Source organism: Cohnella baijiui (genome assembly GCF_020731285.1).
In the GTDB taxonomy this organism is placed as follows: Bacteria; Bacillota; Bacilli; order Paenibacillales; family Paenibacillaceae; genus Cohnella.
The window spans coordinates 1-55895 of record NZ_JAJFOW010000010.1; the positions used below are offsets into that span (position 1 = coordinate 1).

53 protein-coding genes and 1 riboswitch (1 of these 54 running past the window's edge) are annotated in these 55895 nt (G+C 61.8%); of the genes, 13 read left to right on the forward strand and 40 right to left on the reverse strand.

Annotated features, from left to right (window positions below):
- Window positions 1-471 precede the first annotated feature (471 nt).
- The 4 genes from nagZ to LKX83_RS12535 form a co-directional block, all read right to left on the reverse strand.
- The gene (gene nagZ / locus LKX83_RS12520; RefSeq protein ID WP_227882607.1) at window positions 472-2061 is read right to left on the reverse strand and encodes a beta-N-acetylhexosaminidase; all 1590 of its coding nucleotides are present in this window, start codon (window positions 2059-2061) and stop codon (window positions 472-474) included.
- A complete protein-coding gene (locus tag LKX83_RS12525; protein ID WP_227882608.1) occupies window positions 2058-3698 on the reverse strand; it encodes a response regulator in 1641 nt (546 codons plus the stop codon). Before LKX83_RS12525 ends, nagZ begins: the two co-directional genes overlap by 4 nt.
- Entirely contained in the window at window positions 3670-5532 is a 1863-nt protein-coding gene (locus LKX83_RS12530; RefSeq protein WP_227882609.1) for a cache domain-containing sensor histidine kinase, read from the reverse strand. Before LKX83_RS12530 ends, LKX83_RS12525 begins: the two co-directional genes overlap by 29 nt.
- Window positions 5533-5776: 244 nt before the next feature.
- Window positions 5777-7249 (reverse strand): MDR family MFS transporter, encoded by a 1473-nt coding sequence (locus LKX83_RS12535; protein WP_227882610.1) that lies wholly within the window; start codon window positions 7247-7249, stop codon window positions 5777-5779.
- Between the two features lie 166 nt (window positions 7250-7415).
- Here LKX83_RS12535 and LKX83_RS12540 point away from each other — a divergent pair, with 166 nt between their 5' ends.
- Window positions 7416-8105 carry a TetR/AcrR family transcriptional regulator gene (locus LKX83_RS12540; RefSeq protein ID WP_227882724.1) on the forward strand — a complete coding sequence of 230 codons (690 nt, stop codon included), beginning with the start codon at window positions 7416-7418 and terminating at the stop codon, window positions 8103-8105.
- Window positions 8106-8912: 807 nt separating this feature from the next.
- Here the strand turns inward: LKX83_RS12540 and hemG are convergent.
- Genes hemG through hemE form a run of 3 tightly spaced genes read right to left on the reverse strand, consistent with a single transcriptional unit; the run spans window position 8913 to window position 12405 of the window.
- Window positions 8913-10394, reverse strand: coding sequence for a protoporphyrinogen oxidase (gene hemG / locus LKX83_RS12545; RefSeq protein ID WP_227882611.1), 1482 nt, complete (start codon window positions 10392-10394; stop codon window positions 8913-8915).
- The gene (hemH, locus tag LKX83_RS12550) at window positions 10391-11356 is read right to left on the reverse strand and encodes a ferrochelatase (protein ID WP_227882612.1); all 966 of its coding nucleotides are present in this window, start codon (window positions 11354-11356) and stop codon (window positions 10391-10393) included. Before hemH ends, hemG begins: the two co-directional genes overlap by 4 nt.
- Complete coding sequence (hemE, locus tag LKX83_RS12555) at window positions 11353-12405, reverse strand: uroporphyrinogen decarboxylase (RefSeq protein ID WP_227882613.1); 1053 nt, start codon at window positions 12403-12405, stop codon at window positions 11353-11355. Before hemE ends, hemH begins: the two co-directional genes overlap by 4 nt.
- A 223-nt stretch (window positions 12406-12628) precedes the next feature.
- Between hemE and LKX83_RS12560 the strand changes: the two genes are divergently transcribed.
- Complete coding sequence (locus LKX83_RS12560; RefSeq protein ID WP_227882614.1) at window positions 12629-13846, forward strand: MFS transporter; 1218 nt, start codon at window positions 12629-12631, stop codon at window positions 13844-13846.
- A 55-nt stretch (window positions 13847-13901) separates the two neighbouring features.
- Here the strand turns inward: LKX83_RS12560 and LKX83_RS12565 are convergent, their stop codons facing one another.
- Window positions 13902-14534: an O-methyltransferase gene (locus LKX83_RS12565; RefSeq protein WP_227882615.1), complete on the reverse strand. Its 633-nt coding sequence runs from the start codon at window positions 14532-14534 to the stop codon at window positions 13902-13904.
- Between the two features lie 281 nt (window positions 14535-14815).
- On the opposite strand from LKX83_RS12565, the gene LKX83_RS12570 reads away from it, so the two are divergent.
- A complete protein-coding gene (locus tag LKX83_RS12570) occupies window positions 14816-16801 on the forward strand; it encodes an LTA synthase family protein (RefSeq protein WP_227882616.1) in 1986 nt (661 codons plus the stop codon).
- 65 nt (window positions 16802-16866) lie between these two features.
- Here the strand turns inward: LKX83_RS12570 and LKX83_RS12575 are convergent, their stop codons facing one another.
- The 10 genes from LKX83_RS12575 to LKX83_RS12615 all read right to left on the reverse strand — a co-directional run bounded on the left by LKX83_RS12575 (window position 16867) and on the right by LKX83_RS12615 (window position 22846).
- On the reverse strand, window positions 16867-17136 hold the full coding sequence (locus tag LKX83_RS12575) for a YuzB family protein (RefSeq protein ID WP_227882617.1): 270 nt from the start codon (window positions 17134-17136) through the stop codon (window positions 16867-16869).
- The gene (locus LKX83_RS12580) at window positions 17123-17425 is read right to left on the reverse strand and encodes an iron-sulfur cluster assembly accessory protein (protein WP_227882618.1); all 303 of its coding nucleotides are present in this window, start codon (window positions 17423-17425) and stop codon (window positions 17123-17125) included. Before LKX83_RS12580 ends, LKX83_RS12575 begins: the two co-directional genes overlap by 14 nt.
- Window positions 17426-17642: 217 nt before the next feature.
- Window positions 17643-18851 carry a M14 family zinc carboxypeptidase gene (locus LKX83_RS12585; protein ID WP_227882619.1) on the reverse strand — a complete coding sequence of 403 codons (1209 nt, stop codon included), beginning with the start codon at window positions 18849-18851 and terminating at the stop codon, window positions 17643-17645.
- A 191-nt stretch (window positions 18852-19042) separates the two neighbouring features.
- Window positions 19043-19855 carry a glutamate racemase gene (gene racE / locus LKX83_RS12590; RefSeq protein ID WP_227882620.1) on the reverse strand — a complete coding sequence of 271 codons (813 nt, stop codon included), beginning with the start codon at window positions 19853-19855 and terminating at the stop codon, window positions 19043-19045.
- Window positions 19856-20072: 217 nt separating this feature from the next.
- Window positions 20073-20381, reverse strand: a complete 309-nt coding sequence (locus LKX83_RS12595) for a YtxH domain-containing protein (RefSeq protein ID WP_227882621.1) — start codon at window positions 20379-20381, stop codon at window positions 20073-20075.
- Between the two features lie 69 nt (window positions 20382-20450).
- Entirely contained in the window at window positions 20451-20957 is a 507-nt protein-coding gene (locus LKX83_RS12600; protein WP_227882622.1) for a hypothetical protein, read from the reverse strand.
- Between the two features lie 236 nt (window positions 20958-21193).
- The gene (locus LKX83_RS12605) at window positions 21194-21853 is read right to left on the reverse strand and encodes a helix-turn-helix transcriptional regulator (RefSeq protein WP_227882623.1); all 660 of its coding nucleotides are present in this window, start codon (window positions 21851-21853) and stop codon (window positions 21194-21196) included.
- Between the two features lie 116 nt (window positions 21854-21969).
- Complete coding sequence (locus LKX83_RS12610) at window positions 21970-22410, reverse strand: DUF86 domain-containing protein (RefSeq protein WP_227882624.1); 441 nt, start codon at window positions 22408-22410, stop codon at window positions 21970-21972.
- 4 nt (window positions 22411-22414) lie between these two features.
- On the reverse strand, window positions 22415-22546 hold the full coding sequence (locus LKX83_RS33910; protein ID WP_255654518.1) for a hypothetical protein: 132 nt from the start codon (window positions 22544-22546) through the stop codon (window positions 22415-22417).
- Window positions 22547-22558: 12 nt separating this feature from the next.
- Window positions 22559-22846, reverse strand: a complete 288-nt coding sequence (locus LKX83_RS12615; RefSeq protein ID WP_227882625.1) for a Dabb family protein — start codon at window positions 22844-22846, stop codon at window positions 22559-22561.
- A gap of 123 nt (window positions 22847-22969) precedes the next feature.
- On the opposite strand from LKX83_RS12615, the gene LKX83_RS12620 reads away from it, so the two are divergent.
- On the forward strand, window positions 22970-23221 hold the full coding sequence (locus LKX83_RS12620) for a hypothetical protein (protein ID WP_227882626.1): 252 nt from the start codon (window positions 22970-22972) through the stop codon (window positions 23219-23221).
- 95 nt (window positions 23222-23316) lie between these two features.
- Here LKX83_RS12620 and LKX83_RS12625 read toward each other — a convergent pair whose 3' ends face one another.
- Both LKX83_RS12625 and LKX83_RS12630 read right to left on the reverse strand, forming a co-directional pair.
- A complete protein-coding gene (locus tag LKX83_RS12625) occupies window positions 23317-23712 on the reverse strand; it encodes a cupredoxin domain-containing protein (protein WP_227882627.1) in 396 nt (131 codons plus the stop codon).
- Between the two features lie 176 nt (window positions 23713-23888).
- Entirely contained in the window at window positions 23889-24305 is a 417-nt protein-coding gene (locus LKX83_RS12630) for a phage holin family protein (protein WP_227882628.1), read from the reverse strand.
- Between the two features lie 247 nt (window positions 24306-24552).
- On the opposite strand from LKX83_RS12630, the gene LKX83_RS12635 reads away from it, so the two are divergent.
- The 3 genes from LKX83_RS12635 to LKX83_RS12645 are packed head-to-tail and all read left to right on the forward strand — an operon-like array spanning window position 24553 to window position 26376.
- Entirely contained in the window at window positions 24553-24828 is a 276-nt protein-coding gene (locus LKX83_RS12635) for a hypothetical protein (protein WP_227882629.1), read from the forward strand.
- On the forward strand, window positions 24828-25814 hold the full coding sequence (locus LKX83_RS12640) for an FAD:protein FMN transferase (protein WP_227882630.1): 987 nt from the start codon (window positions 24828-24830) through the stop codon (window positions 25812-25814). The genes LKX83_RS12635 and LKX83_RS12640 overlap by 1 nt, the downstream gene beginning before the upstream one ends.
- Window positions 25798-26376 carry a ferric reductase-like transmembrane domain-containing protein gene (locus LKX83_RS12645; RefSeq protein WP_227882631.1) on the forward strand — a complete coding sequence of 193 codons (579 nt, stop codon included), beginning with the start codon at window positions 25798-25800 and terminating at the stop codon, window positions 26374-26376. The genes LKX83_RS12640 and LKX83_RS12645 overlap by 17 nt, the downstream gene beginning before the upstream one ends.
- 88 nt (window positions 26377-26464) lie before the next feature.
- Here LKX83_RS12645 and phoU read toward each other — a convergent pair whose 3' ends face one another.
- From phoU to LKX83_RS12675, 6 genes are all read right to left on the reverse strand, one after another.
- Complete coding sequence (phoU, locus tag LKX83_RS12650; protein WP_227882632.1) at window positions 26465-27124, reverse strand: phosphate signaling complex protein PhoU; 660 nt, start codon at window positions 27122-27124, stop codon at window positions 26465-26467.
- A gap of 40 nt (window positions 27125-27164) precedes the next feature.
- Window positions 27165-27920: a phosphate ABC transporter ATP-binding protein PstB gene (pstB, locus tag LKX83_RS12655; protein ID WP_227882633.1), complete on the reverse strand. Its 756-nt coding sequence runs from the start codon at window positions 27918-27920 to the stop codon at window positions 27165-27167.
- Between the two features lie 45 nt (window positions 27921-27965).
- Complete coding sequence (pstA, locus tag LKX83_RS12660; protein WP_227882634.1) at window positions 27966-28865, reverse strand: phosphate ABC transporter permease PstA; 900 nt, start codon at window positions 28863-28865, stop codon at window positions 27966-27968.
- Window positions 28862-29824 (reverse strand): phosphate ABC transporter permease subunit PstC, encoded by a 963-nt coding sequence (gene pstC, locus LKX83_RS12665; protein ID WP_227882635.1) that lies wholly within the window; start codon window positions 29822-29824, stop codon window positions 28862-28864. Before pstC ends, pstA begins: the two co-directional genes overlap by 4 nt.
- A 99-nt stretch (window positions 29825-29923) precedes the next feature.
- The gene (locus tag LKX83_RS12670; protein WP_227882636.1) at window positions 29924-30781 is read right to left on the reverse strand and encodes a phosphate ABC transporter substrate-binding protein; all 858 of its coding nucleotides are present in this window, start codon (window positions 30779-30781) and stop codon (window positions 29924-29926) included.
- Window positions 30782-30877: 96 nt separating this feature from the next.
- Window positions 30878-32266, reverse strand: a complete 1389-nt coding sequence (locus tag LKX83_RS12675) for a stalk domain-containing protein (protein WP_227882637.1) — start codon at window positions 32264-32266, stop codon at window positions 30878-30880.
- A 534-nt stretch (window positions 32267-32800) separates the two neighbouring features.
- On the opposite strand from LKX83_RS12675, the gene LKX83_RS34340 reads away from it, so the two are divergent.
- Together LKX83_RS34340 and LKX83_RS34345 are read left to right on the forward strand one after the other, a co-directional pair.
- Complete coding sequence (locus LKX83_RS34340) at window positions 32801-33229, forward strand: hypothetical protein (RefSeq protein WP_370639074.1); 429 nt, start codon at window positions 32801-32803, stop codon at window positions 33227-33229.
- Window positions 33230-33313: 84 nt separating this feature from the next.
- Window positions 33314-33577, forward strand: coding sequence for a S26 family signal peptidase (locus tag LKX83_RS34345; RefSeq protein ID WP_370639075.1), 264 nt, complete (start codon window positions 33314-33316; stop codon window positions 33575-33577).
- A gap of 753 nt (window positions 33578-34330) precedes the next feature.
- On the opposite strand, the gene LKX83_RS12685 is transcribed toward LKX83_RS34345, so the two are convergent.
- Together LKX83_RS12685 and LKX83_RS12690 are read right to left on the reverse strand one after the other, a co-directional pair.
- Window positions 34331-35131, reverse strand: coding sequence for an alpha/beta hydrolase (locus LKX83_RS12685; protein ID WP_227882638.1), 801 nt, complete (start codon window positions 35129-35131; stop codon window positions 34331-34333).
- Between the two features lie 24 nt (window positions 35132-35155).
- Window positions 35156-36019: an AraC family transcriptional regulator gene (locus LKX83_RS12690; RefSeq protein ID WP_227882639.1), complete on the reverse strand. Its 864-nt coding sequence runs from the start codon at window positions 36017-36019 to the stop codon at window positions 35156-35158.
- A gap of 249 nt (window positions 36020-36268) precedes the next feature.
- On the opposite strand from LKX83_RS12690, the gene LKX83_RS12695 reads away from it, so the two are divergent.
- Both LKX83_RS12695 and LKX83_RS12700 read left to right on the forward strand, forming a co-directional pair.
- Window positions 36269-37768, forward strand: a complete 1500-nt coding sequence (locus LKX83_RS12695) for an IMP dehydrogenase (RefSeq protein ID WP_227882640.1) — start codon at window positions 36269-36271, stop codon at window positions 37766-37768.
- A gap of 28 nt (window positions 37769-37796) precedes the next feature.
- Window positions 37797-38294, forward strand: a complete 498-nt coding sequence (locus tag LKX83_RS12700) for a DUF4871 domain-containing protein (RefSeq protein ID WP_227882641.1) — start codon at window positions 37797-37799, stop codon at window positions 38292-38294.
- A gap of 96 nt (window positions 38295-38390) precedes the next feature.
- Here the strand turns inward: LKX83_RS12700 and LKX83_RS12705 are convergent, their stop codons facing one another.
- From LKX83_RS12705 to LKX83_RS12740, 8 genes are all read right to left on the reverse strand, one after another.
- The gene (locus LKX83_RS12705) at window positions 38391-39224 is read right to left on the reverse strand and encodes a glycoside hydrolase family 2 protein (protein ID WP_227882642.1); all 834 of its coding nucleotides are present in this window, start codon (window positions 39222-39224) and stop codon (window positions 38391-38393) included.
- Between the two features lie 297 nt (window positions 39225-39521).
- Window positions 39522-40331: a phytanoyl-CoA dioxygenase family protein gene (locus tag LKX83_RS12710; RefSeq protein ID WP_227882643.1), complete on the reverse strand. Its 810-nt coding sequence runs from the start codon at window positions 40329-40331 to the stop codon at window positions 39522-39524.
- A 343-nt stretch (window positions 40332-40674) separates the two neighbouring features.
- Window positions 40675-41778: a Gfo/Idh/MocA family protein gene (locus LKX83_RS12715; protein WP_227882644.1), complete on the reverse strand. Its 1104-nt coding sequence runs from the start codon at window positions 41776-41778 to the stop codon at window positions 40675-40677.
- Between the two features lie 27 nt (window positions 41779-41805).
- The gene (locus LKX83_RS12720; RefSeq protein ID WP_227882645.1) at window positions 41806-42531 is read right to left on the reverse strand and encodes a ThuA domain-containing protein; all 726 of its coding nucleotides are present in this window, start codon (window positions 42529-42531) and stop codon (window positions 41806-41808) included.
- Window positions 42528-43583, reverse strand: coding sequence for a LacI family DNA-binding transcriptional regulator (locus LKX83_RS12725; protein ID WP_227882646.1), 1056 nt, complete (start codon window positions 43581-43583; stop codon window positions 42528-42530). Before LKX83_RS12725 ends, LKX83_RS12720 begins: the two co-directional genes overlap by 4 nt.
- A gap of 309 nt (window positions 43584-43892) precedes the next feature.
- On the reverse strand, window positions 43893-44411 hold the full coding sequence (locus LKX83_RS12730; RefSeq protein ID WP_227882647.1) for a ferritin-like domain-containing protein: 519 nt from the start codon (window positions 44409-44411) through the stop codon (window positions 43893-43895).
- Window positions 44412-44532: 121 nt separating this feature from the next.
- Window positions 44533-46101: a UxaA family hydrolase gene (locus tag LKX83_RS12735; RefSeq protein ID WP_227882648.1), complete on the reverse strand. Its 1569-nt coding sequence runs from the start codon at window positions 46099-46101 to the stop codon at window positions 44533-44535.
- A 4-nt stretch (window positions 46102-46105) separates the two neighbouring features.
- Window positions 46106-47593, reverse strand: coding sequence for a tagaturonate reductase (locus LKX83_RS12740; RefSeq protein ID WP_227882649.1), 1488 nt, complete (start codon window positions 47591-47593; stop codon window positions 46106-46108).
- Between the two features lie 173 nt (window positions 47594-47766).
- Here LKX83_RS12740 and LKX83_RS12745 point away from each other — a divergent pair, with 173 nt between their 5' ends.
- Entirely contained in the window at window positions 47767-48663 is an 897-nt protein-coding gene (locus tag LKX83_RS12745) for an AraC family transcriptional regulator (protein ID WP_227882650.1), read from the forward strand.
- A gap of 255 nt (window positions 48664-48918) precedes the next feature.
- On the opposite strand, the gene nrdF is transcribed toward LKX83_RS12745, so the two are convergent.
- The 4 genes from nrdF to LKX83_RS12765 form a co-directional block, all read right to left on the reverse strand.
- Complete coding sequence (nrdF, locus tag LKX83_RS12750; RefSeq protein ID WP_227882651.1) at window positions 48919-49878, reverse strand: class 1b ribonucleoside-diphosphate reductase subunit beta; 960 nt, start codon at window positions 49876-49878, stop codon at window positions 48919-48921.
- 33 nt (window positions 49879-49911) lie between these two features.
- Entirely contained in the window at window positions 49912-51996 is a 2085-nt protein-coding gene (gene nrdE, locus LKX83_RS12755) for a class 1b ribonucleoside-diphosphate reductase subunit alpha (protein WP_227882652.1), read from the reverse strand.
- Entirely contained in the window at window positions 51983-52342 is a 360-nt protein-coding gene (gene nrdI, locus LKX83_RS12760; RefSeq protein ID WP_227882653.1) for a class Ib ribonucleoside-diphosphate reductase assembly flavoprotein NrdI, read from the reverse strand. The genes nrdE and nrdI overlap by 14 nt, the downstream gene beginning before the upstream one ends.
- A 158-nt stretch (window positions 52343-52500) precedes the next feature.
- A riboswitch (cobalamin riboswitch) is annotated at window positions 52501-52704 on the reverse strand.
- Window positions 52705-52969: 265 nt separating this feature from the next.
- Window positions 52970-55675: an alpha-L-rhamnosidase gene (locus LKX83_RS12765; protein WP_227882654.1), complete on the reverse strand. Its 2706-nt coding sequence runs from the start codon at window positions 55673-55675 to the stop codon at window positions 52970-52972.
- Between the two features lie 123 nt (window positions 55676-55798).
- Between LKX83_RS12765 and LKX83_RS12770 the strand changes: the two genes are divergently transcribed.
- On the forward strand, window positions 55799-55895 hold the start of the coding sequence (locus LKX83_RS12770; RefSeq protein WP_227882655.1) for an AraC family transcriptional regulator. Its footprint extends 773 nt past the window's final position; the window shows 97 of its 870 coding nt (coding positions 1-97); its start codon is at window positions 55799-55801; its stop codon lies beyond the right edge, outside the window.

Genomic DNA, 55895 nt, shown 5'->3' on the forward strand with positions numbered 1-55895 from the left:
CGGTACTTTTTACAGTACATCTGTCTTCCGAGCCCCCCACACACGGTATGTACGGAACTTTTTACAGTACATCTGTCTTCCGAGCCCCACGCACACGGTATGTACGGTACTTTTTACAGTACATCTGTCTTCCGAGCCCCCCACACACGGTATGTACGGTACTTTTTACAGTACATCCGTCATCCGAGCCCCACACACACGGTATGTACGGAACTCTTTACAGTACATTCGCCTAACTCGCTCTTTCCTAGCTGCATGTGCGGTACCGATTACCGCACACTCGTCAACTTAGCCCTCCCTTAGCGCCATGTACGGTACGCTTTGTCCCAATCTCCCCGCCGCCCCCGACCGACACCTTCCCTGCCCTAGTCCCCCAGTGCAAGCAAAAAGCCTCCGGCCCCGACAAAGTCGGGAACCGAAGGCCCTCGCTTCGATGTTCGTTGCCGCGCCGAAATGCGAGCACCTATGCGCTCAACGCGCGCGCGGGTAGTCGCCGATCGTGACGGGCTGGCGCCCCTTTGCCGGCAGCCGCCCGGACAGGACGCCGGCGGCGGCCGACATCATCGTCGGCTTGTTCTCGTACGTGCACAGGTACGCGGGGACCGCCGTCGCCTCCAGCAGATCGTAAGGCGTGCGGGTGGCAACCAGCACAACCGTCTTGCCCTCGAGTTCGCCGAGCGCACGGATGAGCGCGACCTGCTGCGGATAAAAAGCGGCATCGTAGGAGGCGAAGACGATCGTGTCCGCGCCGGCCGCCGCGGCCAGCGTTTCCTCCGTCTCCTCGGGCGCCGGATCGAGGCCGACGCGCCGCTCGACCACGTCGTAGCCTTCGGCGGCGAGCGCGGCGCCGAGCGTCCATACCTGATGGATGACCTCGATGACCTCGGTTCCCCGGCGCGCTTCCGCCCAGACGACGAGCGTGCGCCCATCCTTGCGCAGCGGCAGCCGGTCTCCGCCCTTGACGACGGTCACGGCCCGCTCGCTCAGCAGCCGGGACACTTCTTCGGCGCGCGGGCGATCGGGCGCGACCGGGCGCGCGTCTGCGAACAGCCCTCTCTTCTCCTTCAGCGTCCATACCCGACGCACGGCGTCGTCGATCCGGGACTCCGGAATTTCGCCGGCCAGCACCGCCTCGCAAACCGCTTCGAGCGCCGCGATCTGACGCTCCAGCCGGTGGCTGACGAGAATCAGGTCCGCTCCGCCTTTGACCGCCTCCACCGCGCCGCGCGCCACGCCCAGCGTCTCGGAGATCGCGTTCATCTCGAGACAGTCCGTGACGATGACGCCTTCGTAGCCGAGCTGCTCCCGCAGCAGACCCGTCAGGATTCGGCGCGAAAGCGTGGCCGGCACATGGTCCGGCTCGTAAGCCGGAAACACGACGTGCGCCGTCATGATTGCGTCGACGCCCGCCGCGATAGCCGCGCGGAACGGCACGAGCTCGACGGCGTCCAGCCGATCCCGGCTATGCGGGACGACCGGCAGCTCGAGGTGCGAGTCCGAGGCGGTGTCGCCATGACCCGGAAAATGCTTGGCCACGGCGACGACGCCGCTTTCCTGATAGCCGCGGATTTGCGCTTCGCCCAGCACCGCCACGGACTGCGGCTCCTCGCCGTACGACCGGACGCCGATGACCGGGTTGCGGGGATTGTTGTTCACGTCGAGACAGGGCGCGAAGTTGACGTTCACGCCGATTTCGCGCAGCTCGGCCCCCGCCCGCTTGGCCGCCTCGTAGGCGAGCTCCGGATTCGAGGCCGCGCCGACCGCCATGTTGCCCGGCATGACCGTCACGCCTTCCTCCAACCGGACGACCATGCCGCCTTCCTGGTCGATCGTCGTAAAGAGCGGCACTTCCGCATGGGATTGCAGGGCGGCCGAGAGTGCCGCTACTTGTCCCGCGTCCTTCAGGTTGCGGCGAAAATAGACGATTCCGCCCAAGCCGTAATCCTCGATCAGCTTCACGATGCCTTCGGTCGGCTCAAGACCGTCGAACCCGCACAGGAACAGCTGACCGATCTTTTGCTTCAAATCCAGTTGCCGCCAATCGGTACCTTTGTTCGTCATCCCCGCAGCTCCTTTTCGATCCATTCGGTAAGAATCGGTTGATCCGTATGATTTTGAGCTTGTTCGCGGTATTCGGACGGAAGCAAGCCGGTGTACTTGCTGAATACCCGCGTAAAATACCGCCGTTCCGCGTAGCCGACCATCTGTCCGATGGCCGTGACGCTTTTGTCGCTGATGGCGAGCAGCGATTTGGCCATTTCCATCCGCTGCTTCGTCACGTACTCTACGAACGTCTCGTTGAAATGCTGCTTGAAGAGCAGACTGAAATAGCTGCCGCTGATGCCGAGATAGTCGGCCAACGTATCGATGCAGAGGTCCGACGACAGATTCCGCTCGATGTAGTCCTTGGCGGACAGCATGAGCACGTCGCTCGTCTTTTTCTTCATGACGCTGTCGATGGAGCGGTCGACGAGCCGGTTGATGACCGCCAGCGTTTCCCGGATGCCCGGATTGCGGTCGATTTGACTCCAAAAAGCGGATTCGTCGTCCGGACCGATGACATCCATCGCCCGCATCTCCCGGAGCAGATGGAGGCAAAGATAATGCAGGATCGGCTGCACCCGCTCGTAGGACGCGTCCGGCAGCTGCCGGAAGCTTTCATTCAGCTCGCGCAGGGCGGCTTCCGTCTTGCGCCGGTCGCAGCGCTTCAGCCCCGTCACCATCTCCTCGATGCGGTCCCACAGCCGCTGCGAAGCGTCCGGCTGTCCTTTGACCTTCTCGGGGACGATGATCGTCTCTTCCAGTCCGGCGTTCAGGCTGAGCGAGCGCTGCAAGTTTTTGTAAGTGCGGGCGAGCCGATCGAGCGAGACGGGAGCCGGATGAAGCGCGACGCGAATGCTAAGCTTCAGAAATCGGGAGACCGCGTCCCGTAGCCGGTTGCCCCATCCTTCGCACTCCTCGCGGTCGAACGTCTCCGGCGGGATCCGCTCGACCAGCACGCACCATTCGCCGCTGCGCACCTGGAGCACCGAATACGGAATGCCGAGCTGGCCGAGATTTTCCTGCAGGATGTTGTGGACCGCGAAGTTCCACAGCTTGCGTTCCTTCTCGTCCCAATTGCGCTCCTTTTTGGAGTAGTCCGCGACGTCAACCAGCATCATCGCGAAGGTCAAATCCTCGCCGGACAGCTCGTGCAGCTTGAGGAACGGCCGCGCCGAGCTTCCGCCTACGTCGATTAACAGGTCGTAAAGCACTTTCTCGTATGCCAAATGAAACACTTGCCGCCATTCGCGCTGAATCGTCTGCTGCTCGGTCTTCCGCTCCCGGATGCCGTCGGCAAGCCGGCTGATCGTCTGCCCCAGCTCGTCGTAGTCGATTGGCTTCAGGATGTAGTCCCGCACCTCGTAGCGGATCACGGAACGCACATAGCTGAAGTCCTGGTAGCCCGTCATCATGATGACCTCGGCGTCGGAGTTCAGCTCCCGCAACGCGCTTAAAAAGGCGATGCCGTCCATGACCGGCATGCGGATGTCGCACAGGATCAGCTCCGGCTGGTGCGTGCGCGCCGCCTCGAGCGCTTGCTCGCCGTTGCGCGCCGTCTCGACCACCTCCACGCCGAGCTCGTCCCAGGGGACGACCGCCTGCAAGTTTTTGAGAATGTGGATCTCGTCATCCACCAATAGCGCCTTTAGCTTCATCCGTTTCACTCCCCGCTTGCATCGGTATGACGCATTTGATCACGGTGCCTTGGCCGGGCGAGCTGCACAGGAACAGGCCGTACCCCGCTCCGTAGTGGATCCGCAGCCGGTCGGCCACGTTGCCGACCCCAAGCCCGCGCCGCTCGCCCGTCTCCGGCGATTCCTCGTACATCTGCTCCAGCGTCGTCACCCCGCTCGAGGCGAACTTCGCCAGCTGCTCGTGCGGAATGCCGATGCCGTTGTCCTCCACATAGAAGGCGATGTTGCCGTTCTCCTCTCTCGCGCGCACGGTGATGCGGCCGAAGTAGTCGATGCCCTCGAAGCCGTGCTGGATGCTGTTCTCAACGAGCGGCTGCAGCGTGAGCTTCAGGATCGGATGCGGCAGCAGGTCGGCGGGCACGTCGATCTCGTAGTCGAACAGCTCCTCGAAGCGAAACTTCTGGATTTCCAGATAGCTTCGCAAATGCTCCAGCTCCTGCTCGATGCGGATCTCTTCTTTCTGCTGGATGCTGATGCGGAAAATGTTGCCGAGCCGCTGCACCATCTTGCTTACCTTGCGCCCTTCGTTTTGCACCGCCAGGATGTTGATGGATTCCAGCGCGTTAAACAAAAAGTGCGGCTTGATCTGCGCCTGCAGCAGCATCATCTCGGCTTTGCGCTTGCGCCGCTGTTCCTTCGTCACGTCGTCTAGCAGTTCGGACACCCGCCCAACCAGGCTGTTGAAACCTTTGGCGAGAATGACCGTCTCGTCGTTGCCCTCGACCGGCACGCGGGTCGTCAGGTCGCCCCGCTCCACCCGGCGCATGGCGTTGGCCACGCGGACGAAGAAATGGACGGTCCGGCGGATGAACATCAGGTTGAAAATGAGGGCGCAGGCAATGCACGCCGCCGTGATCAGGACGACCCAGCGGAGCATTACCGCCATGTCGCCGGACAGGTATTTCCAGTTCGTCACAGTGACGAGTGTCCAGTCGCCGGTGCCGAGCCGCTGGATGTCCCCGAGATTGTGAACGGAAACGAGGCTCTTCTGGCCGTCGAACGTCATCGTTTTCGTTTCGAAGTTGCGCTTCAGATCGAGCTTGCCATCCCGGTCCATCTCCTTCTGGAACGGATGGCCCTCCATCGTTTTATGGCTGTCATAGACGACCGTGCCTCCGCGTCCGACGATGAGATAGCGGCGGTCCTCCCGGCCTTCAGTGTTGTAAAATTCGAAGGTGCGGTTCAATTCGTTCATTTGGAACCGGATGACGAGAATGCCCTGAGACTGCAGCGTATTGATATCGAGCACGACGCGGATCTGCGTGAACAGATTGTTGATCCCCGTCAGTTCGCGGTCCTCGTTCGGGCCGATCCAGACGGGGGCGCCGTTTTTCCGGAGCACCTCCTGGTAGATCGGGTTCGTCTGCAGATCGCGGATCGGGATCGGCTGGTCCTGGATAAAGTCCACGCTGACGACCCGCCCGTTGTTGCGATACATGGTAACCGATTTGATGCCCGGGTACGTAAGCAGCACGCGCCGGGTCAGCTTCTGCTTTTCGACCAGATCGTCGTAGGTGTTGTCTCCTCCGGCCGACTTGCCCCGCTCCGGGACGATCGATTGCTTGACGCTCTCGACGCTGTCTTCGGTCGTCACCCAAAAGTCGGAGAAATAGTTGGCTTCCTTGATCATGTTGTTCAGGTTGCGGCCGATGGCGTTCATGGATAGCTCCATCTGTTCGGTATACTTCTTTTCGGTGATATGCTGAAAAGCCAGATAGGAAACCGTCCCGAGCACGAACAGCGGCAGAATGATAAAGACGAAAAAAGCGGTGAACATGCGTTTGCCCAAGCTCATCGGCGCTGCTTCCTTCCTCTCTTCGCGACTGACTGACACCCCCGATTATAACAGGAAGACGGCCCCGCCATAGCTCTATTATAAAAAACCCTCCGCGGACGGATAAGAACTCATTCGCACAGTCAAGGGATAAAAACGTCTAGTCCTCGTCTTGTCTTCTCCTCCTCTTCCTTCGTCCGACAACGCAAAGAGCCCCGGCGAATGCCGGGGCTCTGGATGGTAAATAGAAAAGGGGACCGGTCCGTCAAGCCGTCTGCTCTTGCCCGACGTCGGGGGCCAGCGTCTCGTGGCGGTCGTTTCGCTTCTTGCGCACCAGCAAGCCGAATGGTACGGCCAGCACGCCGATGATCGTCGCCGCCATGAAGACGTCATTGACTCCCATCGTATACGCGAGCAATTGGATCGGCTGCGCCTGCGGACCGGCTGCGGTCAGCTTCGCCGCGTGGTCGGACGCATGCGAGATGAGCAGCGAGGTGAACAGCGCGATCGCGAACGATCCGCCGACGTTGCGCACCCAGTTCGTGACGGAGGACGCATGTCCGGAGAGCGAGGGCGGAATGTCCTCCATTCCGGCCGTGCTTGTCGCGGAGGCGGCGAACGAAACGCCGATATTGCGGACCGTCATCCACAAGATAATATAGGCGTGCGAGGCACCTACGCTTAGGTGCGTCATCTCGTAGCTGCCGACGAGGATGAGGACGAGACCGCCGACCGTCAGCCAGAGCGGCCCCAGGCGCGTGTACATCTTGCCGGCGAGCGGCATCGTGAGCGCCATGACGAGCGAAGCCGGAAGCATGATGATGCCGGTGTCGAGCGGCGTGATGTGCTGCACGTTCTGGAGGAACAGCGGCACGAGCAGCGTCCCGGAATACAGGCTGATCGTGATGATCGTGCCGGACAGCAGCGTGAAGGCGTAGCGGCCGTTCCGCATGACCCGCAAATCGAGCAGAGGTTCCTTGGCGTACAGCTCGCGGACGACGAACAGGACGAGCGCAACGAGCCCGAGCGCCAGCAAGCCGAGCGTGCGCCAGGACGTCCACCCCCACAGCCGGCCCTCGCTCAGCGCGACGAGCAGCGACGCGCTGCTGACGACGACGGCGGCGAGTCCCGATTTGTCCAGCTTCTTGCCGGTGCTGAGCCGATAGTTCGGGATCATCCCGACGATAAAGACGATGGCCACGAGCCCGATCGGCAAGTTCATGTAGAACAGCCACCGCCAGCTGAAGCTCTCGATGAGCCAGCCGCTGATCGTCGGCCCGAACGCAGGCGCCAGCATGGCGGACAGCATCCAGATGCTGACGGCGAATGCCTGCTTTTCCCGGGGAATAATCTGGAAGATGATCGTCATCGTCGCGGGCAGCACGAGTCCGCTGAACGCGCCCTGCAAAATGCGGAAGGCGATTAGCGAAACGTCGTTCCAGGCCAGCGCGCAGAGCAGCGAGGTCAACGTGAAGCCCGCCATCGCGAGCAAATACACCTTTTTGTAGCCGAACCGGTCCCCGAGCCAACCCGTGAGCGGCGCGACGACGCCAAGCGACAGCATAAAGCCCGTCAGTACCCATTGAATCGTGTTCAGGCCGGCATGAAAGTCCTCCATGAGCAGCGGCAGCGCGATGTTGATCGTGCTGATGCCGAGAATGCTGAGGAACGAGCCGAAGAAAATGGCGGCCATGATCGGCCAAAACCGCACTTGGCCGACGTCCTGCTTTTGAGTCATCGTTTTCTCCCCTATCCTTGCAGATCTCTGTATGGTGAACTGATCATACTACACAACCTGAACAATGTAAACTATTTTAACCAATATCAGTATAGTTCGTACATGTCGTTTACCTTCCTGGCGGATTTGTTTATACTGAAGGAAAGTAGAAGGAGTGTGCGACGTGATGAAAAGCGAAGAACAAGCGAGCGCGGGCTGGCGCTACTCCGATCCCGACTGCAAACGCAAGCTCGCCGCCAAGCTGCTCCATCCGATCAAGTCGGTCGGATTCCAGCAGCTGCGGATGGACGACTTCGCCAAGCATATGGACATCTCCAAGGCGACTTTATATAAATACTTCAGCTCCAAGGACGAAATCATCGAAATGCTCGTGCAAATGTTCATCGATGTCGTCATCGAGAAGGACCTAAGCGAGCTTCCGGACGACAGCGTGTCGTATGCCGTCCGGTTCCAGCAGTCGTTCGCCCGGAGCCTGCATATCGCCAACTACGGCAGCGATCCGTTCATGAACGACCTGCGCGACGGCTACCCGGCCTTCTTCGCGGTGCTGAACGCGGCGATCGGCAGCCGCAACGAGCGGCTGCGGGCGTTCTATGAGAAAGGGATGGACGTCGGCGTGTTTCATCGCTTGAACGCGACGCTGGTCATCCTTCAGGACGAGGCGATGTTCCGCGAGCTGATCGATCCGTCCTCGCTAATGAAGCATCATCTGACGCTGTCCGCGGCGCTCTGGGACTACTATCAGATCAAGAAGCTTCAGTTGTTCACGCCCGAGGCGTACGCGCAGGTAGACGACGGATTCATGTCCGAGAAGCTCGCATACTTGGTGCAAAAGATCACGTACGGCGTGGCTTAGGGGGCGAAGGTGACCGGGCCGGGAATGTAGCCCGAGTTTTTCGGGTTTACAGCGAGCGAGGGGCGCCCTGCGTGCAGCTGTAGCCATACAGCCCACGCCAAACCACGCCAAAAAAGAAGAGGGAGTCTCAAATGTAAGTCTGTTCACGGGACAGACAGCTAAACGTATAAAAACGAAGGAATGGCGGTGTTGGGGAGATGATCCCTGCACCGCCATTCCTCGCTTTCGATCCGCTGCCTTCAACAAATGATGGGCAAGCAAAAGCCATCCGACCTCCAAGCTTACCTTCGGCATGACGCGACGCATAAAACATCGGCATCCGTTTTCCGTGTTGCCTATCCGCATCCAACGATTTAGGTGCAAATGTACATCTAATTTTGCTATATTTCCTTCTTCACGGTCATTTAGTTGCAATCGTACAACTAGATCGTCCGTTTTCTACGTATAGGACGGATTTACGATAAATTAGATGCACTTTTACAAGTAAACCGTTCCACCCTCCCGAAGTGACCCTAAATAGATGTACGAATGCAACTATTTTACTGAGCGACACGAACCGAGCGCAAACAAGGCCGAATGGCATACACCAGTGGCGAACCATCGGCCTGAATCCGACGAATATTCACGAAGACCCAACCGATTCGTTCGAAACCAGCCTCGCAGATTGCCACGCGTCAGAGGCAGCCGTCCTGAATGGAAGATCGTCAATTATTTCCAATTAAGCAGCGTTGAAAACAGCGCTGCTGACTCTCGAGCCCAATTACAACCTGATGAGACAGCCCTTCTTTTTTGTTGAATCCTTTGGCGTCACACACGCAGCGCGAGCAGCTCCTCGGCCGCCGCGCGGCCCTGCTCGACGCAGTCGGGCAAGCCGACGCCGCCGAACGCGTGGCCGGTGGCCAGGACGCCGGGCAACCGCTCGGCGAGCCCCGCCCGGAACGCCGCGATCCGCTCGACATGGCCGACCGGATACTGCGGCATCGAGTGGCGCAGCCGCGTGATCTCGACGAAGGCGGGCTCCGCCGTCAATCCCATAAGCTCGTAGAGATCACGCTGCACGGCTGCGGTCATCTCGTCGTCCGGCAGCTCCACGGCCGATTCGTCGCCGGCCCAGCCGACATAGCAGCGGACGAGCCGCTTGCCCGCCGGCGCCGTATGCCGCCATTTGGACGACGTCCAGGTACTGGCCGTGATCGTCCGCCCTTCCGAATGGGGCACGAGGAAGCCGGAGCCGTCCAGCTTGTGGTTGAACCGGCGATCGTCGTCGTAGGCGAACACGACGTTGGCGACCGAGACGTAGCGGATCGCGTCGAGGGCGCTCGCGTCGGCATGAGGCGCGAGCAGCGGCGACGTCGCGAACGCCGGCAGCGCGAACAGCACCGCATCGGCGTCCAGCACGGCGCCGTCCGCGAGACGCAAACGGTAGGCCGGTGCCGCGTCCGCCGTCTCCGGCGCTGCTTTTTCCAGCCCTTTCACGCGGGCGCCCAGCCGTATGTCGGCACTCTCCGCGCGAAGCCGCGCCGCAAGCGTCTCAATGAGGACGGACAACCCGCTGCGGAACGTCAGAAACGCCGTCGGCGGCACGCTGGCGCCGCCAACCGCGGCCGAACGGGCGGCAGCCGCCTTCGCGCCCGCCGTCGGCGCCGACTGACGCGCCTCCATCATGCCGCGGATGACGCTGCCGTAACGGCGCTCCATATCGGCGAACTGCGGGAAGGTCGCCTCCAGGCCAAGCGCATAGAGGTCGCCCGCATGGATGCCCGCCAGCAGCGGCTCCGCGATGCGTTCGACCATCTCCTTGCCGAGCCGGCGCTCGAGGAAGGCGCCGACCGACTCGTCGCCGCCGCCTTCGCGCGGCGGGATGCGGAGCTCGTCCAGCGCCCGCAGCTTGCCGTGGGGCGACACGACGCTGTTGCGCGCGAAGGCGCCCAGCTCGTTCGGGATGCCGAGGTTCATGCCCTTCGGCATCGGAACCAGCCGGCCTCCGTTCGCCAGATACGTTTTCACGGCGGCCGGATTCGTGCCGACCAACTCGTCCAGCAGTCCGAGCTCGCGCGCCAAATGCAGCATCGGCAGCTTGCGCCCGAGGAACGAATCCGGGCCGCGCTCGATGACGAAGCCGTCCTTGCGCAGCGTGTTCACCTTGCCCCCGAGCCGGTCCGACGCCTCGAGCACCGTCACGTCCACGGTGCGTCCCGCCTCCCTGCCGAGCCGCTTCAAGTAAAAAGCGGCGCTGAGGCCGGTGAGCCCGCCGCCGACTATCGCGACACGCAGCTCTTTCCCGCTCATACGCCACCCTCCTTTGCCGCGTCCGAACGCAGCCCTTCGTCGGCCGCGATCACCGTCTCGGCCAATGCTTGCATGTATTGTCCGTCGTCGTTCAGCATGTCGATCCGCTCGAGCCGGACGCCCAGCTCTTCCGCCTGCCGCTTCGCTTCGAGGTCGATGTCGTACAGCACCTCGAGATGATCCGACACGAAGCCGACCGGCGTCACCAGCACCGCGCGCACGCCTTCTTTGGCCAGCGTCTCGAGCGTGTCCAGAATGTCCGGCCCGAGCCAAGGCTGGCCGGTCTGGCCGGCGCTCTGCCACGTGAACTGCCAGCGCTGCACGCCGGCCGCCTCGGCGACCGCGCGGGACGTTTCCAGCAGCTGATCCTGATAGGGATCGTTCGTTTCCAGGATTTTGGCCGGCAGGCTGTGCGCGCTGAACAGCACAAGCGCCTCGGACGCCTCGTTGCCCAGCTTGTCCAGCCCGCCCCGCACGCGCTGCTCAAGCGCCGAGATGAGCGCCGGATGCAGATGGTAGCTCTCGATCGCGGCGAAGCGAATCCCCCGCTTGTCGGCCTCTTCTTTCGCCCGCTTCATGTAGCCGCCCACGCTCATCGCCGAGTACTGCGGCGTCAACACGACGCCGATCGCTTCGGCGATGCCATCCGCGGCCATCGCCGCGATGCCGTCCTCGATAAGCGGAGACGCATGTTTCAGACCTTGGTAGCAGACGTACTTGCCGGCGCCCGCCGTTTCGTCCAGCGTCCGCTGCAGGGCGTCGACCTGACGGTTCGTGTTTTCGCGCAGCGGAAACACCCCGCCCACGATGGCCCGGTACCGCGAGGTCAAATCTTCAAGCTGCTCTGCCGTCGGGGGATGGCCTCTGCGAATGTGCGTATAATACGCCTCCACGCCTTCCAGACTCTCCGGCGTTCCGTAGGACATGACCAGCACGCCGATCGCGCGTCGGGTTTCGCTCATGACGACACCTCCGAGGATGATAGCTTTTGGGCCGAATATGCGTGCACATACTCCGTCAACTCCCGGAGCTTGTCGAGCGACGCTTCGGGATACAATCCGTGGCCCAGGTTAAAAATGAAACCGGGCTCCCGCGTACCCTCGTCGACGAGTCGGCGGGCGTGCGCCTGGATGACGTCCATCGGCGCGGTAAGGACATACGGGTCCAAATTGCCCTGAACCGCGAACCGTCCGCCGGTGCGGCGGCGGCCTTCGGATAGCGGCACGCGCCAGTCGAGGCCGACGACGTCCGCGCGCAGGTCGGTCAGCAGCGGCAGCAGCTCGCCCGAGCTCACGCCCGGGAAATAGATCTTCGGCAGCGACAAGTCCGCGAGTTGAGCGAAGATGCTCTCAACGTGCGGCTGCACGAACGCGGCGAAATCGTGCGGCGCGAGCGATCCGACCCAGCTGTCGAACAGCTGCACCGCCTTCGCGCCCGCGGCGGCATGCGCCCGCAAATAAGCGGCGGCCATGTCGGCGAGTTTGCCCATCAGCTTGTGCCAGGTCTCGGGATCTCCGTACATGAGCGCCTTCGTCCGCATGTATGACTTCGAAGGCTTGCCCTCCACGAGATAGCTGGCAAGCGTGAACGGAGCGCCGGCGAACGAGATGAGAGGCACACCCAGCTCCCGGTCCAGAATGCGGATCGTCTCCAGCACGTGGCCCAGATCGCCTTCCGGGTCAACCGGCTTCAGCCGATCGACGTCCGCGGCCGACCGCACCGGATTGTGGATGACGGGCCCGATGTCTTTGACGATGTCGAAATCGATGCCGATCGACGCGACGGGGTTCATGATGTCGGAATACAGGATGGCCGCGTCGACACCCAGCTTGCGCACGGGCATCATCGTCACCTCGGCCGCGAGCTCCGGCTGCCGGCAGATTTCCAGCAGCGTATATTTTTCCTTGATCTTGCGGTAGTCGGGGTCGTACCGCCCGGCCTGGCGCATGTACCAGACGGGCACCCGATCGACGGGCTCGCGGCGGCAAGCGCGCAAGAAGCGGTCATTCATCGTGGAGCGTCCCCTTTGACGTAATAAAGTAAACGAGTTCCGATACGTTCGTTCTGTACCATTATGCCCTTTTTGGTTGGCACCCACAACCTTCCATGCCCCGGCGAGTATGACAATCCTATGACAAACGGCTCTGACCGGACGGTTGCCGTTTCCGCCCGGGTATTGCGCGTGTGGTATACTGGTACCGTTTGGGCAAATCTGGCATCCGGAGGTCGCGGGAATGCAGCGTTGGAAAATCAACCTCGCCGTGCTGTGGTTCGGCAATTTTCTGGTCATGGCAGGCATGACGATGATTACCCCGTTTCTCTCCCTGTATCTCCAGCAGGACCTCGGCGTTCGGGGCGAACATGAGATCGGCGTCTGGGCGGGCTTCATCTTCGCGGCGAACTTCGTCACCTCGTTCTTCTTTCAGCCCTTGTGGGGAAAGCTCTCGGACCGCTACGGGCGCAAGGTCATGCTGCTTCGTTCGGGCTTCGGCATGTCCGTCGTCATGGTGCTGATGGGCTTCGCCGCCACGCCGCTGCATCTGCTGCTGCTTCGGCTGATGAACGGCGTCATTTCGGGCTTTTCCCCCGCCGCCGTCTCGCTCGTCTCCGCGACGACGCCGAAGGACAAGATGGGCTTCGCGATGGGCACGCTCCAGTCCGGCGGAACCGCCGGCGCCATCCTCGGGCCGCTGATCGGCGGGCTGATGGCGGACACGTTCGGCTACAGGCCGATCTTCTATATTACCGGGACGCTGCTCTTTCTCGCCTCTACGGTCTCTTGGATTCTCGTAAAGGAAAACTTCGACCGCGCCGCCGCCCGTACCGCGCCGAGCGTCAGCCTCGCGCAAGGCTTTCGCCAGCTCGCGGGAATCCCGCAGCTGCCCGCCCTGTTCACCGTAACGTTCCTCATCCAGTTCGCCATGCTGAGTCCGATGACGCTCATTCCGATCTACGTGCACCACCTGCACGGCACGACGGAAAACCTGGCGTTCTGGTCCGGGTTCGTCGGCTCCGTCACGGGCTTCTCCAACATGGTGTGCGCGCCGATCCTCGGCCGCTTCAGCGACCGGTTCGGCGCGCCCAAAATCTTGCTCTTCTCGCTGCTCGGAGCGGGAATCATGTTCATCCCGCAAGCGTTTGTCGCCAACGTCGGACAACTGCTCGTCAGCCGGTTTTTCCTCGGCTGCTTCGTCGGCGGACTCATCCCGACGGTGAACGCCCTGATCCGGCGGCACACGCCGGACAACCAAGTGAGCATGGCGTTCGGCTTCAACAGCAGCTCGCTCGCGCTCGGCAACATGGTCGGCCCCGTCGTCGGCGGCGCGCTGTCGGGCCTGATCGGCATCCAAGGCTTGTTCCTCGTCTCCGCGGCCGCGCTGCTCGCGACCGCCGTGTGGACGTCCCGTACCGTGGCGAAGCGGCCGGCCGGTCTGTCGTCCGGCGGTCGGTGACCCCATCCGGCTTGCCGCCTCACGACCCGCGATCGCCTCGGCCGAGCGCCATTCGCTAACGCACCATGGCGAGCGCCAGACCGTCGTAAGCCGGCAAATGCGCGCTCAGCAGCCGCGGATCGGTCGCGATGACGCGGTTGAATTCGCGTACCGCGAGCACCGCCGGACCCTGCTTGTCGGAATTCAACGTCCGGCCCCGAAGCAGCGTGTTGTCGGCGGCGATGACGGCACCGGGATGGGCCAAGCGAATGGCGCGTTCCAGATAGTTCAAATAGTTTTCCTTGTCGGCGTCGATGAAGATCAAATCGAATCGCCTTCCTTCTTCCTCCAGCCGGGACAAGCTTCCGAGCGCGTCGCCCACGATCGACTCGGCGCGGTCGCCGTAGCCGGCGGCCGCCAGATTCGCGAGCGCCAGCTCCGCATAGTCCGGGCGCAGCTCCAACGACGTGAGCCGCCCGTCCTCGGGAAGCCCTCGAGCGATGCAGATGCCGCTGTAGCCGGCCAGCGCACCGATCTCGAGCGCCCGCTTCGCGCCGCTTGACGCCGTTAGCAGCGTGAGCAGCCGCCCGTAGCCGGGCGCGACGGAAATGTCCGGCATCCCCCGCTTTTGAATTTCTTCCTTCACCTTCGCCAGCATCGGATCCGGCGGAAACAGCCCGTCGAAATAGTCGTCCGGCGTCTTTTCCATACTCGTTCGCCTCTCCTTCCTTTCCCTCCCGCCTCGGAAGGGCGCATGCTCTTATTGTAGCGAATCTCCGGCCTTCGCCCAAGTCCGCCCCCTGCGGCGCCTCCCGGACGATCGGACGAAACGCGCTGCCAAGAAACGCGCTGCCAAGCTGAAGCTTGAAACATGGTTTGAAAAAAACCGCCGATCCGCGATATACTGAAAATTGATTTGTTTTTAACACCGCGTTAACCGTTCTCGAACATTTCTATGATTCCTCCGGGAGCGGTGGAAAGGGGCACGCCATGATTACGCAAATCCAGAGCGCGGCGCGCCGCGGCCTGCGCCTCTCCTTCGCCGGTCTCGGGCTGTGGCCGTATTGGGGGGCTATGCTGCTCATCGCCTCGATGCTCTACAAGCTGGATTGGCTTGACGGGCAGCTGAACGTCGGCGGCATGAATCACTGGAAATGGACGGTCAACGTTGGCGCGTTGGTGCTGATCACCTTCTGGACCGTCTGGCTGGGACGCCGGACGCGAGCCGTCGTTCTTGTCCTGCTCGATCTCGTACTGTCGGTCGCCGTTCTGGCGGATCTCGTCTACTTCCGCTATTTTAAAGACTTCCTCTCCGTTCCCGTCTTGCTGCAGGCCGGCCAGGTCAGCGCGCTGGAAGACAGCATCTGGAACCTCATTCACCAGGGAGACTTGATTCTGTTCGCCGATCTGCCTGTGGCGATCGCGTTCGCCGGGGTCGTCCTGTGGCGAAACCGCGCGTCCCGCACCCGCAACCTGTATACGGGCGTCCCACCTGCAAGTCGTCGGAAGTTCCGTTTCGGTCTGGTGCTGCGGATCGCCCTCGGCGCCGCGCTTCTCGCGAGCGGCATCATGATGATCGCCGTTCCCGTCAACACCCAGAAAAACGGCTGGGCGCGCGGGTTGTTCGACGGCAATTGGTGGAACATTCCGATCTATAACGTGACCGGCCTGTTCGGCTTCCACGGCTACGATACGTACCGCTACGCCAAGGAGCACTGGTTCGGCGGCGGGGTGACCGAGGAGCAGATGCAGGAGGCGCGCGCCTGGTTCGACGGTCGCCTGCAGCTGCAACAGCAGGCCGAGAAGGAGCCGCTGTTCGGCGCCGCCACAGGCAAAAACGTCCTGATGATCCAAGCCGAAGCGTTCCAGACGTTCGTTATCGGACAATCCGTCAACGGCCAGCCGATTACGCCGAATTTGAACGAGCTGATCGGCAAAAGCGCGTATTTCCCGAATTTTTATCACCAGACGAGCCAAGGCCGAACCTCGGACGCCGACTTCCTGTCGAGCTGCTCGCTGCATCCGATGCCGTCGGGCTCGGTGTTCATCCGGTTCGCGGATCACGCGTTCGACTGCCTCCCCTCCATCCTGAACGAGCAGGGCTACGATACGACCGTGCATCATGCATACGACGGCAGCTTTTGGAACCGCAACAATATGTACCACAACATGAATTATGCCAAATTTTACAATATCAAAGATTTCGAGATCGACGAACCGATCGGCTGGTCGCTCGGGGACAAGTCGTTTCTTCAACAGACCGTCGATCAACTGCAGGACCGCGGCCAATCGCCGTTCTACGCCTTCGCGATCACGATTTCCAGCCATCATCCGTTTAATCTGCCTTCTTCGTCCACGCAATTCGATGCGGGCGAGTTCGCGGGGACGACGTTCGGCAACTATTTGCAGGCGGCGCATTACGTGGACGAAGCGATCGGAGAGCTGATCGGCCGGTTGAAGGAAGAAGGCCTGTGGGAAAACACGGTGCTGCTGTTCTACGGCGATCACGACAACTCCATTTACGACATGAAGCTGTACGAGCAGCTGTACGGACGCAGCCTGAGCGAGGTCGAAAAGGACCGGATCGTTCGCCAGGTGCCGTTCTTCATCCACTTCCCGAACGACGAGCATGCCGGGGTGAACGAAAAAGCCGTCGGACAGATGGACACGGCGCCGACGATTCTGCAGCTCCTCGGCATCCCGATCGGCGACCGCAAAATGATGGGCGTCAGCATGCTGTCGTCCGCCGCCAAACCGGTCGTCTTCCGCAACGGCGGGTATACGGACGGCGTCCACTACTACGTTCCGGGGAGCGACGGCGTGCCGGAGCACGGCGCTTGCTACGCGCTTCCGGACGGCGCGTCCGCGTCGTTGTCCGCCTGCCAGGCGGGCATCGACGCGGCGGCACTCGAGCTCGCGGTATCCGACCGCGTCGTCGAGCACGACTTGCTTCCGAATATGCGGGAGCGGCAATAAGGCACGGGAAACTTGCAAAAAAAGATCGCTCATCGAGGCTGTACGCCTTCGACGAGCGATCTTTTTTATTTGCGGGCCTTGATGTAGGGACGAACCTTCTCGACGGCCTCGTCTTCGGTCGGCGCGGTGATGTAACGTCCGTTCACGAAGACGAAGGCGCGTTTCCCGCACGGCCCGCAGTACGATTTGCAGCCGACCCGGATGCTGGCCTCCGGATCGAGCTTCTGCAGCTTGGGCAGCAGCGTCTTCACGCGGACGTGCGAGCACTTGTCGCAGATGCGGATATCGTTCAGCCCGGTAACGGGGGCCAATGGCTGCGATTCAGTGGTCGCCATGATTGCCTTTGCTCGGATTCGTGATGACGAAGCCCTCTTGCGGGAAGTACAGGTAATCGATCTTGACGCCATCCAGCAGCTCTTCGCCTTTGGCCAGCAGCACGTCGATATCTTTATCCGTCGAGACGATCTCGTCGTTCTCCGTCGGCTCCGACAGATCCAGGCCGTAATGGGCATGATCGCCGTGGCTGTGCGTAATGAGGACGCGCAGTTTCAATTCGGCGTTCTCCGGCTTGTCCAGCTCGAGCCGAAGCACCTTCGCGGCGTTGCGGGTAATTTTGCATTGCATGTCGTCTCACTCCAGTCTCGAAATCCGGGCGGCCGAGCGGCCGGCCGAAAGCATTATATCTATTGTATAGCCCGGCGGCCGGCCGCGCAAGACCGCGCCGTCGCCGGCGAGCGGCGTGAGGGCGTCGCGGTTGATTCGGCGCGAGCCGCGTCGTGTCGAGCCGCCTCGCTCGCATGAGAAAACTGACTGAAGTGTGCCCGAATGCCGGCCGCTCGACTCAGGAGGGCAAATCCAGCGCCTCCGTCATGAGCCGCAGCCAATCGTCGTATGTCTCGGCGAACGTCTCGGGCGGCAGCGGGTTGTGCCCCCAGCCCGCTTCGACCGTAAAGCCGGGACGACGATACGTTTGGATGAACCAGTCCTTGAACCCGGCGTCGCTGCCGGTCAGCTCGACGGGACGATAACCGGACGCATGCCCCAGGCGATCGGCCCAATATCGGGACTCGGGCGGCTCGCATCCCCGGTAGTTCCAGTAGATCTCCTCGCCTTGCGTATGCAGCGCCATCACCGCGTGAAAATCCATCCGCTCCGTAAAGGAAGCGACGGCCTGCGCTTCGGGCTCCGACAGCGGCGCTTCGCCGCCGTAATCGCGCGCACCCGGTTCCTGGATCCGGCGCCGCGCCTTCTCCTCTTCCCAAAACGCGGGAAACTGGTCGTTCAGGTCGACGCCGCGCACGTTGGCCTTCCAGCGGCGGAACGATGGCGATCCGCGATTCCAAGCCAGGAGCTCCCGGTAATGGGGGTGGGCGAGCGTGACGCCTTCCTGTACGAGCTCTACGCCGTCCGGATTTAGCATGGGCACCGCCCAAAGCGTGCATTTGCGGAATAGCGAGGCGGCCTCTTTCCCCCCGATCGTCCCTCTGCGCCGGCATGCCCTCCCGTAATCCTCCAGAAAGCGCATGAGCAGCGCGGTTGTGATCCACTCGTTCGCATGGCACGAGGCGTTGACCTGCCACCGGAAGGCGCCTTCGCCAATCCTCGCGGCGTAGATCGGCTTGCCCATGACGCTGCGGCCGATCGTCGTCACCGTGACGAACGGAAAGGCCGTCTTCAGCCGCTGCAGATCCGCCGCTAGCCGTGCGGGACCGTACTCCGCCTCGACCTGGACGATGTGTTCAGAGCGCGGGTCGGGGAGCTCCAGCACCTGATCTTCCTCGGGCTCCCCTTCTAAAAAGGCGTTCAGTTCGCGCACCCGCGAGGCGCTGCAGCCCAGCTTGGCCGACAGGGACTCCAGCGTATCTTCGCGCTGTACGACATAACGGCGCGGCAGCCGAACCGGAATATGGACAAGCTCTCCCTGCACGAGCGGGTCGTGCTCGCCCCGCTGCGGGTTGACCGCGACGATCGCGGCGTACGATACGCCGTGCTGCAAGGCGATCCGCCGCAGCGTATCCCCGCCCCGCGCCATATAAGATACCGTGTTCACCCTTGTCTCCTCCGTTCTCGCGTTGCGTTGCCTTGCCGGGTCCTACTGATGTATGCCCGGCGACCGGCGGATATGCGAACAACGCGCGACGGCCCGTACCGGAGGTACGGGCTCTGAGCGGAGTCGGGACGGGCTTTGCTGTATGCGGACGTGCCAAAGCCGCCCCGACCTCAGGGAGGACGGGGCGCGGGTCAAGCGCCGATATGGGGGGCTTGCCAGATGACGGGCGTAAGCCGGATCTGCTCTCCGAGCCACGTCTGGGCGATCTCCTGGAACTTCCGAGGATCTCCGCTGCAAAAAAACTGATGGACCGGGATCTCGTCGTTGCCGCCCAACTGCCCGTTCCCCTGCAGGATGGTGCTGATCTCGCGAGCGGTTTCGTCGGCGGAGCTGATGAGCTTGACGCCGGGACCCATCGCCTCCGAAATCGTCTCGGCCAAAAACGGATAGTGCGTACAGCCGAGAATGAGGCTGTCGATCGGGCTTCCCCGGAACGATTGGAGGGAATCGAAGACGACTTCTTTGGTCAGGCTGGACCGAAAATTGCCGTCTTCCACCAGCGGCACGAAACGGGGACAAGCCTTGGTGATGACTTGGATATGCGGCGACAGCCGCCGCAGGGCTTGCACGTACGCGCCGCTGCGGATCGTACCTTCGGTGCCGATGACTCCGACGACATTTGTCTTTGTCTTGCCGAGGGCGGCACGGGCGCCGGGGTTGATCACCCCGACGACGGGGATGTCCACCCGGCCGATAATGTCGTCCAGCGCCACAGCTGTAGCCGTATTGCAGGCGATCACGATCATTTTGGGATCGTACTGAGCGAGATAATCGACGATTTCTCGTGTGAATTGGATGACTTGTTCCGCAGACCGCGAGCCGTATGGCGTACGCGCAGTGTCGCCGAAATACAAGATCTTCTCGCGGGGCAACTGACGCATCACTTCTTTGACGACGGTCAGTCCGCCCACGCCGGAGTCGAGGACTGCGATCGCTTGCTGCACGAGAACACCGCTTTCTTGGATAGGAAATGACAGAACACGATACATTATGAGCTTCCGGCTCAAAAGGTACCTACATATTAGCTCATATTCGGACTAGGTTCAAGGCAAGTTAAAACGCCGCCCGGCGGGAGCGGGCGGCGCTTGGGTCTTTCGTATGGCGATCTTCCGGCATCCCCGCCGTACCGGGAAAGAGGTCCGCAGGGGCGGCTTCGACGCTTTAGCGGGCCGCCGTTTCCGATTCGGCGGCTTCTTCGATCGTCGCAGCTTCGTCGATCGGGCGCTTGTTCAGCTTGGCGCGCACGTCCGACGCCCAATTCGTCGTTTTCCGGGCGATCGACTGGGCGGCAGTTCCGGCGGAACGTCCCAGGTCGGCCGTTTTCTCGCCGACGCGCTGTGCCGTATCCGAAATGTCTTTGCGAAGCTCCTTGCCCGATTTCGGCGCGAACAGCAGCGCCGTCACGGCCCCGGCGACGGCGCCCGTCAGCGCGCCGTACACGAACGATTTGACCACTTTTCTGTCAGCCATGATTGATATCTCCTTTCGTCTTCCCCGTTTGATGGGCCGAGGCGTCGGTGGCGAGTTGCGTCCGACGACTCAGCGGCGGTCTTCGCCCGGAACGCTCGTTTCGGACGCGGACGGCTCCTGAGAAGCGGCATCGGAGGCGGCCGAGACGCCGCGTTGCCGCCACGCCTGCCACAGTCCCCAACCGATCGACTGCCAGTCGGGCCCGCGGGCGCCGCCGTCGGCATGCAGCCCCGCATCGGCCTCCCAGCGTCCGACCATGCGTTCGCGCCAGGCATCGGCGACTTCCGCCGCCGTGACCGCGGCTCTGCGGGCGGCTTCTCCGAGCGCCCGCCCCCCTTCCGCGAGCGCTTCGCCGCCGCTCAAGATGCGGCGGCAGGCGCCGATGGCCTCCCGGCCGTCGTCCGCGAGCTGTCGCCATTCCGCCAGCGTCTCCGCCGCTTCCCGATCAAGCCGCTCCGCGGACCGCAGCATCTGCGCCGCCGTCCGCCGGACGGCACCGGCGGCGATCCAGACCGCGGCAGCCACCGCCAGACAGAGCACTGCCACCGCATATGCGGCGATATCCCAAGCCGTCATCCGTTGCCCCTCCCCTCTCGCAGCATCCGCACCCGGTACAATCGCCCAGGCGGTTAATGACAGTATAGGAGCGATGGGCTTGACTTGACACAGCGGACGAGCGGAAAAAAATCGCAGCTTTTCCGGCCGCGTTTTTCGAGCGATCCCCGCGGTCCGGCCGGCATACAAAAAGCTCTCGAACCGGCGAATAAGCCGGCTCGAGAGCCATTCTGGGTCTTGCTCCGTCGTTGAACGCATCAAGGCGCTGGGCGTTCGGCGCCGCTCGCCGAACGCCGGATCGCGTACGTGCAGCGCTTGCCGCCGTCGGCGATGCATTCGGTGCGCTCCACGTCCGCATCGAGCAACTCTTCGAACAAGCGCTGCTCGCAATGGCAGGCCTGTCGGTAACGTCCTGCCACCTGGGCGATGGGGCAGTTATATTCATGGAGCAGGAACGTATCTTCCGATTCCCGCTCCCAATCGGACATATATCCGCCGGCATGCTGGATTGCGGCCAGCTCCGCGATGCGTTCCTCCAGCTCGCCTCGGGCGAGACGCTCCCGATAACGGGCCGCCAGCTTGTCGCGCCGGCCTTCGAACAGCCGGTCGATCACCTGCGCGTCGCCGTGCTGCTCCTCCAGTTCCTCGAGCAAGTCGAGCGCCAGCTGCGGATAGTTTTTGGGGAATAGGTCGTCGGCCCGCTCGGTCAGCGAATACCAGTAGGACGGGCGTCCCATCGCCTGGCGGACCAAGACCGACCGGACGAGGCCATCCCGCTCCAGCGCCTGGACGTGCCGGCGCACCGCCATCTCGGTGATGGCGAGTTCTTTGGACAATTCGCCGATGCTGCTGTTGCCGCGCGTCTTCAGCAGCTGCAGCAGCTGTTCCCGCGTCGAGCCCTCTTCGTGCGGCAGCATAAGCATTCCTCCCGGCTCGGGCGAAGATCGAACGATCGTTCGCTCGCTTATGCTCTTATTGTAGCCGAAGATCAACGCAACGTAAATTTATTTTTGATACCAAAAAGTATACAAAGTCAGCGCTGCGACTCCCAAGGCTCGAGTTCCCGCTTCAAAAACGCGTTCACGTCTTCCTCGAAAGCCCGGAGGAGCGCCGGCAGCTCGGTTGCAAGCCGGTTCGGCTCGCGCCGCGGCCACTGGTCGTAATCCTGGACGAGCGGCTTGCGGAGGGCCACCAGCTCTCGCAGCGTCTCGGCGCGCGCGGGGGGAACGACGCCCTCTCCCGCGATGACGTCGATAATATCCTCGTAGCTGCTGGCGTCCCGCATCATAAAGCCGTCGATCAGGAAATTGCCGACATCGGTCACAATTTCCAGTGCCAGATGCAGGCACCGTTCCTGGGCGAGCCCTTCGAGCAGGGAGCCCGTCCATCCTTCGGCGATCGCGCCCGACGCTTCGGAGAGCTCGGGGATGCACCGAAGACGCCGCGCGATGCCTTCCCGGTTTACGTAATACATGGGATCACCCTTTGCCGTTCTTGCGTTTGTTTTTTCGTTTGAGCCAAGCGATCATAATAAAAGCGCTGATGATGATCACCAGCAGGTAAGTCAGCATTTCGTACAGATCGCCTGCGCCCGAATCCGTCGTATTCACCGCGTTTTCTCCTTAGCTCTCGTAGTCGACGACGGCTTGCGCTTCGCGCGCCGTGGACATATGTTCGATGACTTTCTTATGGACCGGATGGACTTGATAAGCCTGCATCGCCTCAAACGACGCGAACTTGGTGACGAGGGCGATGTCGTACGAGCGTTCCGAATGGACGACGTCGGTGCCGACCTCGATGGACAGCAGCTCTTCGATTTTCCCTTCCATGTCCCGCAGCACCTGCGCGGTTTCGGCCACGCTCTCCGGGCTGCGGTCTTTGAGCTTGAACAGGACGATATGCGTGAGCATGCAAGATTCCCCTTTTCCCTGGACGTATTTCGGCGAGCCCGCCGTTCGAATCGCATGAGCCCCGCTTCCGCCGCGCATACTACCGTTAATCCGGAACGAGCAGCGGGGAGGGAGAACGTCATCATGCGGTATACTTATACTTGGGCGCTAGCGTTGATCGGCCTTGCGCTCGTTTTGTTTAACGCGACCGGCTACGATCCGCACAATCTGTTTTTGTTCATGTTCAGCGTGCCGATCTGGTTCGTCGAGCTGTTCGGCGACATTCACCAGGTCAGCGTGGCCTGGATGTATGTGCTGACGGTGGCCAGCTGGGCGCTGATCGGCTACATCATCGATCGGATTCTCATCGGATCGCGGGCGCGCCGCAGCGCTTGACGCTTGCAAAAAAAGGAGCCGGGGACGGCTCCTTTTTCTTGCGTTGCAGTCGGCACCCAGCCGGCGAAAGAGCGAGGCGGGCGCAACTGGCAAGGTTAATCGACGATGATCTTGGAAGCCATCGTGGCGTGGCCTTGTCCGCACATGATCGAGCACTTCAGCTCGAAGGTTTTGCCTTTGTCGCTCTCGGGGAAAGTATATTCGACCGTCGGGTTGTTCTCGTTCAAGTCGATGTTGGCGCCTTCGATGTGAGCGCCGTGCTTGCCCGATTTGTTGGAAAATTTGATTTTGTAGTTGGTGCCGGCTTTGACGTGGTATTCGGCCTGATCGAACTTAAAGTCCGTCGAGGTCGCCACGATCTTCAGCAGCTCTTGGCCTGCGGCCAGCTCGGACGATTCGTCCTTCGGGCGTTCGGGAAGGCCAGTCGCGAGCAAGTACACGCCAAAAAGACAAGCGACAACAAGCAAGACCGGCATAATCCATTTATACATCGTTGCTCCCCCTGCTTCCTCAAATGTCTAACTCTTATATTACCTAAAATGGGCAATCGAACTCAAGATTTGACCGGATGAAAACGTCAACTTTTTTTCACATTTGACAAATTGATGAACGGCTCGGCCATTTCCGGCGCAAAAAAAGAACGATCCCCTTGGCGATCGTCTCGCGGTCAAGCTCCGGGCTTCCGGGGCTCCTCCTCGTCCGCCCGGTCGCGCAGCAGCCGGACGACCTGACGCAGTCTCGCCGGAATCGGCAGCCCGATCCGCCCGGCATTTTCCAGCACCGACAACAGCTCGTTCGCCAAATAAAAGTATATGGCCCCGCCCATCGCCCATTCCGATCCGAACATGACATCGATCCGGTGGGCAAGCAGGATGACCAGAAGCATGAGCCCCTTTTTCCACAGCCCCCAGAATCCCGTCTGGCTATGGAGTCCCGAGCCGTCGCGTACGGCGGCCGTCACCCCGGTCAAGTAGTCGAGAGCCATGACGACCAGCAGCACCGTCAATGCCTGCGGCCAATGCCCGTATGCAAATATAAGCGCAGCTCCGACGGCGGCGCTGACCGCGCCCGCAGCCCAATGCACGTCGCATCTCCTCCCCCTACAGCTCGTCTCTCGGCTGCCTTACAGCTTATTCGGAACGCGAAACGAGCGAGGCGGCAAATGCGGCCTGTCCGATGCGGATTCGAGCCGTCTCCGTTTTCAGGCAACGTTCAGCCGCCCTTCAGCCTTACCTAAGCTGCGGTTCATTTTTTCTTCATCCGCCCGTTTTAAGATGGGTATAGCCCCATATCCGGCGAAAACGGGTACGGGCGTAAGGAGATCAATCGTCATGGCCAATCCCAAATGGATCAAATGGGCCGTCGGACTGTCCAGCGTCGCGCTGTTCGCCGGCTTCGTCGGCTATATTTCGGACGAGGGCACGTCAGGCGCGGCTTCCTCGGTTCCGTCCGCCGCGTTCTCCGATTCTTCCCGTCCGGATTCCTCGTCTTCGGGCGAATGGACCTCGAACGGCAACGACAACTTCGGCGGCAATTCCTCGGACATGCTGCCGGGCGGCGGCCGCAGCGGCGGCGGCTTCGGCCGCATGCGGACGCGGGGCTCGTGATGGCGGCCGCGGATCAAAACGTCGCCGCCGAAGGCATGCACGTCTTCCGGGCGATGAACACGACCGTCGCGACGGCGGGACTCGGGCCGCGCGACCGGGCGCGAGCCGAGGCGTGGTTCGCCGACGCGGAGCGCCGTCTGAGCCGGTTTCGTCCGGACAGCGAGCTGGCCGATCTGAACAGGACGGCGGGCACCGGCGCCGCCGTGCTGCCGTCTCCGCTGCTCCGGCAGGCGCTGTGGGAGGCACACCGCTGCCATCTCGAGACGGCTGGCGTCTTCAATCCTTTTCTCGGCGGTACGCTCGCCGCTTACGGGTACGACGAAAGCTTCGAGCGGCTGACCGCCCGGGAAGCGGCCACACCCTTTCGGCCCTCGCCGCAGACCGCGAACGGCCGCGAGCGCCCTGTCTTGCAGGCGCTCGCGGCAGTGACGCTCCCGGACGGCCCGCTCACGCTCCCGCCGGACGCCGCCGTCGATCTCGGCGGCATCGCCAAAGGGTGGTGCGCGGCCGAGCTGGCCGCGCGGCTTCGAGGCGAGGGCGTGACGACAGGCGCGGTCGACGTGGGCGGCGATATCGCGCTGTGGGGCGCGCCTCCGGGCGGCTGGGAGATCGGCGTCGCCGATCCGTACGACGAGGAGGCGGACGTGGCGACGATCTGGCTTCGCGGAAGCGCTGGCGTCGCCACGAGCACCGAAACGAAGCGCGCTTGGCGCGATGCCGACGGGCGCGAGCTGCACCACCTGCTCGATCCCGCGACGATGGCCCCGGCCCGGTCGGATCTTGTCCAGGCGACTGTTATCGCCCCGGACGCGACCGCCGCGGAGGTTTATGCCAAGTGCCTGTTGATTTTGGGCGCCGAGACCGGCATTCCCTGGCTGAAGCGGCTGCGTCCGGAATGCGCGTACATCGCCGTCGGCCGGGATAAGCAGCTCTATGTCGATCCGGCGCTTACGGGAGGAGGGGATCGCCATGTCACATTGGCATGAATGGTTCGGCGTCTGGACGACGACGCGGGCTGCGGGACTGACCGCCTATCTGCTGCTGTTCGTTTCCACGGCGAGCGGCATTCTGACGAGCATGCGCTTCGTCCGCCCCGAACGCCGCGCGGCGCTGCTGACGCTGCATCAATTCACTGGCTGGATCGGATTTCTGTTCGGCTTGCTGCACGGGTGCGTGCTGCTCTTCGACCGCTACGTGGGCTATCAACTGTACGAGCTGGCCATTCCGTTCGCCGCCCACGACCATCGGTTTTGGAACGGAATCGGCACGGTCGCCTGCTATTTATCGTTCGTTCTCGTGCTGAGCTCGGATTTGGTCAAGCGCATCGGCCGACGGGCATGGCGCGCGATCCATTTCCTCGCCTTCCCCGCCTATGCGTTGGCGCTCATGCACGGCTTCGCGCTCGGAACGGATACGCGCATCCCGTGGGTGCAGGGCCTCTATGCGGCGACGGGTCTCGCCATCCTCGTCCTTTGCGGCTTTCGCTTCTCCGCGCGCGCCGTCCCGGACAAGAAGGCCGACGTCAGGCTGCCCTCCTCGCGTTCCTGACGCCGGCACGATCATTCGACAAGACAAAGAGCAGCCCTCTCGGGCTGCTCTTTGTCCGATTCGACGCCGCCCGCACGCCCGATGATCCTCAGGCGTTCAAGTCGGGCCTTGTTCCCGTCACGAGATAGACGGTGCTCTCGCCGATGTTGGTGGCATGGTCTGCGATGCGCTCGATATAGCGCCCGACGAAGCTCAGCAGCATCGCCTGGGAGATCGCCTTCGGATCTTCGGCCATGATCGTGAGCAGCTCGCGGATGATCTGGCTGTACAGCGCATCAACCAGGTCGTCGTCTTTGGACATCTTGTAAGCAAGATCGACGTTTTCCAAAATAAAGGACTGCACGGCGTCCCCGATCATCCCCTGCACGATCTCGCCCATTCGCGGCAGGTCGATCAGCGGTTTGATCAGCGTCTGCCCCTCCAGCCGCAGCACCACTTTGGCGATATCGACGGACAGGTCGCCCATCCGCTCCAGGTCCGAGGCGATCCGAAACGCCGCCAGGATACGGCGCAAATCCTTGGCGACCGGCTGCTGCGTCGCGAGCAGCTTGGCCCCGAGGTCCGTCAGGCGCTCCTCGAGCTGGTTTAGCTCGAGATCGGCTTTTACGATCTTGCGCGCCTTAAAGGCGTTTAGACTTTCCAGCGCGTCCATCGCTTCGCCCAGCGCCCGCTCCACCCGGCCGCCCATCTCTGCCAGCAGCGCTTCCATTTCGCCCAGTCCGCGATCGAACGATTTGCGTACGGTCATGGCTCTCTCCTCCCGCTCTCCTCGGTTCGCAGCGGCCCGATCAACCGAACCGGCCGCTGATATAATCTTCTGTGCGCTGGTCCGTCGGATCGGAGAACAGCTTTTCCGTATCCGAGTACTCCACGACTTCCCCGTTCAGAAAGAAAACGGTCTGATGCGACACGCGCGCGGCTTGGTGCATGTTGTGCGTCACCATGACGATCGTGTATTTGTCCTTAAGCTCCTGCGCGAGCTCTTCGATCTTGAGCGTCGAGATCGGGTCGAGCGCCGACGTCGCCTCGTCCATGAGCAGGATGTCGGGACCGACCGCCAGCGCGCGGGCGATGCACATGCGCTGCTGCTGCCCGCCGGAGAGGCTGAGCGCGGACCGCTTGAGGTGATCCTTCACTTCGTCCCAAAGCGCGGCCGACCGCAGGCTCGTCTCGACGATTTCGTCGAGCTCCTGCTTTTTGCGGATGCCGTGAAGGCGCGGCCCGTAGGCGACGTTATCATAGATCGACTTGGGGAACGGATTCGGCTGTTGAAACACCATGCCGACCTTTTTGCGCAGCGTCTCCACATGCACGTCGCCCGAGTAGATGTCGGCGCCGCCAATCTCGATCTTCCCTTCGATCCGCGTGCCCTGGATCATGTCGTTCATCCGGTTCAGCGTGCGCAGCAGCGTCGATTTGCCGCAGCCGGACGGACCGATGAAGGCGGTGATCGCCCGCTGCGGCACCTCCATCGACACATTTTTAAGCGCGTGGAACGCGCCGTAGAACAAATTGAGCTTATCGATCTCGATGATCGCTTGCATGACAGTTCCTCCCGTATCGTATAGATCGCGCTGGGCGCGTGCCGGCTACAGCTTGGTCTTGCGGTTGTTCAGCCAGAGCGGCACCCGGAAAATGACGTTGATGAGCAGGACGACGAAGATGAGGACGGCCGTCGCCTTTTGCGCGATCTCCCTCGCATCCGGCACGATCGCTTCGGACTGGACATACCAGAGATGGACGGCCAGCGTTTCGCCCGGGGAGAACAGATTGAAATCCCACATCGACCCGGACGTCGTTACCCCGGCGGTCAGGATGATGACGGCGCTCTCGCCGAACGCGCGTCCCGCGACGAGGCAGATGCCGGTGATGATGCCGTTCAGCGCGACCGGGATGAGCACGCGGCGGATTGTCTGGAGATGGGTGGAGCCGAGCGCGAACGAGGCATTCTTCATCTCGACCGGCACGGCGCGGATCGATTCCTCCGTTACCCGCGTGAGTACGGGCAAATTCAGAAACGCGAGGCTGACGGCACCGCCTAATATCGTTAGTCCGACCTGGAACATCTCGACGAACAGCGCGATGCCGAACAGGCCGAAGATGATCGAAGGGACGGACGACAGCCCCTCGACACAGATGCGGACGAGGCCGATCCACTTGTTGTCCGGCGCGAACTCCGCCAGATAGATGCCGGCTGCGAGACCAAGCGGAATGGAGATGACGAGAGAAAGGAACAGCACATAGAACGAGTTGAACAGCGCCGGTCCGATCCCGCCCCCTTCCTCGATCTCGCTGGGCAAGCCGTACAGGAAGTCCCATGTCAGCTTCGGCAGCCCTTTTTGCAGCAGCAGGAACAGCAATCCCAAAATAAAAACGATGACGCAGATGCCGACAAACCAGACAAAGCCGGTAAACAAGCGGTTATAAAATGCCGAGGCGCCGCTGCGCTGTGCGAACGGATGCGCCGGGCTTTGGGAGGGTCCGGTCATGCGTGTCCCCCTCCTTTTCGCTGCAGAAAGCGCATGACGACGATCATGAGCAGGGAGATGACGAGGAGCAGGAAGCCCATCATATACAAGGCGTAGTTCCAGGTGGAATCGAACTCGACGCTCGAAATTTGCATGACGATGTTGCTCGTCAGGACGGCCGTCGGCTTGAACAGGCTGTCCGCGATCTGCGCGGTATTGCCGATAACCATGACGACGGCCATCGTCTCGCCGATGGCGCGCGCCATCCCGAGGATGACGGCATACATGATGCCTCGGCCGGCGGCGGGCAGTACGACGCGAACGATCGTCTGCAGACGGTTCGACCCGAGAGCGTAGGAGGCATCTCGGTATTTCTTGGGGACGGCCGTGATCGCATCGTCGCTGATGCGGCTAATTGTCGGCAGCACCATGATCGTGAGCACGATCGAAGCCGCGAGCAGGCCGTCCGCGAGTTCGTGTCCCGTCAGGTCGCGCAGCAGCGGCACGAGCAGCGTCATCCCTAGAAAGCCGTAGACGACGGACGGGATGCCGACGAGCAGGTCGAGGACCGGCCGCAGCAGGTTGCGCAGCCAGGCCGGCGTCATCTCCGCGAGGAAGATCGCGATAATGACGGAGAACGGCACCGAAAAAAGCAGCGTCAGCCCGGTCAGGGCGAATGTGCCGAAGATGAATAGCAGCGCTCCGTAGCGATCGTTCTCCGGATCCCAGTCGGTGGACAAAAAGAATTCCCGGAACGAGACGTCTTGGAACGTCAGGACGCCGGTGCGGAACATGAAGAACAAAATGCTGAGCAGGATGAGGCAGACGAAAGCGGCTGCGGCGATGCAGGCGATTTTGAACGCGGAATTGAATACCCGGAGCCGCGCCTTGCGATCGAACGACGGACCGGATCCGGTTCGGAGGCTTGAGCCGAGCTCCGCGGCTGCCGAAGCCTGGCCGGATGGATGAAGATCTAGCATGGACAAGGTCTCCTTTTCACGAAGAGAAGCCAGCTCGGCGCCGTGACGCTGAAGCCGGCTGGCTCTTCGATGATTCATGGGGAGGCGCGGCGGCCCGCTTTATTTTTTCACGGCCGACAGCGGGATGAATTTCAGCTTCTTGAGCGAGCCTTGCTGGAACTTCTCGCTTTGGATGTACTCGATGAACGCTTTGGTCGCGCCCGTCGGCTGACCCTTCGTCATGAAGTAGCCGATGCCCCATACCTTGTACGTGCCGTTCAGGACGTTCGCTTCGGTCGGCGCGACGTTGTTGATTTTCAGCGCCTTCATCTTGCTAGTGACGTACGGAAGGTCGATATAGCCGATCGCGTTCGGCGTCGATTCGACGGCTGTCTTCATTTCGCCGCTCGAGCCGGTTTCCTTGTAGTTGTCGCCTTTGCTCATGAACTCTTTGCCGTCGAGCGCCTTCATTTGGAAGTTGACGCGCGTGCCGGAACCGAACTTACGGTTGACGACAACGATATTCGCGTCATCGCCGCCGACGTCCTTCCAGTTCGTGATCTTGCCGGAGAAGATGTCTTGCAGCTGCTTCGTCGTCAGGCTGTCGACCTTGACGTCCTTGTGGACGATGGCGGAGAATACGGTCACGGCGACCGGATTGGCCACTTGGCCGTCGAATTTCTTAAAGCCCGGCACGTCGATGGAAGCGTCCCAGTCGACCGCGCCGATGTCGGCTATGCCTTTGCGGACGGATTGGGGACCCGTGATGGAGCCGGCGGCTGAAGCCGAGATCTTCACTTTGGGATTGAGCTTTTGGAATTCGTTCTTCGCTTGCAGCGTCAGCGGCAGCAGCGCGGAAGAACCGTTGATGACGATATTGCCTTTGAGGCTGCTGGCGGCGCCGGCGGCGGACGCGCCAACCGCGGTCAGGGAGACCGCCAACGCGATCGTCGTAAGACTCTTAAACCATTTTTTCATCGGATAGAGACTCCTCTCAGTATCTGTGCTCGAAATGGGAGGCGGGCCGCCTTCTTCGCGGAAGAAGGCGAACCTCGCGTTGGTGCGGATGTACGATTACTTGGTGATAGCCTTCCACTGCTCGCCGATGCGGGCGAATACTTGACCGCCGTTCTCGACCGCGATCTCGGAGCCGTTCGCGATGAAGCCGGAAACGTTGCCCGACAAATCGTACAGCTTCGTCTTGGCACCGGAAGCCGGATCGACTTCGTAGATCGCCGTTGCGCTGTCGCTAAGCTGCGTCAGGACGTACAGCTTGCCGCCCGACAGGACGATCTCCAGCACGTCGCCTTCAGCGAAGATCGCGGAGGCTTGACCGTCCGGGGTCAGGGCGACGACGCTCGAATTGCCGTCGGCTTCAGGAACGCTCACATAGAATGCTTTGCTGCCGTCGACGGATTGCAGGAACAGCTTGTCGTCGGACGCCGTCGTCAGCTTCACGGCCGCCGGCTTTTCAACGGATACGTCCACGAGGAACACTTGGCCGCCCGTGCCTGCAAAGTCGATCGATACTTTGTCTTCGTCGACATTGGTCGCGTCGCTCGTTACTTTGCCGAGCGCGGTAACGACGTAGACGAATTTCTTGCCGTCCGGGGAGACGTGCAGATCCGACTTGTAGTCGACCTTGTCGTCCAGGATCGTCTTGATGGCGCCGCCGGCCGGATCGAGCTGCGCGATGACCGTACCTTTGTCGCCTTGGAGGAAGTACAGCAGGCTGCTGTCCGCGGACCAAACGAGCTCCGCTTTGATGCTCGCGTCTTCGGTTGCTTTGGCGACTTGCTTCGAAGCCAGATCGACGATGTAAACCGCGCCAGTCGAGTCCGTATAGGCCGCTTTCGCGCCGTTCGGAGCGACGATCAGATCGGAACCGTCCTCGACCTTAAGCAGCTCGCTCGATTTGCCGGTCTTGGCGTCCACCAGGTAATCCGTGCGGGATTCGCCCGACGGGACGGAGACGAGAATCAGACCCGGACGTACGAAGCGCGGATTTTCGGCGCCGGCGAGCAGCTTGATCGTGCTGATCGCGATTTGGCCGCCGGAAGTCGACAGCGTGCCGCCCAGACCTTGCACAAGCGGACGGACCGCGATGAACGCCGTTCCGTTCACGCCTTTGACCGGTTGGCTCAGGCTGACCGCGTTGCCGTCCACCTTGATTTGCTTGTCGCCTGCCTTGAGGTCGACCGTATGGCCGTCCAGGGCGATCGTCGTAACGCCGTTTGCGACGGACAGCTTGGCGTTCAGCGCGGTCGCGATATCCCGTACGGCGACCAGCGTTTCGCCACCCAGCTTCACCGTGCGGATGGACGAGGCTTGATAATTGATGGAGAAGGTCGATTGCTGCACCTGAACCGCCGTGGCCTTCGTTGTCGTTGCGGCGGATGCCGCGCTTACGAGCGATGTGCTGACGGCTGCCGCCAAAATCGTTGCTCCGATTGCTTTTTTCATGGACATTGGCACCTAGTCACCCTTCTTTTATCATTCTTTGGTCCCGATTCGGCATTGCGCAGATAGACCCGGTTTTTGCCGAACCGGCTTGCTCATTCAACCATTCGGTTCGAGCGGATGCGTCCGTTCGTCCGTCGCCGTTCCGCCTGCCCAATCCGTTCCGCGAGTCGCGATCCCTCCGAATCTCTCGTTGGTAGATTGTAAAATCGGCTCTTTACAAAGGTAATTATAAGAAGAGATTGTAAACCGGGATGATTGGCTATATTTTCTAGATGTAAATTTTTCCGTCCGTTTGCAATTGAAATCGAGACCGGGGTCGGTTGATCCCGCTTATTCGAGGTACAATGCGCCCGGGCCTATGGTTGCGGGTATAGGGAGTGTCTAGCAATTTTGGGACGAGAACCGAGGAAGGTCCCGGGAGTGGGGGATTTGTAAAAGCCGTTTTTCGCGAGGGTAACCTTTCCATCGGAAACTTTTGACAGCCCATTGCGTTCTTAGGAAAGAGAGAAAAGAAGATGAAGCGAGGTGACACGGATGACGGAAACGGAACTTGCGGCGCGGAAGTTTCCGTCCGTTCGCCTCCAGATCGTTTGCGGGCTGCTGCTAACCGTTATGCTGGGGTGGATGTGGTGGGGGCCCGCGAAGGGGACGCCGCCTCCAATTCGGGATTTGCAAACGCCATTGTCGCTCGCGCAAGTCGAACCGGGCCCGGGATTGCTGCTGGTCGATCACCGCGGCGACGGCATGTGGGGCGTGCAAAGCTCGTATAGCTCCGATCTGGTCGGGGCTTTGGCGGTCGACCCGCTTTCCTATCCGGACCGGGCGCCGCGGCGCGGTGACGTCGTCTATTTCCGCCTGCCGGAGGCGGCACGGCCGAACGACGATTCGCCCGATCCGCCCGCATACGAGTTTGCCCGCGTCGTCGCATTGCCGGGAGAGACCTTACGCGTCCGGGACGGATAAATCGAGATCGACGGGCGCAGGCTGGATGCGTTTTACGGCCGGGTTCGAATAGGGGGGCAGACGGAACGGGAGTTTCTTCAAAACATGAATTTACCCGGATCCGGAGAGTGCGGCAAAGCTTGCATGGAAACCCATCGCTCTTACTTTCACCTGAATCTGGCGCCGACGAAGGTGCCGAACGGTTCTTACTTCGTCCTCGGGGATACGACGATGAGAAGCATCGACAGCCTCACGTTGGGCCCTTTGGCCGCCGACCGTATCATCGGCCGGGTCGTCGGCTCGACCGGGCGGCCGGATCGCGCCGATCAAAGCCGCAACGACCAGCTTGGATTGCACTTCAACCCATGAAAATCGTCAGATTGCTGCTTCCCCATTTTTCGAGTTGCCGCCCCATTCCTGTTCTAAACGCGCGATAAGCCCCTCTTTTTTCTCGCTCTCGTCACACGCATATGCGCGGCTTTGGGGGTCACCTTCTTACCGATTCTCGTACTAGTTTCGATTCTTGGTATGCATATCTTTGAATGCGCCACACGGGGCTCGCACGGCGTCTTTCGCACGATATCCCTTTCGCTCAGGACACGGGTCTCCCATGGCGGCTTTCGCACGATATCCCTTTCGCTCAGGTCGCGGGGCTCGCACGGCGGCTTTCGCACGATATCCCTTTCGCTCAGGACTCGGGGCTCGCATGGCGGCTTTCGCACGATATCCCTTTCGCTCAGGACAGCATCGTTATTTTGTTTCTCTTGTTCGAAGACGGGATTCGAAGTGTTTCCAAATGGAAAGGTCCCCTATGTGAAGAGGACTTCGTCCAAAAGGAAAGGAGACGCTTCGTCCCCTGAGCGAGAGGGATATCGTCTAAAAGGAAGTGAAACACTTCGTCTCCTGAGCGAAAGGGATATCGTCTAAAAGGAAGAATAACGCTTCGTCCCCTGAGCGATGGGGATATCGTCCAAAAGGAAGTGAAACACTCGTCTTTCCTGAGCGACGGGGATATCGTGCAAATGTTCACTAGGAGGAGCCATAATTGAAGAGCCACCGGCCGCGAAGTCTCGAAGGAGACGTTCGCTGCGAGGCGGCCCTATCGTTACATCCCTACAGCAATTATTGCGCGAAGCCGACCGTCCGCAGCCAGGAAGCGCACGTGTCGGGCCAGCCGTTCACGTGCTCGTCCGCCTCCGCCAAGCCGAGCCCGTGCCGGCCGTGCGCATAGACATGCAAGTCGAACGGCACCCGATGCTTGCTGAGCGCGGCGGCGAAGAGGAGGCTGTTCTCAACCGGCACGCCCCCGTCGTCGGACGTATGCCAGAGGAACGTCGGCGGCGTATCCGCCGTTACTTGCGTTTCGTTGCTGAGCAGTTCGACGAGTGCGGCGTCCGGCTCGTCTCCGAGCAGGTTGCTGCGAGAGCCTGCATGCGTATGCGGATCCTGCAGCGTCACCACCGGATAGCAGGCGATCAGCAGGTCCGGACGGCAGGAGACACGCTCGATCGGGTCTTCCGCATCCGCGCGGCCCGCGTCGTAGTGCGTGGCCGCCGTCGTGACTAGGTGTCCCCCGGCGGAGAAGCCAAGGATGCCGATCCGCTTCGGATCGATGCCCCACTCGCCGGCCCGGCCGCGCACAGTCCGGATCGCCCGTTGGATATCGAGCAGCGGACTCGGGTGCCGGTACGGCGCCACCCGATAGCGCAGCACGAATGCCGAGATGCCGAGGCCGTTCAGCCAGCGGGCGATCGGAGCTCCCTCATGCTCGGCCCGCATGCCGTAGCCGCCGCCCGGTGCGACGATGACGGCCGCGCGTCCCTCTCCGTCCAGCAAATACGGTGTTAGCGCCGGACGATCTTCGTCGGTCCCGCCTGCCGCATGCGGCGCCCCCGCTTCCCACAACAGCCATTCTTTGTTCATCGAAATCCCTTTCCTTTCTATCGCTTAGTTGTTTTCCCGCAATGAGGCCAAGCCGAATACGTCCCGGTATTCCGCGGGCGTCATACCCTCGGCGCGGCGGAACGACCGGATAAAGTAGCTGACCTGCGCGAAGCCGCATGCTTCCGCGATCGCCTTGACCGGCTGCCTGGTGGATGCCAGCAGGCTTTTTGCCCGCACGATGCGGCAGGCCAGCAAATAGCGGTTCGGCGTCTGCCCGATCACCTCGCGGAACAGTCGATGAAAGTGATAGGCGCTGTAGCCCGCGGCGGCAGCCATCCTGTCCAGCGTCCACGGCTCCTCGCAACGGACGCGGACCGCGTCCGCCGCCGCGCGGATCGCCGTCCGCTGCTCGCGGGGCAGGGCGTCCCCGGTGCCGCCGGGCCGCGACCGAGGCAGCACCTCGGCGAGCAGCGCGTAGAGCAGCGCGGACATTTCCGCCTCGCTCCGCGTCTCGAATGCCTCCCCCAGCGCATACATGCGATCCGTGACGGCCGCGATTCGCTCCAGGTCGTCGTAGGTCAACAGCCGGACCTCGCCGGCGTCGGCCTCCTCCATCAGGGCGAGCGGCAGCGGCATGTCGAAGTGCGCCCACCGGATATCCCAGGGCTCCTCAGCGGAGGAGCCGTACTCCTGGCGGACGTGCTTCGGGTACAAGAAGCCTTCTCCTGCCCGCAGCTCGATCCGCTCGCCGCCGTGGACGAGATATCCTTTGCCCGCGCATACGAGGTGCAGATTGTAGTACGGGAATACTCCCGCCTCCCGCACGGCGGAATGCCTGGGGTCGCCGGCATACCGGCCCACCGACTCGGGGTAGCAGGCATACCGGGCATACGTCGGGACCGGCAGCTGATAATGCGCTTTCAACAACGGTCACGCCTCCCGACTTCCAGGTTCAAACGAGGCTTTCCGCCTCGCCGATGCCGTGCACTTGCCGTGCGCCTGCCGCTTGGGCAGACGAAAGGGGACGATTTCATCCACTTCTAAACATAACTTCGCATCCCGCGCCTTGCAAGTCCCAATGCTCCGCAAAAAATCGTTGCCAACCCGGAAACCAAGTGATAAGATTGAAAAAATTTACCTAACGAAGCCTGGATCGAATAAGGAGGACGAACCCCAGTGGCCAAGTATTACACCGAGCCCTCGCGCACGTTCAGCGAATTTCTGCTCATCCCGAATTTGACGGAGCGCGGGCACACGCCCGACAAAGTGACACTGGCGACGCCGATCGCCAAGTACAAGCGCGGAGAGAAACCCCGGCTCTCCCTCAACATCCCTTTCTCCTCCGCGGTTATGCAGGCCGTCTCCGACCACAACATGGCCGTCGCGCTCGCGCGCAGCGGCGGCGTCTCCTTCATCTTCGGCTCCCAGTCCGCCGCCGAGCAAGCCGATATGGTCCGCAAAGTCAAATCGTTCAAGGCCGGCTTCGTCGTCAGCCGCTCGAACCTGACACCCGAACACACGCTCGCAGACGTTCAGGCGCTCAAACGCCAAACCGGCCACTCCACCGTCGCGATCACGGACGACGGCACGCCGAACGGCAAGCTGCTCGGCATCGTCACGAGCCGCGACTATCGCGAAAGCCGCGACGCGCGGGACAAGCCGATCCGCATCTTCATGACGCCGTACGAGTCGCTCGTCTGCGGCCGTTCGGGCATCACGCTGCCCGAAGCAAACGACCTGATTTGGGAGCATAAGCTGAACTGTCTGCCCATCGTTGACGACAACCAACGTCTCGAGCATCTGGTGTTCCGCAAAGACTACGACGGCCACAAGGAATATCCGCTGCAACTGCTGGACGCCAACAAAAGCTACATCGCGGGTGCCGGCATCAACTCCCGGGACTACGCCGAAAGAGTGCCCGCCCTCGTCGAGGCCGGCGCCGACATCCTCGTGATCGACGCCTCCGACGGCTACAGCGAATGGCAGAGGGACACGATCGCCTACGTCAAGGCGAACTTCGACATTCCGATCGGCGCGGGCAACGTCGTCGACCGGGAAGGTTTCCTTTATCTCGTGGAGGCGGGCGCGGACTTCGTGAAGGTCGGCATCGGCGGCGGCTCCATCTGCATCACCCGCGAGCAAAAGGGCATCGGCCGCGGCCAGGCGTCAGCGCTCATCGAGGTAGCCGAAGCTCGGGACGCCTACTACGAGGAGACCGGCATCTACGTCCCGATCTGCTCGGACGGCGGGATCGTGCACGACTATCACATCACCCTCGCGCTCGCCATGGGCGCCGACTTCGTCATGATGGGCCGCTACTTCGCTCGCTTCGACGAGAGTCCGACGCGCAAGCTGAAGGTCGGCAACAATTTCGTCAAAGAATTTTGGGGCGAAGGGTCCAACCGGGCGCGCAATTGGCAGCGGTACGACAGCGGCGGCAAGGAAAACCTTCTGTTCGAGGAGGGCGTCGACTCCTACGTGCCGTACGCAGGCAGTCTGCAGGAAAACCTGGACAAGACGCTCGGCAAAATCAAATCCACGATGTGCAACTGCGGCGCTACGAGCATTGAAGAGCTGCAGCGCAAGGCGCGCATCACGCTCGTCTCGGCCACGAGTCTCGTCGAAGGCGGCGCGCACGACGTCATGATCAAGGATACCGGCCTGTCCGGCGAATAGCGCCGATCCCGAATCTGGAGGAGAGGATATGAGAAAACGTTGGTCCGCTTTGGCGGTCGTCGGCTGTCTGGCCCTGCTTCTCGTTTCTTGTCTCGCCCGCGATCCGAAAGCGGTGCATCTGCCCGAAGGGATTCCGTCCTTCGTGCAGGCACAGGATTTCGAATCGATCGACTGGGACCGAAAAGCGACACCGTTCGGCGACGGCAACCTGGTCGGCAACGAAAACCGCTCGGGCGTTATCGGCGCGGACATGCCCAGCCTGAACGGACAAAAGTGGATGTGGCATCTCTGGGATGCGGAGCCGGGCGACAAGTTGACCGTCGCCGGGTTCGAGAAAGCGTCGAAAACTATCCATCCGCTCTTGATCGCCGCCGATGCTTGGACCCTTACCCTCGGCGGCGCCAATAACGGCGCCGATGCCCATGTCCCTTCTACGGTCCAAATTCCCCATGCGGGGACTTGGGCGATTCAACTCTACGTTAACGACAAGCCGTTCGACACGCTGATTTACGAGATCGAAAGCTAATATAGCGTCAACTGCCTTTTCAAAACCAACGCAGGCAAGCCCGTCCTAGAGACGGGCTTGCCTGCGTTAGAAAGCTTGTCGGGATGAGAATGCCAATTAAACGTAGCCGATGGTCTTGACCTGATTCAGGCAAACCGGCTTGACGGAGATCCCATCCGCCAACGCGCCATTCAGGACGATCTCCCGCGACTCGCCCGCGCGAAGGTCGAAGTAATTGTCCGTCAACGCGCCCGGCACGTCCGCAAGCCCCGCATCCTTGGCGAAGACGTCCGCCGTCAGGGTGAACTTCGTGTCCCCGTTCGCGAGACGCTCCTCCTTTACGGTGACGGCCGCCGGCTTCGACCGCAGCTGATGCGGCTTGCCAAGCAAATACGTGTTGCTCGCCAGCCGTTTGCCGTCACGCTCCAAATGCACGTACACAATCGTCGTCGCCGGGTCCAGCCCCTCCGCGGAGAAGGTGCCGACCGGCGTCGAGCGATGACCTTTCCCCCGCACCTCGCGCTCGTCGATCCGAACGACGCGGTCCGTCTCCAGATCGTAAAACTCGACGACCAGCTTGCCCACGAAATCGCCGTGATCGTGAATGAGATACAACTCCGCTTCGGCGGCGCCCGGCGTGATCTTGGCATAAGCGTTCGGCGTTTGGAAGCTTCGCTTCATATAATAATACGACGGCTTGTACACTTTGCCGTAGTCGACAAGCGCCCAACTGATAGACGGCCACAGATCGCTCCACTGCCAGAGGCGATACGTCCACTCGTCGTGCTCGACCCATTCGATTTTCGGCTCGAACAGCGTATCGTACTCGTTCGGCAGGACGCCTTGATCCATGAGGTCCTTCTGGACAAACCCCGGCACGTTCGCTTGGTATCGATCGCCCGTGCGGCCGTTCGCCAGCTCCCATACGCCGTTCAACAGCAAGCTTTGCATCTTTTTCGCACCTACTCTATCCCTTGTCGGAATTTGTTTTCTTGTTGCGTCAAGCACCATTGTAACCGATTCGGGAGTCATTGTGTTAGCTATAATATCAAATTTGTTTGTATGATTTGTTTCTTTAACAGTTTACTTTTACTCACGCATAGCTAAGATTCCGAAAAACGGCACGTTTCCCTTCTAACCTTCCCGTCTTGGCGACGAGCATCGCGATTCAACGAAAAAAAGACTTCGCGCCGCCGGGCCGAAGCCCGAGAGGCAAGCGAAGTCTTCCTGCGCGATCCGGAAACATCCTCAATGCGGGTAAAGCGCCCCGAATTCGGTACCGCAGGGACCGCCGTCCGGGTTGTCGGCCAGATCGACCTCGGAGCCGTCGGCACGGTACAGCGGCTTGTAGTAGTGGGAGATATGGGTGGCGGATTCATTGGCGTAGTGGCAAATGAACGCGCGCCGAAAGCGGTCCTTCGTTTTGTTGCGATAGGAGCCGTGGATGAGGTTGCCGTTAAAGAAAAGCACGTCTCCCCGCTGCATGACGGCCGGCACGACCTGGCGGTCCTTTGGCGGCTTGACGAGATGGGTTGTAAACGACTCGCTCTCGTCCGCGTTCTCCGGGCAGACGATCTCGTAATCGCTCGTCTTGGGCACGACTAGCAATCCGCCGTTCTCTTCGTCGGCCGGATCGACGGCCGTCCAGGCGGCGATGCAGTTGCCCGGCTCCACCTTCAGGTAAAAGTTGTCCTGATGCAGCGCCTGTCCGCGGGAGCCCGGCGGCTTGTAGTAAAACATGCTCTGCGCGGCAAGCGGCTCTTCGCCGTACAGCACCCGCAGCACGTCCATCACCGGACGATGCAGCATATACCGCTTGGCCGTCTCGTCGAACCGATGCGGATGCATGACCCGCGGATACCGCTTGAGCGGATCGGACGCCGCCGCCGCGAGATCCGGCTCGAAGTGGCCGGGCACGACCCGGTCCGCGATCTCGTCGAACGTTTGGTCGATTTCCGCGAGCTGCTCCTCGGTGAACAGGCCTCTTACGATCAAGTAGCCTTCGGTCTCGAAAAACTTCTTTTCCGCTTCTGTGATTAATCCATTGAAGACGGTCATGTACGGTTCCCCTTTCGGTAATCGGATTCCGTTGCGCTTGCCTTTATGTTAAGGGAATCGCCCTTGCGACAGAAGTCAGCGAACTGCTATTTTACTCCCGGAATCCTGCTATACGTAGCTCCCCGCGTTCAGCGGTTTGTCATCGAATCTTTATCTGTCTATCACATCCCGCTAAGCTTCCTTTAAGGTTGGGCCGGCATAATGAATTCACTCCCCTTTCATGTTTGATATAGATGCAAGACCGCCCGCCTTCGCGCGGGCCCCTTTTTTGTCAGGCAAAAAAAACGCGAACCGCAGCCGAAGCTGAAGTTCGCGTTTCCGTTTTTGGCGCGTACTGCGCCGGTCAGGCATCGAGTTCAAAATCGCGCAGACCCAGCGGCAGCGGAGCCGGACGCTCGCACGTGCTCTCCATGACGTAGTGCTTCCCTTGCTCGGACGCGTCGTGGAACCCGTGCATCGCTTCTAGCACGTGATAAGCGAGCTCGCCGTTCGCCCGGTGGCGGCGTCCGGTCTGGATCGCCTTCGCCATATCGGCCGCGCCGACGCCGCGGGCGTTTTCCGCGTAACCGTGTGTGAGCGGAATCTCGGTCCAGGCTTTGGCGCCGTGGCGCCAGATGCTGATCGGGCCGCCGAAGCCGTTCGGATCCGGCACCTGCAGCGTGCCGAGGCTGCCGTACACTTCGATGCGGGGGAGGACCGAGCCGCCCTTCACGTCGAAGCTGGTCAGAATCGTGCCGATCGGGCCGGCGGCGAAGTCGAGGATGCCCGCGACGTGCGTCGGCACTTCGACCAGCACCTGTTGACCGTACTTCGGCTGGCTCGTAATCGTGCGCTCCGAATAGGAGATGCGCGCCGACCCGGTGACGCGGGTGATCGGCCCCAGCATGGCGACGAGGGCGGTCAGGTAGTACGGTCCCATGTCGAACATCGGGCCGCCGCCCTTCTGATAGTAAAATTCCGGCGCCGGGTGCCAGCTCTCGTGACCGCCGCAAACCATGAACGCCGTCGCACCGATCGGCGTCCCGATCCAGCCGTCCTCGATCAGCTTTACGCAAGTCTGGATGCCGCCGCCGAGGAACGTATCCGGCGCGCTGCCGACGAGCAGCCCTCTCTCCTTAGCCAGCGCGAGCACGCGCTTGGCGTCTTCCCGCGTCACCGCGAACGGCTTTTCCACGTAGACGTGCTTGCCCGCTTCGAGCGCTTGCAAGCAGACGGCGGCATGCGCCTGCGGAATCGTCAAGTTGATGATCAACTGAATGTCCGGGTCCGCGAGCAGCTCTTCGACCGAACAGCCCCGGATGCCGTTCTCGGCACCCTTCGCCTTGGCCCGTTCGACGTCGAGATCGGCGCAGGCGACGACCTCCATCGAATCGAAGCGACTCCCGTTCTGAAGGTAAATGCCGCTAATGTTGCCCGTCCCGATAATGCCGACTTTGATCTTGTCCATGGATGAATCCTCTCCCCCGAATTCGGTTTACAATTGATTGTCCTGCATGCCCGTATAGGCGGAACCCGACACATATCCCGACTTCGCGGCGATCGACTTGCCTTCCGCGCTCCAGAGGAAGCCGCGACGCATCATTTCCGTCACTTCCGGCAGAGCGATGATGTTCGCCTGGTGGCCGAGCGCGTTGTAGTACACCCGTCCGACGCCCCAGCGCTTCGTCCAGATGACCGGCATGTCGACCGCTTTGTTCAGCGAGTGCGGGCCTGGCGCGAGAGGGAATCTCGTCGTGGCCAGCACCTCGACGGCCGGATCCACATGGAGGTAATACTGCTCGGTCGAAACCGTCAGATCATCGAGCCCTTCGACGAGCGGGCTCGAGCTATGCTTGATGTTGACGACGTATTCGGTGCCGTCGTTGCCGGGATGGGCCACCCATTGACCGCCGGTCATAAACTGCCAGTCGGTGTTTTCGCGGAAGGCGTCGCACATGCCGCCGTGGACGCCGGCAAGGCCAACGCCCGCCTGTACCGCTTCGGAGACGTTGGTCACCCACTGCTGTTCGATTCGCCCCATTGTCCAGCACGGCACGATCAGATCGAGCGCCTTCAGCTTGTCCGCGTCTGCGAACGCTTCCAGCGTATCCGACACTTCCACCTCGAAGTTTTCTTTTTCCAGGATGATCTTGAACAGGCCGGCGACTTCCTTCGGCTGGTGGCCGTCCCAGCCGCCCCATACGATCAGTGCTTTCTTCATTCGTTCTCGCTCTCCTTCGCTCCAGGCGTTGATGATGAACAGGACTTGCGCACGACGAGCCGGGTCGGTACGATCTCGAGCCCCGCCGGCGCTGCGCCGGGACGCCCCGCCAGCGCGTCCAGCAACCGGCTCGCGGCCCGCTGTCCCATCTCGTAAAAAGGGACCTCGACCGTCGTCAGCGGCGGATCGATGAGGCTTGAGGCGTCGGCGTTGTCGTAGCCTACGATCGGCAGCGCGTCCGGGAGGGGGATGCCCCGCTCCTTCAGTCCCTGGATGACCCCGATCGCCATGCGGTCGTTGGCGCACATCAGCGCGTCGAGTCGATCCAGGTCCCGCGCCACCAGCTCCGCCGCTTCGTAGCCGCTTTTCCGGCTGTAGTTTCCTTCATAAATGACTCGCTCGTCAGCCTCGATTCCTGCTTCGGCGAGCGCCAGCCGGTACCCCCGATCGCGGTCCGCGCTATTGGAATACTGCGGCGATCCGTTCAGGAAGCCGATGCGGGTATGTCCGGCCGCGAGCAGGTGGCGGGCCGCCGCGAAGCTCCCGCCGATATGATCGGCGACGACGGCCGGGACGGCGGGCTCCGCGAACCGCTGATCCACGACGCAAAACGGGACGCCTTCCTTCGCCAACGCGCGGATGCCCGCCTCTTCCTGCGGAAGGGAGCTGGCGCCCAATATGAGGCAGGCGTCCACCCGGCGGGTGCGGAACAGCGAGACGTAGTCGAACGGCTGTCCCGGGTCCCGGTAGAGGAGCAGCAAGCCCTGGCCGCCGGTGCGCACCGCTTCGCCGATCCCGCTCAGGATCTCCGAGAAGTAGTAGGTGGAGAACAGGTGAACCTTCGGCACGTGGGGCAGCACAACGCCGATATTGCCGCTCATCCCCCGGGCGAAGCTGGAGGCGACGGCGTTCAGCTGGTAGCCCAGCCGATTGGCCGCTTCTAGGACGCGCTCGCGTGTCTCTGCCTTGATCGGTCCGACGCCGTTCAGCACCCGCGAGACGGTCGCTTCCGACACGCCGGCAAGTTCGGCCACTTCCTTGCGCGTTGCCATCCTCGACTCTATCCTTTCTTTCCCTGCTGCTGTAATGATGAATGTACGCGCGTACATTATCTCACCGCATCCCCCCGTCGTCAATCCGAATATGCGACATCAGACGTAAAAAGTTCGAGAGCTTCGGCTCGCTCCGACGGGTGATGCCGGGTACGGGTAGCTGTGATTTCATTTCTGGAGAAATTTAGAATAAACGAAAACCACCGGAATGAACCCCGGTGGTTTCCGCATGTCAATCCGGCAAACGCAAAAAGCTTCCCGAGAAACGCGACTACAGGCCATGGCTCTCCGAGAAAGGCGAAGCCAACGTCAGGCTCTGTTTTTCTCGAGCAAATAATTGTACTTGTCGGCATGCTTCTGTTCGTCCAGGATGATGCCGTACACCGTATCCCGGTAGATGCCCGGCGGAAGACCGAACCAAATGCGCCGATATTTTTCGACGGCGGCCCACTCGCCCCGGATTGCTTTCTCCAGACCCTCGACATACGTACCGACTTTCTCGGGCGGTTCTTGCGCGGCGGTGGACGCTTGATGCCCCGTCAAAATCGCGTAGATTTCCTTGAACATCCGGTTGTGCTGGCGTTCGTCGTCGCGGATGCCCGCGATCATATCGGCTTGGTCCCGGTCTGGCGCGAGGCGGATGAGCTGATCGTAGAACAATTCGTCATGGCGCTCATCCTGCACGGCTTCTTGGATCAATGCGGTCGCCTCCGCGAGGCTGGTCTCCCAGACGGGCTTAAAAGCCGCTCGCGGCTCGTAGACGCCGACCGGCGGATAGTAGGCGCCGAGCGGATAGTATACGGGTTGCGAATAATAGGTAGTTAACATGCGGGTACACCCTCCTTGGGCGATTTCCCCGTATCCTATGCGCAAATCTTCCGCGAGGTGCGCGCCCCCCGCCTTTTTTCTGCGCTAAAGCGTCGCATGCGGGTTTCGCCGCGCGAATGGATCAGAGGATGACCCCGTCCTTGAAAATGGCGATCTCGCGAAAGCCGTTCCGCTCGTTCAGCGTCTCTTGCTCGCCCGAAGCGAGCCGAACGATCTGCGTCCACAGCTCGTCAGCCAACTCTGGCATGCTCCGGTCCGTCAGAAGCCGTCCCGCGTCGAAGTCGATCCAATTCCGCTTCCGGCCGGCGAGCTCGCTGTTACTCGAGATCTTGACCGTCGGCACCGGCCCCCCGAACGGCGTCCCCCGGCCGGTCGTGAAGAGCACGAGGTGCGCGCCGGCGGCGGACAGCGCCGTCACCGAGACGAGATCGTTGCCGGGCGCCTCGAGGAGCGTCAGGCCCGGCTTGCGGATCCGCTCGCCGTACGGCACGACGTCCCGCACGATCGCCCGTCCGCCCTTCTGCGTGCAGCCCAGCGACTTTTCCTCGAGCGTCGTGATGCCTCCGGCTTTGTTGCCGGGGGACGGGTTCTCGTAAATCTCCTGATCGTGACGGACGAAATACTGTTTGAAGTCGTTAATGAGCGAGACGATTTGCCCGAAGACGCCCTCGTCCTCCGCCCGGTTCATCAGAATCGTCTCCGCGCCGAACATTTCGGGTACCTCGGTGAGAATCGCCGACCCGCCGCAGCCGATGAGTCGATCGGAGACTGCGCCGACGAGCGGATTGGCCGTAATGCCGGACAAGCCGTCCGAGCCGCCGCATTTGAGGCCCAGCTTCAGCTTCGAGACGGGAACGGGCTCCCGGCGGAACGTCTCCGCGCGGTCGGCCAGCGCTTCGAGCAGCGCCATGCCCGCTTCCAGCTCATCCTCCTCGTCCTGCGCCCGCATGAACTTGACCCGATCGGGATCATGCGGGCCGATCGCCTCCCGAAACGCATCGATCTGGTTGTTCTCGCAGCCGAGTCCGACGACGAGCACGCCGGCCGCGTTCGGGTGGTTCACAAGCGAGGCGAGCAGCTTCTGCGTGTGCACGAGATCGTCGCCCAGCTGCGAGCAGCCGAACGGGTGCGCGAAATGATGGACGCCGTCCACGCGCCCGGCGAATGCGGCTTCGCCCCGCTTGGCGAGAATTTCGCACGTTTTGTTGATGCAGCCAACGGTGTTGATGATCCAGAGCTCGTTGCGGATGCCGACCTCGCCGTTCGGCCGGACGTATCCCATGAACGTCCGCTCGAACCCGGCGCCGTCAGGTGCGGCGCCCGCCGAAGCGGCCGCTTCCGTGCCGCCGGTCGGCGCCTCGGCCGAAGTGCCGGCCTGGGACGTTCCCTCGATCGCGCCGTCCGGTTCGTACGCGTAGTCCAAGATGCCTTTGAGCCCGGTCTCCAGGTTGTGCGTATGCACCCAGACGCCCGGATCCAGATCCGCCTTGGCCTTGCCGATCGAGTAGCCGAACTTCAGCACGTCCTGTCCCCGGCCGATCGGACGGGTCAGCACCTTGTGCCCTTGGGGCACGTCGTCCGCGACCGCAATCGCGCCGCCGTCTTCCAGCGTCAACCTTTCGCCCGCTGCAAACGGGCGCAGGACGATCACGACATGGTCTTGCGGGGTCAGTCGGATCCAATCGTTCATGCGGTTATGCCTCCTCCCATGTCGCCCAATGGCCCACGACTCGCTCAGCCAGCGCCGGCCAAGCGGACAGATCCTCGCCCCACAGCTCGGCGTCGGCGAGCAGGCGCCGTACCGTATCGGCGAGCGGCTCGCCCGCCGCGCCCGCCGCCGCCCAATGGGCGGCGACCCGGCCGAGCAGCCGCGCGTCGTCGCGCACTTCGAATCGCGTGCCGACCAAGGTGTCGGCCACGAACGCGTCGCCGTCGCGCTCGACCCGGTACAGCCGCAGCAGCGCCGCGAAGCCGAGGACGACGCGCTCCGGCAGCGGCTCGCCGGCTGCCGCGTAGTAAGCCAGCGTCGGCAGCAGGCGCGTCTTGAACTTGCTCAGGCTATTCATCGCAATGTCTGCGAGCCGGTGCCGGATATGCGGGTTGGCGAACCGCTCGAACACCGTTTCCGCGTAATCGGTCATTTCGTCCGCGGGATAAGGAAGCGCGGGCACGATCTCCTCTCGCACCGCCTCGCGGACGAACGTCCCCCAGGCGGGGTCGGCCATCAGCTCACGCACGTGCGAGATGCCGTAAAGCAGGCCGATCGGCGTCATGAGCGTATGCGCGCCGTTCAGGATCCTTACCTTGCGCTGCTGGAACGGCGTCAGATCGTCCACCCAATGGACGTTCAGGCCGGCCCGCGCGAACGGCAGCTCGCGGTCCAGCTCCGGCTCCGCCTCGATCGCCCACAGATGATAAGGCTCCGCCGTGTCGACCATGGCGTCCGCATAGCCCCATTCATCGAACCAGGCTTCCGCCTGCGCCTCGCCCGGATGGCCCGTCACGATGCGGTCGACCAGCGAATTCAAAAAGCGGTTGTGCGCGAGTATCCATCTGCGGAACCCTTCGTCCAGCCCCCAATCGGACGCGTGCTTCAGCACCGCATCGCGCAGCGCGTCTCCGTTGCGCTCCAGCAGCTCGCAAGGCAGCAGGATCAGCCCCTTGTCCGCCGCCCCGCCGAAAGCGCGATAGCGGAGATGCAGCAGATGCGCGATCTTCCCCGGGAACGAAGCGATCGGCGCACCGGTCGGCGCGGGCTCTTCCCGGTAGACGAGTCCGGCTTCGGTCGTGTTCGAGATGACGAAGCGCAGCGACGGGCTGACGGCCAGCGCCTCGAATGCCGCCCAATCCGCATACGGATCCAGCGTCTGCGCGAACACGCTCACGATCTCAGCTCGCTCTACAGGCACGCCGTCCTCGAGTCCCCGCGTCACGAGCGTGTACAGGCCGTCCTGGGCGGCCAGCGCGGCGATTTTGGGCGCGCCTGCCGGGCGCGGCTGCGTCACCGCCACACCGCCGGCGAACAGCCCTTGCTTGCGGCAAACGTGGATCATCCAATCCGCGAACCCGCGCAAAAAGTTGCCCTCCCCGATCTGCAGCACGGCGACGGGTTCTCTCCGGGCCGCTTCGGCGAGTGCCCGGTCCTCGGGACTCAGCGTAGCCATCGTTAACGTAGGGTGCATTTGCAAAACTCCTTTGCGTTTCGTCCGTACAGCTGGATCTAGTGCTTTTATGTTCATTGTAGCAGCCGAAATACATTTTGAAATGCGCGCATCTTGCGAATAAGTACTTTATTTTGATATGTTGAAGACACCTTCGCGCATAGATGAAGAAACGGGAAAGGAGCCTTCCTCCGATGCGCCAGATGCCCAAGCGTCGCTTCTCCGACGACCCGCACTTTCCGTTCGATCTCATCCACCGGGACATGAAGCATCCGGATACCGAGCTGCCCGACCATCTCCATGACCGGTACGAGATCGTCTATATTCACCAGGGAAAAGGCACTTTTTTTATCGATCAAGCGTTTTTCGAGATGCGCCCGGGCGATCTGTTCGTCATTCCCGGCAATACGATCCACCGCGCCTTCCCGGACCGTGTTGACCGAATTACTTCGACTGCCGTTTTCTTCGCGCCGTCGCTGCTGTCCCACGCGGAACTGGGGGACGGCTACGAGAGCATGCGGATTTTCGAGCAAGCGCGGCTCGAGGGGCGCTATCGGCTCGCCGCTTCCTCGCAAGGGGGCACCGAACGCCTTGTGGACAAGATCGCGGATGAGCTCCGGACGCACGCGCCCGGCTATCGCTTTGCCGTCGTGCTCTTGCTCCAGCGGCTCCTGCTTGGGATGAACCGGACGGCAGCGCCTGAGGATAACGAAGGAGCCGACGTCCATACGAAGCGCGTTGGACCGCATTGGATGCAAGAGATGCTGCGTCATATCGACCGTCATCCGTCCGGCGAGTTGTCGCTGTCCGCCCTTGCGGATCGCGCGGCCGTGACGCCCGCCCATTTCTCCCGCGTCTTCAAGCAGCTCACCGGCCTGAACGTGACCGAGTACGTCAACGCCAAGCGCATCGCCTGCGCCAAAGAGCTCCTCGTCGCCACCGACGACAGCGTCGACGCCATCGCCGCACGCTGCGGATACGAGAGCCTGCCCCATTTCCACCGGATGTTCAAGAAACTGTCCGGCATGACTCCGGCCGCCTACAAACGCAGCCGGACGCTGCGAGCCGCCCAAGCGCGAGCGGGCGATTGAACGGCGGCGTCACCTGTCATTTCACCGTCAAGAAGGAGTCCTAGGCTCCTTCTTCGCGCTCCATCCGCCTTTCCCCCTCCAAGTAGGAGTCCTGGACTCCTTCTTCGTGCCCCATCCGCCTTTTCGCCGCCATGTAGGAGTCCTACACTCCTTCTTCGCGCAGTCGATGGCCTTCCATCGCCGCGGCGCCCCATGCACAATAGGCCGCTCCCCGAGCCCCTGCTCGCGGAACGGCCTTTGCCGATATACCGTCAATTAAAAAATAAAGTCTTCGTCGCGCAGCGGCTGGACGTTCGTCGTGCGAACGTAGCCGTTGCCCTTTTTCGAGAAAAAGTCATGCTGCTTCGTGCGCGTGCTGATGCCGTTTTGCACGATCGGGTTGATCTCTTCTTCCGGGAAGAGCGGATCGAGTCCGAGGTTCATCATCGCTTTGTTCGCGTTGTAGCGCAGGAACGACTTCACTTCCTCGGATAGGCCGACCTCCGTGTACAACTGCCCCGTGTAGCGCTCCTCGTTCTCGTGCAGATATCGCAGCAGCCCCTGCAGCGTCTCGTACGCCGCCTGCTGCTCGTCCTCGTCGAGCTCCGCGTACACTTCCTGCGCGAGAACGCCCACGTACAGGCCGTGGATGCTCTCGTCGCGCAGGATGAGATCGATGATCTCGCCGCTGCTCGTCATCTTCCCTTGTCCGGCCAGGTACAGCGGATAGAAGAAGCCGCTGTAGAACAGGTAGCTCTCGAGCAGCACCGAAGCGCCCATCGCGAGGTACAGGTCCTTGCGCGTGTTGATATTGTTATAGTATTGAGAGATCGTCTCCGCCTTCGTCTGCAGGTACGGATTCTCTTCGACCCATTTGAAGATGCGGTCGATCTCCTCGGTCGTGGCGAGCGTCGTGAAGATGCTCGAATACGACTTGGCGTGGATCTGCTCCATCATCGCCATGAAGCCGAGCACCGCCTTGCGCTGCAGGCCTTCGACGTGCTCGAGGATTTTCGGCATGCCGACGCCGCCCTGCACGGTGTCGAGCAGCGTGAGGCCGCCGAGCACTTTCATGTAGAGGGATCTTTCCTCGTCGGACAATGTCATCCACGACATTTTGTCGTCCGACAGCGGAATCTCCTCGTCGGTCCAGAATTGCATGATGTTCTGGCTCCAGAACGTCGCCGTAAAATCGTCGTCCGGCCGGTTCCAGTTAACGGCTCTGATCGCGCCCATGTGCTGATTCTCCTTCGGCGCCGCTCCGTGGGATTACACGGAGCAGCTGATGCATTCTTCGACGGACAGACGGTTCGTCCGCGTATAGTACAGGGACTTCAAGCCCTTGCGGGAAGCGTAAATGTAATAGCGGGCCAGCTGGCGCGTCGTGACGTCGCTGTTGACGTGCAGGACGGTCGAGATGCCTTGGTCGACGTGCGCCTGAATTTCCGCGATCAGATCCAGCACCTTGAATTGGTCCATCTGATAGGCGGACTTGTAATAGAAGAAGTTGTCCTGCCGCAAAAACGGCATCGGGTAGTACGTGGTCGAGTTCGCGTAGGTGCGCGTCTCGATCTGTTCGACGATCGGCATGACGCTCGACGTCGCGTTTTGGACGTACGAGATGCTTTGCGTCGGCGCGATCGCGAGGCGGTAGGCATGGTACAGGCCGTGCGTCTTCACCTTATCGGCCAGCGCCGCCCAATCCGCCGTCGTCGGGATGGAGATCCCTTCGAACAGCGCCTTCACTTTATCGGTAACCGGACGGTAATCCGTCGCGGTATAACGTTCGAAGTAAGTGCCTTTCGCGTATTCGGAGCGCTCGAACCCGTCGAACGTCAGCCCCGTTTCCTTGGCGATCTCCATGCTTTTTTCGATGGAGTGGAAGTTCATCGTCATGAAGAACGTGCGGGCGAAGTCCTTCGCCTCGTCGCTTTCGTAGGCGATCTTGTTCTTCGCGAGATAGCCGTGCAGATTCATCGCGCCGAGGCCGACCGAGTGCAGCTCTCGGTTCGCCTTGGCGACGCCCGGCGCGTTCGCGACCGTCGTCATGTCGCTGACGGCCGTCAGCGCGGCGATGCCCTCGTGGACCGACTCCTTGATCTTCTTCAGCTCCATGACGTTCGCGATGTTCAGCGAAGCCAGGTTGCAGCTGATGTCGCGGCGGATGATGTCCGCGTGGCCGTAATCGCCGATCTCGGACGTCTCCTGCAGCTGGAAGATTTCCGTGCACAGGTTGGACATTTTGATGTTGCCGATGTCCTTCAGGGCATGTCCCTTGTTGGCGTTGCTCCGGTTCATGATGTACGGGTAGCCCGACTCGAGCTGGATCGTCGCGATCTTCACGAGCATGTCGCGCGCGCTCATAACGACTTTCTTCTTGACGCGGTCGTCCGCAAGCAGCGTGTCGTACATGTCGTCGAGATCCATGTCGTCCATGTGCCGGCCGTACGCCTTGAATACCGTATAAGGGGCGAAAACGTGCAGCGGCTTGTTCTCTTCGGCCAGCTGGTAAAATTTCGAAGGCACGATCAGGCCGATCGACAGCGTCTTGAGACGCGTCTTTTCGTCGGCGTTGATCTTTTTGCTATCGAGGAATTCCATGACGTCCCAGCCGAAAATGTTGTAGTAGCCTGCGCCGGAGCCTTTGCGCTGACCCATCTGGTCGGCGTAGGAGAAGGCATCCTCCATCAGCTTCAACACCGGCATGATGCCTTTGGCGGCGCCTTCGACGCCTTTGATGGACTCGCCGCGGCCGCGCAGCTTCGACAGGTTGACGGCGACGCCGCCGCCGATCTTGGACAGCTGCATGCACGTGCCGAGCACGTGGTTGATCGAGTTCAGCGCGTCGTCCATTTCGAGCAGGAAGCACGAAACCATCTCGCCGCGGCGGCTCTTGCCCGCGTTCAGGAACGTCGGCGTTGCCGGTTGGAGGCGCTGCTCCATCATCGAGCGGGCGAGGACGTACGCCGTGTTAACGTTGCCCCGTCCGAGATACAGCGCCACGATCGCGACGCGGTCCGGGTAGTGCTCCAGGTAAACGCTGCGGTCGTTGCTCTTCACCGCGTAGTCGGTGTAGAACTTCGAAGCCGCCATATAGGAAGGAAACGCGAAATGATAGCTGTGCGTGACCTCGTAGATTTCGTCGACTTCCGCTTCGGTGTAGCGCTCGTAGACGTTCTCGTAATAGTCGTTTTCGATCATGTAGCGCACTTTGGCGCGGTGATCCGTGAAGGACAAGCTTTTGCGTGCCACTTCATCCATGAACGCATCGACGGCTTCACGGTCCTTGTCCAGTTGGAAGAAACCGTCCGCTCCGCGCTGCATCAACAGGTTGTTCAATTCAATGTGCCGCAACTGCGCTCACCTCCCGCATAAATTGATCCACGTCGCGCTGCGTGCCGGAAAGCTCGAACTTGTGGATGACCGGCACCCCGTACTGCTGTGAAATGGTGTCCGCGCTGCGCGCGAATCCTTCTCCCCAATTCCGGTTCCCGCTGGCGGAGACGCCGACGAGGTGGCGATGGTTTCGCTGGAGAAAAGAAGCGACCTTCTCCGGCACTTGGCCGAAGCCGGTCGTGTACGTCACGAGAACGAAGGGCTCTTCCAGGGTGATCGCCTCGTCGATCTGCACGGCGGGCAGATTCAGCTTGCGAATGAACCTCCGAACGTTGCCGGTTTTCGAATCAAAGGCGATGACCATAGCTAAGCTCTCCTCTCGGTATACTTGTCTTTCTCGCGAAACCATGCCATATGAAAGGCGCATCCGGCGGCTTGCTCGAGCCGAATGCGCCGCTTCGGTCGGCGCGAAAACGCGCCGCTTCAGTGCGTAAACCGGACACGCGCCTATACGCCGTAGGGAACCGTGTCGAGAAACGGGCAGGTATCCTGGCTCAGGATCGACGCTCGCCTCCGCCTTCCCGGTCCGCGTCAAGCGGACCAGTGGCAATTTCGGAAACGAACTCCCCTTTACAGTGGCGGGACCGCGCCGGCTTCGCACCGGACTTCCCTATTATGCTCTCGCCCATTCTTACACGCGATTGCACCCGTTCAAACCGATATGTAGTTGGTAGTTCATAATTTACATCAAGATATTGTGCATGTCAATGGATGGAAGACGCCTATTCTCTCAGAAAAAGGTTCGACATTCCCTCCTCCTCCGGATCCGTCCTCGCAATCGCACGCGGGACAAGGCTTGTGCAAAATCCTGCTTGCTCGAAAAAAAGTCCTGTCGAATTTTTTCGGTCTTCGTCGATTAGTAGACGACAAAAAGAGCCCTGCCCCCAGATGTTGTGTCTGGCCGGGGGCAAGGCTTTTCATGAACCGCGCGTCAGATGTCTGCGGCCGCAGGTTCCGGCGCCGATACCGGATAGGTGAAGCGATAGGTGCCCGATCCGACCGCAAGCCGGACCCCCTCGGGCGTGCCCTCGGCACGGAGGACGCCTTCGGCGTCGTCCGCGGGTCGGCCGCTCTCGGTCAGCGCCGCGAGACTGGCGCCGGGCAGCCAGACATCGGCCGTCGCGTTCGGCGGCACCGTCGCCTCGACCGTGCACACGCCGTCCTGCAGCGACCAGCCCGCCGCCGCGAGACCGTACGCGGACTCGTACGCGGCCCGGGCACGATCGATCGTCTCGCCGGCGAACCTCGGCCGGATGGCGAGACGTCTGTAGCCAGCGCCATCCGGCCCGATGTCGAGACCGGCCACCTCGCGATAGAGCCAATCCCCGATTGCACCGTACGCGTAGTGATTATACGAGTTCATGTCGTCGGACCAGAACGAGCCGTCCGGCTTGATGCCGTCCCAGTGCTCCCAGATCGTCGTCGCGCCTTTGGCGATCGAATACAGCCAGGACGGATAGCTGTCCTGCAGCAGAAGCTTGACGGCAGTCTCGTGGAAGCCGTGTTCCGACAACGCGAAGCATAGATAAGGCGTGCCCACGAATCCCGTCGTCAAATGGTAGTCTTGGTCGACGACCAGCTGGTTGAGGTCCCGGGCGATGCGCTCCCGCGCCGTTCCCTCCACGAGCCCGAAGGCGAGCGCGAGCACGTGCGCGGTCTGCGTAGGGGCGGCCAGGCGGCCGGAAGGCGTCACGAATTCCTCGCGGAAGGCGGAGACGATCCGGCCGTGCAGCTCCGCGTACCGACGCGCATCGTCCGCGCGTCCGAGCACGACCGCGGCGTCCCGGACGATCCGGGCCGAGAGGGCGAAGAACGCCGTGGCGATCAGATCGCGCGGCGTCGCGCCGACGTAGCTGTTCTCTTTGGCGTCGAGGCCGAGCCAGTCGCCGAAGTGGAAGCCGGTATTCCATAAATACGGGCGTTCCCCCTGCGCCTCGATGTAGCCGACCCACGCCTTCATGCTGTCGAATTGCTCGGCCAACAGCCGCTCGTCTTCGTAAGCCAGGTAGTTCGTCCACGGCACGACGACCGCCGCGTCTCCCCAGGCCGCAGAGGCATAGCCATTCTCGTCCAGCACGTGCGGAACGACGAAGGGCACGCCCCCGTCCGCGCGCTGATCCGCCTTCAGATCGCGCAGCCATTTGGCGAAGAACGGCCCGACGTGATAGTTGAAGGCCGCCGTGCGGGCGAACACCTGCGCGTCTCCGGTCCACCCGAGCCGCTCGTCGCGCTGCGGGCAATCCGTCGGCAGATCGAGGAAGTTGCCCCGCTGCCCCCACGAGATGTTGCGCTGCAGCCGGTTCACTTGCTCGTTCGAGCATTCGAACGATCCGGCTTCCGGCATCGCCGAGTGGATCACTTCGCCGACGAACCGGTCGAGCGGCAGCTCGCGCTCCTGATTCGGATAGCCTTCGACTTTGATGTAACGGAAGCCCTGAAAAGTAAATCCGGCCGCGTATGTCTCGCGTTCCTCCCCTTTGGCGACGTAGCTCACCAGTTGCTTCGCTTTGCGTAGGTTCTTCGTATAGAAGTTGCCTTCCCGGTCGAGCACTTCGGCGTGCTGCAGTCGAATCTCCGTGCCGGCGGGGGCTTCCACGGAGAAGCGGACCCGGCCGACCATGTTCTGGCCCATATCCAGCACGGTCTCGCCCGCGGGCGTCCGGAGGAGCGCGACCGGCTTCAGCGTTTCCGTGACGCGAGTCGGCCAGTTTTCCTGCGCGACGAGCATGGACAGCGGCCGATCGAGCCGCACCGCGCCGCTCCAGTCCGCGTCTGCGAAGCCCGGTTCGCTCCAGCCCCGCTGCTCCAGGCGCGCATCGTATCGTTCGCCGTGATAAATCTCGGCGTATAGCAGCGGACCGGTCGATGCCTTCCAGCTATCGTCCGTGACAACGACCTGCTCCGAGCCGTCCTCGTAGACGACGTGCAGCTGCAACAGGACGGCCCGGCGGTCGCCGTAGACGTGCCGCTGGTTTTCCCACGCCAGGTTGCCCTTGAACCAGCCGTCCGCGACGACGGCGCCTACCGCGTTGGCGCCCGGCCGCAGCAGGCTCGTCACGTCGTACGTCTGATAGGCGTGGCGCTTGTTGTAGCTCGTCCAGCCCGGCGCGAGCAGATCCTCGCCGACGCGCTCGCCGTTCGCGTGCAGCTCGTAAACGCCCGCCGCCGTCGCATAGATCCGGGCCGAACGGATGCCTTCCCGCAGCTCGAACGGCTTGCGCAGCAGAAAGGCGGGCTCCGCCAGCGGATCGATGCCCGCCGGATCCGGCGTGATCCATGCCGCTCGCCACTCGCCGGGCTCCAGCAGCGCCGTTTCCCACCAGGCGGTCTCGCTCCAATCCGACTCTTCGCCGCGGTCGTCCCAAACCTTGACGCGCCAAACGTACCGGGTGCGGGAAACGAGCGACGGACCGTCGTAAACGACGTGGACGGAACGGTCGGACGGCGTCCGCTCCGTGTCCCACAGCGGGGCGTCGAAGCCTCCGTCCGGTCCCGCGACCTGGATGCGGTACGCCTGCTGCATCGTCCCCCGGCGGCCGGATTCGAGCTTCCAGCTGAGACGCGGCTTGCGCGTATCCGTCCCGAGAGGATTCGTCCTGTACTCATTCGTGAGCGCCTTCACCTGCAATCGGCTCATGCCGCCACAACCTCCTCTTGTGCATCTTCGTCTTCCATCATAAGATGAAGCTGTTGCGAACATGAACGGCGATTCGGACTTTCATGCATGGCGATCCGGACATTTCGCGGGGGAGGGAGCAGCTTGACGATACGGCGGCCGATCGATCTGTTCAAGGGCGACGACCTGTTTTTCCACGATCTGCCCATTTACGTAAACCGGGCGGTCGAAAACTTCGAGG

What these genes read in the sequence shown, in the direction of transcription:
- nagZ (WP_227882607.1), bottom strand. Translation starts at nt 2,061, where the DNA reads ATGACGAACAAAGGTACCGATTGGCGGCAACTGGATTTGAAGCAAAAG.
- LKX83_RS12525 (WP_227882608.1), bottom strand. Translation starts at nt 3,698, where the DNA reads ATGAAGCTAAAGGCGCTATTGGTGGATGACGAGATCCACATTCTCAAA.
- LKX83_RS12530 (WP_227882609.1), bottom strand. Translation starts at nt 5,532, where the DNA reads ATGAGCTTGGGCAAACGCATGTTCACCGCTTTTTTCGTCTTTATCATT.
- LKX83_RS12535 (WP_227882610.1), bottom strand. Translation starts at nt 7,249, where the DNA reads ATGACTCAAAAGCAGGACGTCGGCCAAGTGCGGTTTTGGCCGATCATG.
- LKX83_RS12540 (WP_227882724.1), top strand. Translation starts at nt 7,416, where the DNA reads ATGAAAAGCGAAGAACAAGCGAGCGCGGGCTGGCGCTACTCCGATCCC.
- hemG (WP_227882611.1), bottom strand. Translation starts at nt 10,394, where the DNA reads ATGAGCGGGAAAGAGCTGCGTGTCGCGATAGTCGGCGGCGGGCTCACC.
- hemH (WP_227882612.1), bottom strand. Translation starts at nt 11,356, where the DNA reads ATGAGCGAAACCCGACGCGCGATCGGCGTGCTGGTCATGTCCTACGGA.
- hemE (WP_227882613.1), bottom strand. Translation starts at nt 12,405, where the DNA reads ATGAATGACCGCTTCTTGCGCGCTTGCCGCCGCGAGCCCGTCGATCGG.
- LKX83_RS12560 (WP_227882614.1), top strand. Translation starts at nt 12,629, where the DNA reads ATGCAGCGTTGGAAAATCAACCTCGCCGTGCTGTGGTTCGGCAATTTT.
- LKX83_RS12565 (WP_227882615.1), bottom strand. Translation starts at nt 14,534, where the DNA reads ATGGAAAAGACGCCGGACGACTATTTCGACGGGCTGTTTCCGCCGGAT.
- LKX83_RS12570 (WP_227882616.1), top strand. Translation starts at nt 14,816, where the DNA reads ATGATTACGCAAATCCAGAGCGCGGCGCGCCGCGGCCTGCGCCTCTCC.
- LKX83_RS12575 (WP_227882617.1), bottom strand. Translation starts at nt 17,136, where the DNA reads ATGGCGACCACTGAATCGCAGCCATTGGCCCCCGTTACCGGGCTGAAC.
- LKX83_RS12580 (WP_227882618.1), bottom strand. Translation starts at nt 17,425, where the DNA reads ATGCAATGCAAAATTACCCGCAACGCCGCGAAGGTGCTTCGGCTCGAG.
- LKX83_RS12595 (WP_227882621.1), bottom strand. Translation starts at nt 20,381, where the DNA reads ATGGCTGACAGAAAAGTGGTCAAATCGTTCGTGTACGGCGCGCTGACG.
- LKX83_RS12600 (WP_227882622.1), bottom strand. Translation starts at nt 20,957, where the DNA reads ATGACGGCTTGGGATATCGCCGCATATGCGGTGGCAGTGCTCTGTCTG.
- LKX83_RS12605 (WP_227882623.1), bottom strand. Translation starts at nt 21,853, where the DNA reads ATGCTGCCGCACGAAGAGGGCTCGACGCGGGAACAGCTGCTGCAGCTG.
- LKX83_RS12610 (WP_227882624.1), bottom strand. Translation starts at nt 22,410, where the DNA reads ATGTATTACGTAAACCGGGAAGGCATCGCGCGGCGTCTTCGGTGCATC.
- LKX83_RS12615 (WP_227882625.1), bottom strand. Translation starts at nt 22,846, where the DNA reads ATGCTCACGCATATCGTCCTGTTCAAGCTCAAAGACCGCAGCCCGGAG.
- LKX83_RS12620 (WP_227882626.1), top strand. Translation starts at nt 22,970, where the DNA reads ATGCGGTATACTTATACTTGGGCGCTAGCGTTGATCGGCCTTGCGCTC.
- LKX83_RS12625 (WP_227882627.1), bottom strand. Translation starts at nt 23,712, where the DNA reads ATGTATAAATGGATTATGCCGGTCTTGCTTGTTGTCGCTTGTCTTTTT.
- LKX83_RS12635 (WP_227882629.1), top strand. Translation starts at nt 24,553, where the DNA reads ATGGCCAATCCCAAATGGATCAAATGGGCCGTCGGACTGTCCAGCGTC.
- LKX83_RS12640 (WP_227882630.1), top strand. Translation starts at nt 24,828, where the DNA reads ATGGCGGCCGCGGATCAAAACGTCGCCGCCGAAGGCATGCACGTCTTC.
- LKX83_RS12645 (WP_227882631.1), top strand. Translation starts at nt 25,798, where the DNA reads ATGTCACATTGGCATGAATGGTTCGGCGTCTGGACGACGACGCGGGCT.
- phoU (WP_227882632.1), bottom strand. Translation starts at nt 27,124, where the DNA reads ATGACCGTACGCAAATCGTTCGATCGCGGACTGGGCGAAATGGAAGCG.
- pstB (WP_227882633.1), bottom strand. Translation starts at nt 27,920, where the DNA reads ATGCAAGCGATCATCGAGATCGATAAGCTCAATTTGTTCTACGGCGCG.
- pstA (WP_227882634.1), bottom strand. Translation starts at nt 28,865, where the DNA reads ATGACCGGACCCTCCCAAAGCCCGGCGCATCCGTTCGCACAGCGCAGC.
- pstC (WP_227882635.1), bottom strand. Translation starts at nt 29,824, where the DNA reads ATGCTAGATCTTCATCCATCCGGCCAGGCTTCGGCAGCCGCGGAGCTC.
- LKX83_RS12670 (WP_227882636.1), bottom strand. Translation starts at nt 30,781, where the DNA reads ATGAAAAAATGGTTTAAGAGTCTTACGACGATCGCGTTGGCGGTCTCC.
- LKX83_RS12675 (WP_227882637.1), bottom strand. Translation starts at nt 32,266, where the DNA reads ATGAAAAAAGCAATCGGAGCAACGATTTTGGCGGCAGCCGTCAGCACA.
- LKX83_RS34340 (WP_370639074.1), top strand. Translation starts at nt 32,801, where the DNA reads ATGACGGAAACGGAACTTGCGGCGCGGAAGTTTCCGTCCGTTCGCCTC.
- LKX83_RS34345 (WP_370639075.1), top strand. Translation starts at nt 33,314, where the DNA reads ATGAATTTACCCGGATCCGGAGAGTGCGGCAAAGCTTGCATGGAAACC.
- LKX83_RS12685 (WP_227882638.1), bottom strand. Translation starts at nt 35,131, where the DNA reads ATGAACAAAGAATGGCTGTTGTGGGAAGCGGGGGCGCCGCATGCGGCA.
- LKX83_RS12700 (WP_227882641.1), top strand. Translation starts at nt 37,797, where the DNA reads ATGAGAAAACGTTGGTCCGCTTTGGCGGTCGTCGGCTGTCTGGCCCTG.
- LKX83_RS12705 (WP_227882642.1), bottom strand. Translation starts at nt 39,224, where the DNA reads ATGCAAAGCTTGCTGTTGAACGGCGTATGGGAGCTGGCGAACGGCCGC.
- LKX83_RS12710 (WP_227882643.1), bottom strand. Translation starts at nt 40,331, where the DNA reads ATGACCGTCTTCAATGGATTAATCACAGAAGCGGAAAAGAAGTTTTTC.
- LKX83_RS12715 (WP_227882644.1), bottom strand. Translation starts at nt 41,778, where the DNA reads ATGGACAAGATCAAAGTCGGCATTATCGGGACGGGCAACATTAGCGGC.
- LKX83_RS12720 (WP_227882645.1), bottom strand. Translation starts at nt 42,531, where the DNA reads ATGAAGAAAGCACTGATCGTATGGGGCGGCTGGGACGGCCACCAGCCG.
- LKX83_RS12725 (WP_227882646.1), bottom strand. Translation starts at nt 43,583, where the DNA reads ATGGCAACGCGCAAGGAAGTGGCCGAACTTGCCGGCGTGTCGGAAGCG.
- LKX83_RS12730 (WP_227882647.1), bottom strand. Translation starts at nt 44,411, where the DNA reads ATGTTAACTACCTATTATTCGCAACCCGTATACTATCCGCTCGGCGCC.
- LKX83_RS12735 (WP_227882648.1), bottom strand. Translation starts at nt 46,101, where the DNA reads ATGAACGATTGGATCCGACTGACCCCGCAAGACCATGTCGTGATCGTC.
- LKX83_RS12740 (WP_227882649.1), bottom strand. Translation starts at nt 47,593, where the DNA reads ATGCACCCTACGTTAACGATGGCTACGCTGAGTCCCGAGGACCGGGCA.
- LKX83_RS12745 (WP_227882650.1), top strand. Translation starts at nt 47,767, where the DNA reads ATGCGCCAGATGCCCAAGCGTCGCTTCTCCGACGACCCGCACTTTCCG.
- nrdF (WP_227882651.1), bottom strand. Translation starts at nt 49,878, where the DNA reads ATGGGCGCGATCAGAGCCGTTAACTGGAACCGGCCGGACGACGATTTT.
- nrdI (WP_227882653.1), bottom strand. Translation starts at nt 52,342, where the DNA reads ATGGTCATCGCCTTTGATTCGAAAACCGGCAACGTTCGGAGGTTCATT.
- LKX83_RS12765 (WP_227882654.1), bottom strand. Translation starts at nt 55,675, where the DNA reads ATGAGCCGATTGCAGGTGAAGGCGCTCACGAATGAGTACAGGACGAAT.